65 protein-coding genes (2 of these 65 running past the window's edge) are annotated in these 57,671 nt (G+C 28.7%); 62 read left to right on the top strand and 3 right to left on the bottom strand.

Annotated elements, in window-relative coordinates:
- From ACWW38_RS02945 to spoVAE, 21 genes are all read left to right on the top strand, one after another.
- Positions 1-558: the end of a hypothetical protein gene (locus ACWW38_RS02945; protein WP_456259333.1), read on the top strand. Its footprint begins 873 nt before the window's first position; only the last 558 of its 1,431 coding nucleotides appear in the window; its start codon lies off the left edge, out of view; the stop codon is at positions 556-558.
- A 12-nt stretch (positions 559-570) separates the two neighbouring features.
- On the top strand, positions 571-2,022 hold the full coding sequence (locus ACWW38_RS02940; protein ID WP_456259332.1) for a lipopolysaccharide biosynthesis protein: 1,452 nt from the start codon (positions 571-573) through the stop codon (positions 2,020-2,022).
- A gap of 28 nt (positions 2,023-2,050) precedes the next feature.
- Complete coding sequence (locus ACWW38_RS02935) at positions 2,051-3,397, top strand: glycosyltransferase (protein ID WP_456259331.1); 1,347 nt, start codon at positions 2,051-2,053, stop codon at positions 3,395-3,397.
- Between the two features lie 10 nt (positions 3,398-3,407).
- Positions 3,408-4,400: a D-glucuronyl C5-epimerase family protein gene (locus ACWW38_RS02930; protein WP_456259330.1), complete on the top strand. Its 993-nt coding sequence runs from the start codon at positions 3,408-3,410 to the stop codon at positions 4,398-4,400.
- 7 nt (positions 4,401-4,407) lie between these two features.
- Positions 4,408-5,478 carry a glycosyltransferase family 4 protein gene (locus ACWW38_RS02925; RefSeq protein ID WP_456259329.1) on the top strand — a complete coding sequence of 357 codons (1,071 nt, stop codon included), beginning with the start codon at positions 4,408-4,410 and terminating at the stop codon, positions 5,476-5,478.
- Between the two features lie 160 nt (positions 5,479-5,638).
- Positions 5,639-7,135 carry an O-antigen ligase family protein gene (locus tag ACWW38_RS02920; protein WP_456259328.1) on the top strand — a complete coding sequence of 499 codons (1,497 nt, stop codon included), beginning with the start codon at positions 5,639-5,641 and terminating at the stop codon, positions 7,133-7,135.
- Positions 7,136-7,163: 28 nt separating this feature from the next.
- Positions 7,164-8,189, top strand: a complete 1,026-nt coding sequence (locus ACWW38_RS02915; RefSeq protein ID WP_456259327.1) for a glycosyltransferase family 2 protein — start codon at positions 7,164-7,166, stop codon at positions 8,187-8,189.
- Positions 8,190-8,348: 159 nt separating this feature from the next.
- On the top strand, positions 8,349-9,602 hold the full coding sequence (locus ACWW38_RS02910) for an O-antigen ligase family protein (protein WP_456260403.1): 1,254 nt from the start codon (positions 8,349-8,351) through the stop codon (positions 9,600-9,602).
- A 75-nt stretch (positions 9,603-9,677) separates the two neighbouring features.
- Positions 9,678-10,352, top strand: coding sequence for a sugar transferase (locus ACWW38_RS02905; RefSeq protein WP_456259326.1), 675 nt, complete (start codon positions 9,678-9,680; stop codon positions 10,350-10,352).
- A 23-nt stretch (positions 10,353-10,375) separates the two neighbouring features.
- Positions 10,376-11,101 carry a WecB/TagA/CpsF family glycosyltransferase gene (locus ACWW38_RS02900; RefSeq protein ID WP_456259325.1) on the top strand — a complete coding sequence of 242 codons (726 nt, stop codon included), beginning with the start codon at positions 10,376-10,378 and terminating at the stop codon, positions 11,099-11,101.
- Between the two features lies 1 nt (position 11,102).
- The gene (locus ACWW38_RS02895; protein ID WP_456259324.1) at positions 11,103-12,530 is read left to right on the top strand and encodes a flippase; all 1,428 of its coding nucleotides are present in this window, start codon (positions 11,103-11,105) and stop codon (positions 12,528-12,530) included.
- Positions 12,531-12,561: 31 nt separating this feature from the next.
- Positions 12,562-13,692, top strand: a complete 1,131-nt coding sequence (locus ACWW38_RS02890; protein WP_456259323.1) for a glycosyltransferase family 4 protein — start codon at positions 12,562-12,564, stop codon at positions 13,690-13,692.
- A gap of 105 nt (positions 13,693-13,797) precedes the next feature.
- Positions 13,798-14,376, top strand: a complete 579-nt coding sequence (locus ACWW38_RS02885) for a nitroreductase family protein (RefSeq protein ID WP_456259322.1) — start codon at positions 13,798-13,800, stop codon at positions 14,374-14,376.
- Between the two features lie 186 nt (positions 14,377-14,562).
- Complete coding sequence (locus tag ACWW38_RS02880; protein ID WP_456259321.1) at positions 14,563-15,201, top strand: cyclodeaminase/cyclohydrolase family protein; 639 nt, start codon at positions 14,563-14,565, stop codon at positions 15,199-15,201.
- Between the two features lie 47 nt (positions 15,202-15,248).
- A complete protein-coding gene (locus ACWW38_RS02875; protein WP_456259320.1) occupies positions 15,249-17,009 on the top strand; it encodes an Eco57I restriction-modification methylase domain-containing protein in 1,761 nt (586 codons plus the stop codon).
- A 164-nt stretch (positions 17,010-17,173) separates the two neighbouring features.
- Positions 17,174-17,509, top strand: coding sequence for an anti-sigma F factor antagonist (gene spoIIAA, locus ACWW38_RS02870; RefSeq protein WP_456259319.1), 336 nt, complete (start codon positions 17,174-17,176; stop codon positions 17,507-17,509).
- Between the two features lie 15 nt (positions 17,510-17,524).
- Positions 17,525-17,953: an anti-sigma F factor gene (spoIIAB, locus tag ACWW38_RS02865; RefSeq protein ID WP_456259318.1), complete on the top strand. Its 429-nt coding sequence runs from the start codon at positions 17,525-17,527 to the stop codon at positions 17,951-17,953.
- A gap of 49 nt (positions 17,954-18,002) precedes the next feature.
- Positions 18,003-18,758: an RNA polymerase sporulation sigma factor SigF gene (gene sigF, locus ACWW38_RS02860; protein WP_456260402.1), complete on the top strand. Its 756-nt coding sequence runs from the start codon at positions 18,003-18,005 to the stop codon at positions 18,756-18,758.
- A gap of 113 nt (positions 18,759-18,871) precedes the next feature.
- Positions 18,872-19,324, top strand: coding sequence for a stage V sporulation protein AC (gene spoVAC, locus ACWW38_RS02855; protein ID WP_456259317.1), 453 nt, complete (start codon positions 18,872-18,874; stop codon positions 19,322-19,324).
- 72 nt (positions 19,325-19,396) lie between these two features.
- Entirely contained in the window at positions 19,397-20,413 is a 1,017-nt protein-coding gene (gene spoVAD / locus ACWW38_RS02850) for a stage V sporulation protein AD (RefSeq protein ID WP_456259316.1), read from the top strand.
- 1 nt (position 20,414) lies between these two features.
- Positions 20,415-20,771, top strand: coding sequence for a stage V sporulation protein AE (spoVAE, locus tag ACWW38_RS02845; protein WP_456259315.1), 357 nt, complete (start codon positions 20,415-20,417; stop codon positions 20,769-20,771).
- A gap of 45 nt (positions 20,772-20,816) precedes the next feature.
- Here the strand turns inward: spoVAE and ACWW38_RS02840 are convergent, their stop codons facing one another.
- The gene (locus ACWW38_RS02840; RefSeq protein WP_456259314.1) at positions 20,817-23,399 is read right to left on the bottom strand and encodes a PBP1A family penicillin-binding protein; all 2,583 of its coding nucleotides are present in this window, start codon (positions 23,397-23,399) and stop codon (positions 20,817-20,819) included.
- Positions 23,400-23,670: 271 nt separating this feature from the next.
- Entirely contained in the window at positions 23,671-24,198 is a 528-nt protein-coding gene (gene hpt / locus ACWW38_RS02835) for a hypoxanthine phosphoribosyltransferase (protein WP_456259313.1), read from the bottom strand.
- Positions 24,199-24,338: 140 nt separating this feature from the next.
- On the opposite strand from hpt, the gene hflX reads away from it, so the two are divergent.
- From hflX to ACWW38_RS02785, 10 genes are all read left to right on the top strand, one after another.
- Positions 24,339-26,123, top strand: a complete 1,785-nt coding sequence (gene hflX, locus ACWW38_RS02830) for a GTPase HflX (protein WP_456259312.1) — start codon at positions 24,339-24,341, stop codon at positions 26,121-26,123.
- 68 nt (positions 26,124-26,191) lie between these two features.
- Positions 26,192-26,413, top strand: a complete 222-nt coding sequence (locus ACWW38_RS02825) for a hypothetical protein (protein WP_456259311.1) — start codon at positions 26,192-26,194, stop codon at positions 26,411-26,413.
- 81 nt (positions 26,414-26,494) lie between these two features.
- A complete protein-coding gene (locus ACWW38_RS02820; protein ID WP_456259310.1) occupies positions 26,495-27,394 on the top strand; it encodes a nucleotidyltransferase domain-containing protein in 900 nt (299 codons plus the stop codon).
- A gap of 75 nt (positions 27,395-27,469) precedes the next feature.
- Positions 27,470-28,873, top strand: a complete 1,404-nt coding sequence (pdxR, locus tag ACWW38_RS02815) for a MocR-like pyridoxine biosynthesis transcription factor PdxR (protein ID WP_456259309.1) — start codon at positions 27,470-27,472, stop codon at positions 28,871-28,873.
- A 17-nt stretch (positions 28,874-28,890) separates the two neighbouring features.
- Positions 28,891-29,583 (top strand): HEAT repeat domain-containing protein, encoded by a 693-nt coding sequence (locus tag ACWW38_RS02810; RefSeq protein ID WP_456259308.1) that lies wholly within the window; start codon positions 28,891-28,893, stop codon positions 29,581-29,583.
- A 30-nt stretch (positions 29,584-29,613) separates the two neighbouring features.
- Entirely contained in the window at positions 29,614-30,258 is a 645-nt protein-coding gene (locus ACWW38_RS02805) for a YigZ family protein (protein ID WP_456259307.1), read from the top strand.
- 119 nt (positions 30,259-30,377) lie between these two features.
- Positions 30,378-31,118 (top strand): YebC/PmpR family DNA-binding transcriptional regulator, encoded by a 741-nt coding sequence (locus ACWW38_RS02800; protein ID WP_456259306.1) that lies wholly within the window; start codon positions 30,378-30,380, stop codon positions 31,116-31,118.
- Between the two features lie 136 nt (positions 31,119-31,254).
- A complete protein-coding gene (locus tag ACWW38_RS02795; RefSeq protein WP_456260401.1) occupies positions 31,255-32,181 on the top strand; it encodes a tyrosine-type recombinase/integrase in 927 nt (308 codons plus the stop codon).
- 840 nt (positions 32,182-33,021) lie between these two features.
- Entirely contained in the window at positions 33,022-33,351 is a 330-nt protein-coding gene (locus ACWW38_RS02790) for a hypothetical protein (protein ID WP_456259305.1), read from the top strand.
- A 657-nt stretch (positions 33,352-34,008) separates the two neighbouring features.
- Positions 34,009-34,956, top strand: coding sequence for a GIY-YIG nuclease family protein (locus ACWW38_RS02785; protein ID WP_456259304.1), 948 nt, complete (start codon positions 34,009-34,011; stop codon positions 34,954-34,956).
- A gap of 18 nt (positions 34,957-34,974) precedes the next feature.
- Here the strand turns inward: ACWW38_RS02785 and ACWW38_RS02780 are convergent, their stop codons facing one another.
- Entirely contained in the window at positions 34,975-35,184 is a 210-nt protein-coding gene (locus ACWW38_RS02780) for an LLM class flavin-dependent oxidoreductase (protein WP_456259303.1), read from the bottom strand.
- 267 nt (positions 35,185-35,451) lie between these two features.
- On the opposite strand from ACWW38_RS02780, the gene ACWW38_RS02775 reads away from it, so the two are divergent.
- The 31 genes from ACWW38_RS02775 to ACWW38_RS02625 all read left to right on the top strand — a co-directional run.
- Positions 35,452-35,640 carry a hypothetical protein gene (locus ACWW38_RS02775; protein ID WP_456259302.1) on the top strand — a complete coding sequence of 63 codons (189 nt, stop codon included), beginning with the start codon at positions 35,452-35,454 and terminating at the stop codon, positions 35,638-35,640.
- A 38-nt stretch (positions 35,641-35,678) separates the two neighbouring features.
- Complete coding sequence (locus ACWW38_RS02770) at positions 35,679-36,035, top strand: hypothetical protein (RefSeq protein WP_456259301.1); 357 nt, start codon at positions 35,679-35,681, stop codon at positions 36,033-36,035.
- Entirely contained in the window at positions 36,023-36,247 is a 225-nt protein-coding gene (locus tag ACWW38_RS02765) for a hypothetical protein (RefSeq protein WP_456259300.1), read from the top strand. Before ACWW38_RS02770 ends, ACWW38_RS02765 begins: the two co-directional genes overlap by 13 nt.
- Positions 36,248-36,635: 388 nt before the next feature.
- Positions 36,636-37,004 carry a hypothetical protein gene (locus ACWW38_RS02760; RefSeq protein WP_456259299.1) on the top strand — a complete coding sequence of 123 codons (369 nt, stop codon included), beginning with the start codon at positions 36,636-36,638 and terminating at the stop codon, positions 37,002-37,004.
- A gap of 366 nt (positions 37,005-37,370) precedes the next feature.
- Positions 37,371-38,333, top strand: a complete 963-nt coding sequence (locus ACWW38_RS02755; protein ID WP_456259298.1) for a hypothetical protein — start codon at positions 37,371-37,373, stop codon at positions 38,331-38,333.
- A 19-nt stretch (positions 38,334-38,352) separates the two neighbouring features.
- Positions 38,353-39,222 carry a hypothetical protein gene (locus ACWW38_RS02750; RefSeq protein ID WP_456259297.1) on the top strand — a complete coding sequence of 290 codons (870 nt, stop codon included), beginning with the start codon at positions 38,353-38,355 and terminating at the stop codon, positions 39,220-39,222.
- Positions 39,223-39,338: 116 nt separating this feature from the next.
- The gene (locus ACWW38_RS02745) at positions 39,339-40,556 is read left to right on the top strand and encodes an IS701 family transposase (RefSeq protein WP_456257760.1); all 1,218 of its coding nucleotides are present in this window, start codon (positions 39,339-39,341) and stop codon (positions 40,554-40,556) included.
- A 154-nt stretch (positions 40,557-40,710) separates the two neighbouring features.
- Positions 40,711-42,531, top strand: coding sequence for a hypothetical protein (locus ACWW38_RS02740; protein WP_456259296.1), 1,821 nt, complete (start codon positions 40,711-40,713; stop codon positions 42,529-42,531).
- Between the two features lie 291 nt (positions 42,532-42,822).
- A complete protein-coding gene (locus tag ACWW38_RS02735) occupies positions 42,823-43,134 on the top strand; it encodes a hypothetical protein (protein WP_456259295.1) in 312 nt (103 codons plus the stop codon).
- A gap of 170 nt (positions 43,135-43,304) precedes the next feature.
- Positions 43,305-43,826 (top strand): GIY-YIG nuclease family protein, encoded by a 522-nt coding sequence (locus tag ACWW38_RS02730; RefSeq protein WP_456259294.1) that lies wholly within the window; start codon positions 43,305-43,307, stop codon positions 43,824-43,826.
- Positions 43,827-43,954: 128 nt separating this feature from the next.
- Positions 43,955-44,212, top strand: a complete 258-nt coding sequence (locus tag ACWW38_RS02725; RefSeq protein WP_456259293.1) for a hypothetical protein — start codon at positions 43,955-43,957, stop codon at positions 44,210-44,212.
- Between the two features lie 292 nt (positions 44,213-44,504).
- Positions 44,505-44,783, top strand: a complete 279-nt coding sequence (locus ACWW38_RS02720; RefSeq protein ID WP_456259292.1) for a hypothetical protein — start codon at positions 44,505-44,507, stop codon at positions 44,781-44,783.
- Positions 44,784-44,995: 212 nt separating this feature from the next.
- Complete coding sequence (locus ACWW38_RS02715; RefSeq protein WP_456259291.1) at positions 44,996-45,478, top strand: hypothetical protein; 483 nt, start codon at positions 44,996-44,998, stop codon at positions 45,476-45,478.
- A 115-nt stretch (positions 45,479-45,593) separates the two neighbouring features.
- Positions 45,594-46,049 (top strand): terminase small subunit, encoded by a 456-nt coding sequence (locus ACWW38_RS02710; RefSeq protein ID WP_456259290.1) that lies wholly within the window; start codon positions 45,594-45,596, stop codon positions 46,047-46,049.
- A gap of 156 nt (positions 46,050-46,205) precedes the next feature.
- Positions 46,206-46,781 carry a tyrosine-type recombinase/integrase gene (locus ACWW38_RS02705; protein ID WP_456259289.1) on the top strand — a complete coding sequence of 192 codons (576 nt, stop codon included), beginning with the start codon at positions 46,206-46,208 and terminating at the stop codon, positions 46,779-46,781.
- Positions 46,782-47,060: 279 nt separating this feature from the next.
- Positions 47,061-48,179, top strand: a complete 1,119-nt coding sequence (locus ACWW38_RS02700) for a PBSX family phage terminase large subunit (RefSeq protein ID WP_456259288.1) — start codon at positions 47,061-47,063, stop codon at positions 48,177-48,179.
- A 14-nt stretch (positions 48,180-48,193) separates the two neighbouring features.
- Positions 48,194-49,513: a phage portal protein gene (locus ACWW38_RS02695; protein ID WP_456259287.1), complete on the top strand. Its 1,320-nt coding sequence runs from the start codon at positions 48,194-48,196 to the stop codon at positions 49,511-49,513.
- The gene (locus ACWW38_RS02690; protein ID WP_456259286.1) at positions 49,503-50,273 is read left to right on the top strand and encodes a minor capsid protein; all 771 of its coding nucleotides are present in this window, start codon (positions 49,503-49,505) and stop codon (positions 50,271-50,273) included. Before ACWW38_RS02695 ends, ACWW38_RS02690 begins: the two co-directional genes overlap by 11 nt.
- A gap of 76 nt (positions 50,274-50,349) precedes the next feature.
- Positions 50,350-50,904: a DUF4355 domain-containing protein gene (locus tag ACWW38_RS02685; protein ID WP_456259285.1), complete on the top strand. Its 555-nt coding sequence runs from the start codon at positions 50,350-50,352 to the stop codon at positions 50,902-50,904.
- 105 nt (positions 50,905-51,009) lie between these two features.
- Positions 51,010-51,909, top strand: a complete 900-nt coding sequence (locus tag ACWW38_RS02680; RefSeq protein ID WP_456259284.1) for a phage major capsid protein — start codon at positions 51,010-51,012, stop codon at positions 51,907-51,909.
- Between the two features lie 71 nt (positions 51,910-51,980).
- Positions 51,981-52,154 (top strand): hypothetical protein, encoded by a 174-nt coding sequence (locus ACWW38_RS02675; RefSeq protein WP_456259283.1) that lies wholly within the window; start codon positions 51,981-51,983, stop codon positions 52,152-52,154.
- A complete protein-coding gene (locus tag ACWW38_RS02670; protein ID WP_456259282.1) occupies positions 52,096-52,395 on the top strand; it encodes a phage head-tail connector protein in 300 nt (99 codons plus the stop codon). Before ACWW38_RS02675 ends, ACWW38_RS02670 begins: the two co-directional genes overlap by 59 nt.
- A gap of 2 nt (positions 52,396-52,397) precedes the next feature.
- On the top strand, positions 52,398-52,748 hold the full coding sequence (locus ACWW38_RS02665) for a hypothetical protein (RefSeq protein ID WP_456259281.1): 351 nt from the start codon (positions 52,398-52,400) through the stop codon (positions 52,746-52,748).
- A gap of 5 nt (positions 52,749-52,753) precedes the next feature.
- On the top strand, positions 52,754-53,080 hold the full coding sequence (locus tag ACWW38_RS02660) for a hypothetical protein (protein WP_456259280.1): 327 nt from the start codon (positions 52,754-52,756) through the stop codon (positions 53,078-53,080).
- A gap of 11 nt (positions 53,081-53,091) precedes the next feature.
- Positions 53,092-53,490 carry a hypothetical protein gene (locus ACWW38_RS02655; RefSeq protein WP_456259279.1) on the top strand — a complete coding sequence of 133 codons (399 nt, stop codon included), beginning with the start codon at positions 53,092-53,094 and terminating at the stop codon, positions 53,488-53,490.
- Positions 53,491-53,508: 18 nt separating this feature from the next.
- Positions 53,509-54,369: an Ig-like domain-containing protein gene (locus tag ACWW38_RS02650; RefSeq protein ID WP_456259278.1), complete on the top strand. Its 861-nt coding sequence runs from the start codon at positions 53,509-53,511 to the stop codon at positions 54,367-54,369.
- A gap of 14 nt (positions 54,370-54,383) precedes the next feature.
- Positions 54,384-54,794, top strand: coding sequence for an esterase (locus ACWW38_RS02645; protein WP_456259277.1), 411 nt, complete (start codon positions 54,384-54,386; stop codon positions 54,792-54,794).
- Positions 54,772-54,996: a hypothetical protein gene (locus tag ACWW38_RS02640; protein ID WP_456259276.1), complete on the top strand. Its 225-nt coding sequence runs from the start codon at positions 54,772-54,774 to the stop codon at positions 54,994-54,996. The genes ACWW38_RS02645 and ACWW38_RS02640 overlap by 23 nt, the downstream gene beginning before the upstream one ends.
- Before the next feature lie 43 nt (positions 54,997-55,039).
- On the top strand, positions 55,040-57,079 hold the full coding sequence (locus ACWW38_RS02635) for a phage tail tape measure protein (RefSeq protein WP_456259275.1): 2,040 nt from the start codon (positions 55,040-55,042) through the stop codon (positions 57,077-57,079).
- Between the two features lie 14 nt (positions 57,080-57,093).
- Positions 57,094-57,513: a hypothetical protein gene (locus ACWW38_RS02630; RefSeq protein ID WP_456259274.1), complete on the top strand. Its 420-nt coding sequence runs from the start codon at positions 57,094-57,096 to the stop codon at positions 57,511-57,513.
- Positions 57,503-57,671: the 5' end (the start) of a hypothetical protein gene (locus tag ACWW38_RS02625; RefSeq protein WP_456259273.1), read on the top strand. It continues 923 nt past the right edge of the window; only the first 169 of its 1,092 coding nucleotides appear in the window; its start codon is at positions 57,503-57,505; its stop codon lies beyond the right edge, outside the window. Before ACWW38_RS02630 ends, ACWW38_RS02625 begins: the two co-directional genes overlap by 11 nt.

Below are 57,671 nucleotides of genomic sequence, written 5' to 3'. Positions count from 1 at the left end.
ATAATAGACATAGGTTTTTACAACTTTGAGAAAAAACAAAGTGAATTTAGAGATAAAAGTGAAGCTAGAAATATTTTATTTATATCTCAAAATACCATTGGAAAAGAATTAAGCAAATTAGCCCTAGAATTAAATAAAAAGTTAGATGGGCAATATAAAATAATTTATAAGCTTCACCCAAGAGAGTTTCAAGTATGGAAGGTGGATTACCCAGAACTTGTGAACAGTGGTATAGAAGTTATTGATAATAATGATAAAGATCTTTATTATTATTTCTCTATATCAGACATGCAGGTAGGAGTGTATTCTACAGCTGTATTTGAAGGAATAGGGTTTAATGTTAAGACTTGTATTTATAATACTTTTGGACATGAGTATATGAAATCATTGTATGAAAGTGGATGTGCAAGACTTGTAGATAACGAAGATGAAATAATAGAAGAATTAAGTTGTGAGAAGCTTAATGATATAAATGTGAAAGAAAAATTATGGAAAAGCAATAGCTTGGAAAACTTCAACAGAAAATTGAAGTGTATAATTGCTATGAAAACAGAATAAAGGATGGATGGTGTGAATAGCAAAAGTAAGTTTTTAAAAAATTCTGTAGTGTATACCATTGGAGATTTATTGCCAAAGGTTATAACTTTTTTTATGATTCCTGTATTGACAGGGCATATGAGCAAAGCTGATTATGGTATTTACAACTATTTAATAGTTTTAATTGGCTTTTTTTCTATGGCATATGTTTTAGGTTTAGACGGTGCACTAACAAGATTTTATTATGAGTATAAGGATAAGGGTAAGGAAAAAGAATTAATAAGTTCTATTTGGATATTTTTACTTATATATGACATATTAATATCTATAGTTCTCTTATTCCTAGGTAAGGGAATTATTAGTAAGCTAATTTTAAAAGATATTCCTTTTAAACCATATTTTATATTCTTAGTACTCATTTGTTTCTTTACTACTTTTTCCTCACTTCCTCTAGTGTTAGTGAGACTAAGAGAACAGGCTTTTAGATTTGGATTGTTTAATATAATTACTACAATAGTAAATGTTTTCTTTATTTTTTACTTTGTAAGCTATAAAAAACAAGGAGCAGAAGGAAATTTAAAAGCAAATTTAATTACTTACGTTATTTTCAGTATTGTTTATTTTATACTTAATTTTAAAGATTTGAAACCTGTTATAGCTCCTAAAATTATCAAAGGGGCATTGAAATATGGAATACCTCTTATTCCACATGCTCTTGGTGCTTGGATATTAATGTCCTCAGACAGATTCTTTTTAAATATGTATAGAACTAAAGATGAACTTGGTATCTATGGATTAGGGTATCAATTTGGTATGCTAGTTTATTTCTTAATTGTAGCTGTAAACAAAGCATATGTTCCTTTTTTCTTTAAAACAGCTGAAGAAGAAAAAGAAAATGCACCGAAAGTATTTGAGGAAATAATAAGGTATTATCTTGTAATTATCATAACTATAGGTTTTGGATTGGCACTGTTTTCTAAGGAAATAATATCTATAATGGTACCTAATAAAAGCTATCATATAGCATATACTATTGTTCCATTAATCGCTCTTGCTTATGTCCTTAATGGATTTTATTTTATGTCTGTAAATGGAATTTTTTATTCTAAGAAGACATATATTCTACCTGTATCTACAGGTATCAGCGCAGTGGTAGATGTAATACTAAACTATTTATTAATACCTAAGTATGGAATGTATGGTGCAGCTATAGCTACTGCTAGTGCTTACTTAGTATTATTTATTGTTACCTATTATTATTCTCAAAAGTTTTACTATATAAAATGGCAATGGAAAAATATTTTACTAAATGGTTCATTGTGTATAGCCTTATTTTATGTAGGCAAAATAAGCATAAGTAGTTTATTGCTAAGCATTTTATTTAAGATTGTACTGTTTTTATTGTATATAGGGGCATTATTCCTATTTAAGATACTTTCCTACGAAAAATTGAAGTATTATATGAAAAAAATTCTAAAGAGATAAATTAGTAAGCTATAGGATAGGTGATAGTATGAAGAAAAATGTACTTTCTGTAATATATTTTTTCCCACCTATGGGAGGAAGCGGAGTTCAAAGAACACTAAAATTTATTAAATATATGCCCGATTTTGACTATTTTCCTGTAGTTGAAACAGTAGAAGAAGGACATAATTTTGCTTATGATGAATCACTATTAGATGAAGTACCTAGTACTGTAAAGGTCTATAGATCTAATGCAGGAGAAACATTATGGCTAAGAAATATAATTGAAAAACTTAGTTCTTTAAGAAAAAGAAAGAGTACTGAAGATAATAGTGAGGAAAAAGATAGCTCTTCAAATGATTCAAGCTCTTCTTCACCAGGATTAAAGGATAGAGTATTTAGATTTATAGATTCCAATTTTTTTATACCAGATAGTAAAATTAGGTGGTATAAGCATGCAGTAAAAGATGTAGACAAAGTAATTGAAAATGAGAATATAGATTTTATATTTTCATCATCTTATCCATACACTGTTCATTTAATAGCACTGTATGCAAAGAAAAAATATAATTTGCCATGGGTAGCGGATTTTAGAGATCCTTGGGTAGGAAATGTGTTTATGACCGAAGGACATTCAGAAAAGAGGAAAAAGAAAGAAGCTGCCATGGAAGCAGAAGTTATAAAATATGCAGATAAGATAATAATGGTTACTGAGCCTATATGTGATATGTATAAAAAAAGATATCCTGAATATAGTGATAAGTTCGTAACTATAACTAACGGGTTTGACAGTGGAGATTATACTAATATAAATACTGTAAGGGAAGATGAATTTACAATATGCTATTCCGGGATTTTAACTGAAGGACAATCACCTGAAACACTTATAAAAGCTATAGAAAAATTAATAGAATATGATAATGAAGTAAAAGAAAATATTAAGATAAAGTTTATTGGATACATGTTAGATGAATACAAATATATGTTTTTAAACTCATCCCTTAAAGAAAAACTGTTTGTACTAGATTATATGCCCCACAAGGATTGTTTGGAGCATATGAAAGGTGCTGATATAAACCTTATGATTTTGGCAGATAAAGAAGAGAGTAAGGGTGTATTCAGTGGCAAAATTTTTGACTATATAGGAGTTGAAAAGCCTATATTGGGAATTATGCCAAAGGGTGTAGCATCAAACTTGATTTTACAAAAGAATATAGGTAAATCTTTTAACCATGGAGAAGTAGATGAGGTTTATGAATTTATAAAAGAGAACTATTACTTGTGGAAAGACAATAAAGGTGTCTCTACAAATGCAAAAGAGAAGTGCGCAGAATTTGATAGAATAAATTTAACAAAACAGTTAGTAAGTTTATTTGATGATTTAAAATCTAATTGAGGTGTTTTAGATGAAAATTAGTGAAATGATTAAGGCTTATGGTGGAATGATATTTGGCAAACAAGACTATTGGCATCCAAATATGATTGCATGCGAAAATATAGTGAAGGATACTATTGGTTGCTACTATGTAGACACAAGACCAAAACACATATATCCTGGAAAATTTGATGAAAAAAATATACCGTTATTAAATTATAACGGAAAAGATGAGTATTTTCCTGTGACTATAGCACAATATGCCCTTGGCAATTTTGATAAATATATTGATACAAATGATTATAAGTATTTTCAGGTCTGCAGCAATTGTGCTAGATGGTTTGTAGACAATTTACAAGAGATAAAACCTGGGGTATATGGATATATAAATGATTATGATAATGAAGTATACGGAATTTCTAAACCTTGGTTATCGGCGCTAGGGCAAGGTCAAGCAATGTCTGTTCTAGCAAGATGTTATAGTGTTGAAAAAAAAGAAGAGTACTTAGAATGTTGTAAAAAGCTTCTTAAATCATTTATTGTTAAAAGCAAAGATAAGGGTGTACTTGCCTACTTAAATGGAGAAATGTTTTATGAAGAGTATCCATCAGCTCAGCCGTCCTTTGTGCTAAATGGTTTTATATTTTCCCTATGGGGATTATTAGATTTTTATATTGTAGGTAATAATGAAGAAGCTAAAAAATTATATGAAATAGGGTTAAATACTCTTAAAAATAATTTGCACAATTATAATATTGGTAAAATTAATTGGTCTAAATATGATTTATATACATATAAAGTAACTAATATAACAAGCATATTTTATCATAAACTTCATATTGAACAGTTGAAAGCTATGTATACATTAACTGATGATAATATTTATAAGCATTATTATACTAAATGGGAAAAAGCTAAAAATAATAAATTAATCTATATGATAGCTACTATATATAAAATAAATCATAAGTTATCAGTAAGAAAAGAAAGCAGTTATGTACCTTCGCTGGATAAGGAGGAGTAATTCTTATATGAAAATTTGTTTTTTAGGAGATGCAGGAAGTATACATATTCAAAGATGGTGTGAATTTTTTAGAGATAATGGAGATACAGTTTATTTACTAAGCTTTAGAGAAGGAAAAATAGACGGGGTAGAAGTTATTAGCCTAGGAAAAGACATGGAAGTAAACAGTTCGGGAGGTAATGCCCATTATCTGAAAAAGATACCTTATGTAAAAAAAATAATAAGAGAGATTAACCCAGATGTTGTTAATGCTCATTACTTAACAAGTTATGGATTAATAGGTGCTTTATCGGGTTTTAAACCCCTTATTGTATCTACTTGGGGTAGTGATATTTTAGTAACGCCTTATAGGAATGTGGTATACAAAATGCTAACTAAATATGTAATTAAAAAGTGTAACTTACTAACCTCTGATTCAGAATTTATGACTAGAAAAATTATTGAACTAGGCGGAAGTGAAGATAAGGTTATAACTGCACCTATGGGGATAGAACCTCAGGTATTTAACAGTAGCGAAAGAAATAGAAAAGATAAGGTAACTAGCTTTTTAAGTATGAGAACTCTATGTGAAAACTCTAATATAGATGTTATAATAAAAGCTTTTTATAAACTTTCAAATGAATTCAATGATATAGAATTAACTATAGTTAATGATGGAGAGTTAAGAGAAGAATTAAAAAATATGATAGATGAACTTAATCTAAATGATAAAGTAAAGATATTAGGAGCAGTAAGTAGGGAAAGAGTAGTAAGCTTACTTAAAGAGAAGGATATCTATGTATCAATACCAACATCAGATTCCACTTCAGTTACACTGCTAGAAGCTATGGCTTCTGGTATTTTCCCAGTTGTTTCTGACTTGCCTGCTAATAGAGAATGGATTAAAGATAGGTATAATGGATATATATTGAAAAACATATCAGTAGATGAACTATATGAAGCCATGAGAAATACTTTAAACAATTTAGATTTAGTAAATGAAACCGTAACTATTAACAACAAAATCATAAGTGAAAGAGCTATATGGCAAGATAATATGGGAAGAGTACGAGATGAATACTCGAATTTATTAAAATAGGACTATTAGCTTGGAATTAAAATCAACTTGCAAAACAAATACTAAAAGCTTATAATAACTGAGTATTTAATTAGTAAAAATTAAAAGTTAATTGTTTTAATAAAAAATTGGAAAAGCTAAAGATGAGTAGTTGTTAAATACAAAATGATGGGGGAAAAAGATGAGTATTACCACGAATATAAAGAATGAAATTTATAATGAATTTGCTGATTACCTTAGATATTTACTGAAATATAAAAAAATTATTATACCTATATATTTATTGGTAGAGATAGTTATCTTTATGCAAATTGGAAGAAGCAATACCTTTATGATGCTAAGCTCATTATTTATCAGTTTATTTATTCTTTGCTCAGTGTTCTTAATGTTTAAAGATTTTAGAACTACTCTAAGAATATTCGCTATATCAATACCTTTGATACCTATAATTCAATATTTATTGTTTAGGTTAAATATGGAGTGGCTTGGTGGATTTATATATGTTTTCTACTTTGTAATTTTTCTATTAAATAGTTTTAGAGAATTAAAAAGTGGAAATATAAATTTTAGAGTTTTTAAGAAAAATAAGAGCTATCTTTTGGTAGGTATTATATATTTAATACTTACTATTTTAGGAATTTTATCTGTAGCTAATAGTAGATATAAGCTTGAAGCTTTCAACTTTCTATTCTTAGGATTTATAATAATGATTGTTTTTAGCATTATTATGATCTCATATACAGGTGAAGAAAAAGATTTCGTTAATGACATAATATTTTATTTATGTATAGGTGTTGCATTATCAGGCATACCAGATACTCTTATTGCATTTTATACTATATTAACTACTGGTACAAATCAACATTTATATGGAGCACTAGGAAGTAATTTTATGCTTGGGTATACTATAATTGCACTTCCTTTTATAGTGTACAACTCAGTGAACAAGGTAGAAGATAATAAACGTTATTATATGTATAATTTGATGATGTTTATAGAAATTTTTGTGTTGGCAACTCAAAGATCTAGAGGTATATTATTGACACTAGTTGTATGTTTTTTATTAATTTTTCTTTTGAATGTAAAAAAGAAATTAAAATATTTACTTATTACAGGAATTGTTTTGATTAGTGTAACTTACAATGTAACCTATAGACCAGAATTTAATGAGTTTAGAGAAGCATTAAAAGAAAATCCAGAAGTAACAGTAAATATATTTTCAAAAAATCAATTTATTAATAATCTGCTGCAACAGACTAAAAATAGAAGACCGATATGGGGAATTACTTTTAACGTTATAGCTGATCATCCATATTACGGTATAGGTCCTGGGCACTATAAATATTATTATTTAGAATATGGTGGTTCTATTGAAAGAAGTTATAAGGATTCACACAATGTAATACTAAATATAGTTGTTGATTTAGGGATACCTTTTGCTACCGTATTTTTCTTAAGTATTTTTGTATTGTGGTTAAAAGCTTTTATTAAAGGCATAAAAATCAAGGAGATAAAAGAAAAAAGGCCTTTATTCTTATGTTGTATAGGAATAATGTGTTTTATGATCTATGGAAATATAACTGGGCAAGCATTTATGACATTTGTTTCTCCTATAAGTATTGTTCCAGCATTTGTATTTACTGTAATTACTACAGCAATGGTATTAAAAACAAGTTAAATTTAGTTCCTTATTTAGGAGTGGTATAATGGAAAAAAATAAAACAGTATCTATAATTATTCCTTGTAGAAATGAAGAAAAGTATATATCACAATGCGTTGATTCTTTTTTAAATCAATCATATTCAAAAGAACACATTGAAATAATAGTAGCAGACGGAATGTCCAATGATGGTACTAGAAAAATACTAGAAGAGTATTGTTTGAAATATAGCAATGTTAAAGTTATTGATAATAAAGGATTATCTGCACCAAGAGGTATGAATTTAGGGATTAAATCAAGTAATAGTGATATAATTATAATATTTGGAGCTCATGCATATGCAGATAAGGACTTTGTAAAAAATAATGTAAGATATCTAGAAAATAGTGAAGTAGGGTGTGCTGGCGGACCTATAGAAACAATAAATGATACTAGTATAGGCAAAGCTATATCATTGGCAATGAGTTCTCCTTTTGGAGTTGGAAATGCATTATTTAGATATGCACAAAAGGAAACTTATGTTGACACTGTAGCATTTGGAGCTTATAGAAGAGAAGTATTAGAAAAAGTAGGATATTTTGATGAGGAATTAGTAAGAAATCAAGATGATGAATTGAATTATAGAGTTATTAAGGGTGGATACAAAATAATACTATCTCCAAGTATTAAATCTACTTATTATGGTAGAGGATCTTACTCTAAGCTTTGGAAGCAATATTATCAATATGGCTTTTGGAAAGTAAGAGTTATGCAAAAACATGGAAAGACTGCTTCACTAAGACATCTTGTGCCTGCAGCTTTTGTTTCCTGCAATTTATTGGGAGTGATATTAGGTATATTTTTTAAACCAATTTTAATGTTATGGCTTCTGGAAGTGATAGCTTATTTGGCTTTAGATTTGACATTTTCAATAAGGTTGCCAAAAGGAGAAAAAGGGATTGCTAAATATCTAATGCCTGTATTTCCTATTTTACATATGAGCTATGGGCTAGGTTTTATAAATGGTATTTTTGCTTTCTATTTATTTAAATCTAATAAATTGAAGGAAAAGAACTCACAAATGTCTAGATAAATGTTTAATGTGTTATATTTACCTAGAAGAGAGTAGTTGAAAGATATATAAAATAATAATATAATTTATATAAAACAGTTAAGCACGCTAAATTGCGTGCTAATTTTTCGGAAATATTAATGTGAATATTAAGATGGTAAAAGGGGTGATACCTTGAGAGTGCGTGAAAATTGTGTGGGTTTTATGCTTTGTATTTATATAATATTTATGCCGCTAATTCCAAATAATTTTAATATAAAAGGGATTGGTATAAGAGGAGACTATCTTCTATTGATAATATTTTTAGTTTATATAATTAAACTAATTATAGATAGAAAGACTAGAATGAGTTTTTATGAAGGAATTGTAGGCTCATTTAGAGATCCAATTAGCATATTTATGATGCTTTTATTCATAGTGATGATAATTTCAATTAGCTATTCACCTAATAAAAGTATAGCAATCAGTGAAAGTATTAGATTTTTAACTTATATAATAACATATTTCATAATTAAATATGAAATTAAAACAGATATATTAGTAAATAGAATATTAAATAGTTATGTAATAGCTACATTTTTAATAAGTGTTTTTGGGATAGTTCAGTACTTTACTAAAATCGGATTAGATAAAAAATTTATTTATGATACTTCAAAATACTCTGTAGCATTAAGGATAACTTCAACATTAGATAATTCAAATACACTAGGAGCATACCTAATAATAGCAGTGTTTCCGTTAATAATGATATCTATATACGAAAAAAATATAGTTAAAAAATCAATGTATATAATAACAACACTATTATCTATAATTACCATTGTGCTTACTTTTTCACGTAACGCATGGTTAGCATTTTTACTTGGAATATTTATTTTAATTGTAGTATATAATTGGAGGTTTATATTATTCTTAATTTTTGGATTAGGTCTTAGTATGTTTATTCCACAAATAAGAAGTAGGGCAATGGATTTTAGATTAGTACTTAAAGATCCTAGAGTGAATTTATGGAAGTTAGCTATCAAAATGATAAAAGAACATCCTTTATTAGGTGTAGGAAATGGTAATTATTATGACCAGTATGCAGAATATATAAAAAAATATCCAAAACTACAATACAATAGTTATACTCACTTTCTTACGCATAATTCTTTCCTTAAAGTAGGAAGTGAATTAGGATTAATAGGAATAGTGCCTTTTATAGGATTTTTAGTATCTATCCTTATAAAGTTAAAGACTTTATTAAATAACTTAGGCGATAATCTATATAAATTCTTTTATAGAGGCTTCTATATATCAGTAATAGTATTTTTATTAATGAATATGTCGGATAACTTATTTTTCGTACCTAAAGTAACTATGTATTTCTGGATTTTAGTAGCTATTTCTCAGTCAATTCTTTATAATAAGATAAGCACTAGAAGAATATTTTAAAAAATAGATATAAAATGTTGACTTATTATCATATTTATTTTGTATAAAGAAAGTAGCTTTAATGGAGGGTATAGTATGGATTTTAACACTATAAATTTTGACGTTAAAAGTATAAAACTAGATATGGACAAGGATATAAAGGGGAAAAGGCTACAGTTTGTTTTCAAAAGAATACTTGATTTCTTATTAGCGCTTATAGGAATTATAATATTGCTGCCTATTTATCTTATAATTATTATTGCTATTAAGTTAGATTCAAAGGGACCAACAATATTTAGACAAGTACGAGTTGGAAAAGATAATGTACCATTCAAAATATATAAGTTTAGAACTATGGTTATAGATGCAGAAAAAAAACGAGAGTTAGCTATTGACTGTGATAATATTGAAAACTTTGTTTTTCAGAGTAAAAGTGATAATAGAATAACAAAGGTTGGTGCATTTTTAAGGAAAACTAGTTTAGATGAAATACCTCAACTATTTAATGTTCTACAAGGAAATATGAGTCTAGTTGGACCAAGACCAGAAATTCTTGATGTTGTGAAGTTCTATCCGGAGGAATATAAGCAAAGACTATGGGTATTGCCAGGAATAACTGGACTTGCTCAGATTAGTGGAAGAGGAGAAATAGAGCTAGGAAGAACAGTTTATTACGATTTAACCTACATTAAGAACTTTTCACTATTATATGATATTAAAATATTAATAAAAACTGTTATAAATGTATTTAAAAGAGAGGGAGCTTTCTAACTTTTAAATAAGTAGGGGGACGTATGTTTACAAAAATACTTAATTATAAAGTTTTTGGTGGATCAAAAGTTGAATTTATTAATTATATAAGTAACTTTGAAAAAGTAAATATTATTTCAGGAAATCCAGAAATTTTATATAGAGGCACAAATGATGAAGTCTTGTATAAATTTTATACGGATTCTAGAAGCATAATAATACCAGATGGAGTTGGTACTGTATTAGCTTCAAAAATAGCCAAAAATCCCGTAAAGGAAAGAATAGCGGGAATAGAGGTTATGGATGAAATAATAAAGAATTGTGAAAAAGAAGGAAAAGGAATATATTTAGTAGGTGCTAAGCAAATAGTTTTAAAAGAGTGTATCATAAATTTAATATTTAAGTATCCTAATTTAAAGATTTTAGGAAGTAATGACGGATATTTTGATTTAGATAATTGTGACGGGTTAATTAAGGATATACAAGAAAAAAAACCATACGCACTATTTGTGGCAATGGGATGTCCAAGACAGGAGTTATTCATATCTAAATATATGGATAGACTTCCTTGTAATATTTTTATGGGAGTAGGTGGAAGCTTTGATGTTTTTGCTGGTAAGGTAAGCAGAGCTCCTAAGTGGATGAGAAATCTAGGATTAGAATGGCTCCATAGAGTATTAAAAGAACCCCAAAGGATTGGAAGACTAACATGTATACCTAAGTTTTTATTAAAGGTAATGTTAAATAAAAATAAAAAGGGTATCCAATAGGGTGGTGTTAGAAATAAATAAAATAGCGAAAAACTTATTATCAATAGGGTTATCTAGTTTTATAGCCCAACTAGTAATGTTTTTTATGATTGCATATTATGCAAGAATTTTAAGTGTTGAAGGTTTTGGTAAAATTAATCTTGCTCAATCTATATTAGTGTACTTTAGCATGATTACTCTATTTGGATTCCAGACTTTAGGTACAAGAGAAATATCAAAAAATAAAGATAAGCATGGAGAATTGGTTGCACATATAACTTTTATAAGATTTATAGTAGCAATACTATGTTTTATATTAATATTAGCTATATCCTTTACTGTAAATAAAGGTATAGCATTTAAGAATATATTAATAATATATGGACTAACCTTATTTCCTATTGCATTTAACATAGACTGGTTTTTTTCAGGATTACAAGAAATGCATCATAATGGAATATATAACGTTATAAAAAGTGCACTGCCATTTATACTGTCTATTACTTTCTTTAAAAGTGAAAGTCAAATATACTATATACCAATTTTTACCTTGATAGGTCTTATAATGGCTGTTATATATCAAATGTATATATTTTTCATTAAAAAAAGGTTGAAAGCTTCAATAAGGCTTAATAAATCAATATTGAAGAAATATATAGTATCTACAATCCCCTTTTTAATTTCGGGATTACTATCCATGATTAATTGTAATATAGACTCTATAATCATTGGATTTACAAGAAGTGAATACGAACTAGGAATATATTCATCAGCTTATAAGATAGTATTCTTTTTAATTAATCTTATTGCAGTAATATTTACACCATTTTTTCCCCTTCTGATAAGTTACTTTCACGATAGGGATGTTAAAAATCTAGAAAAAATAGTTAAAAATATTTGTAAGATAGTGATATTAATAGGATTCCCTATATTAGTAGGGGGAATTATATTATCCAAGGATATAATAATTTTATTATTCGGTAAAAAGTATATAGAAGCGTATTTGCCTTTTATTATACTCCTAGTTTATATATTTATATTATTTATGAGAGAAACTTATGGATATAGCTTAAATGCTTGGAATATGGAAGATAAATATTTAAAAAGTGTTATAATATCATCGTCAGTAAACTTAATTTTAAATTTGATATTTATTCCTAAGTTTGGTATAGTAGCTGCTGCTACTACTACTTTGATTTCAGAGATAATTAATTTTGCAATTATGAGAAGTTATTCAATTAAAATTGTGGAAACAAACTATACTATAAATATGATAAAGCTAATTTTACCAATAGGAATAATGGCTTTATCAACAATAATTCTAAAATATTTTAATATAAATGTTTTACTAAATATATTAGTGGCTATAATTATATATTTCTTGTCAGTAATATATTTTAAGTATATTTCAAAAGAAGATATAAAAAAATTATTAAAGAAGAACAGTTGATGATGTGAAAATAACATCTAGAAGGTGATAAGTGTTGAGATATTCTGTTTTATACCCTAATACAAAAAATGTGAATTTAGTCAAAGAGATGGGGATGATACCATATAAGCTTCATAAGCTCTATGGATATGATTCAAAAATTGCCTGTTACAACCTAGATGAATATACTTATTTAAACGATGAGGTTAAAGGCTTAAAAATAGACTTTGTAGATAGAAAATTTAACAGATATAGCATTGATGGATTAAGATATTTAAATAAGGAAGCTAAGAACATAGATATACTTCAGATATTTCATGTAACCTTATATTCTTTACTATATGCCTATAGGTATAAGATGCTTAATCCAAAAGGGAAGATATATTTAAAATTAGATTGCAGTCATAAACTTATAGACAAAATAATGTCTTTGAATAGAATTCAGTACAAGCTCCTAAGGCAATATTTCAATAAGGTGGATTTGGTAAGTGTAGAGCAAAAGGCTTTGTTAAATAAACTAAAAGAAATTTTGCCAGATCAAAAAGATAAAATTATTAATATACCTAATGGAGTGGATTTTAAGTATTTAGAAAGAAAAAATATATTTTACGATTATAAAATTAAGGAAAATATAATTTTAAATGTGGCTAGAGTAGGTACAGAAGAAAAAAATACAGAAATGTTGTTAGAGGCATTTAAAAATATTAAAAACATTAAAGACTTAGGCTGGAAGATGGTTATAATAGGACCAATAGAAAAGCATTTTGAAAAATACATTAATAAGTATTTTAGAGATAATCCTGATATGAAGAATTTAATTGAATTTAAAGGACCTATGGAGGATAGAGAAGAATTATTTAAATACTATCAAAAGACTAAGATATTTTCTCTAACCTCAAGATTTGAAAGCTTTGGAATAGCATTCATAGAAGCTGCAGCCTTAGGAAACGTCATTGTTTCAACAGATGTAGGGATTGCTAGTGAACTTATAGACAATGATAATGGAGCAGTAGTTAAAGTTGGAGATACTAAAGCGTTAACTAAAAAATTTGAAGAATTCATTACATCAGAAAAGTTGTGCGATTACTCTCTTAAGACATACGAAATATGTAAAGAAAATTTTGATTGGGATAAAATAATATCTAATCTAAATAACAATTTAAAAAATTTATTAAATGATTAAAACTTTTACTGACTTAGTATATATAAAGAAGTAAGCTTATTACTTTTTAAATTTGAATAATAACACTCCTTTCTACGGATAATAAGGTAGAAGGAGTGTGATTTTATGCAATTTTATGATGTAGTAAAAAAAAGAAAAAGCATAAAGAAATATAAAACTAACGAATTAGATAGAGAAAAGCTATTAAAAGTAATTGATGCAGCTATGATGTCCCCATCATGGAAAAATGAAACTCCATATAAGTTTATTCTTATAGACAAGGATATTATAAAACAAAATATAGCAAATACAATAATAAATAAAAGCAGTGATGCAGCTGCAGCTGTTTTAAATGCTCCAATGACTGCTATAATAATAGCTGAGCCAGGAGCGTCAGGAAACATGGAAGGAAAGGACTACTATTTAGTTGATAGCGCAATTGCAATGGAGCACTTTATTTTAGCAGCTACAGAAGAAGGATATGGTACTTGTTGGATTGGTTCTTTTGATGAAAAAAAGATAAAAGAATTATTAGCAATTCCTGATAATATGAGAGTAGTAGCTTTAACACCTATAGGTGAAGCACAAGAAGAAGAGGAAGAAAAACCTCATCATGCAAAAAAAGATGTACATGATTTTGTATATATAAATAAATGGAATGAATCTTTTATGGACCAGAACGTAAAGGTATTAGTTCATCACTAACCTATTATTGGCACTTATTTCATAATGCTAATATAATCTCTAATCACTAATATCTAATCCCTAATATCTAGTTCCTAAGATTTTTAGCGATTATGAGCTAGTGATTAGAGATTAATTTCTGTTTTCTATAAAATAAATATACAATTAAAGCAAAGTTAAATTTTACAAAAGAAAGGGGTTATAATATTGCAAAAGGAATTAAGAATAGAAGAATATATAAATAAGCTATCTTCTAATAGTCCAACACCGGGAGGCGGAAGTGCTGCAGCATTAGTAGCTGCACTATCAAGTTCATTAACATCTATGGTATTTAATTTGACTATTGGAAAGAAAGTATACAATGACTTAGACAAGGAAGAAAAGCAAAAAGTAGATAATGCACTAAAAGCTTCAAATGAATATAACAATCTACTTTTAGAATTTATGGACAAGGATGGAGAAGCTTTTATAAGTCTTATCAGAGCATTTAAATTACCTAAAGATACAGAAGAAGAGATAAGAGTAAGAAGTCTAGAAATAAGTAAGGGATATGATAATGCACTTAAAATTCCTTTCAATTTAGCAGAAGAAAGCTTAAAATTTTATTCTAATGTACTTATAGCAGCTGTGTATGGTAGTAAAAATGTTATATCTGATGCTGGGGTAGCTTCTATATTGCTTTATGCAACTATTGAGAGCTCTGTGCTAAATGTGAAGATAAACCTAGGTGGTATAGAAGATAAAGCATATAGAGAAAAAGTAGATAATAGATGTTCTAAAATATTAGAGGAAGCTTTGAGATTTAAAAATGAGATAGGAAAAATTGTAGATTCAAAAATTAGTTAAAATATGTTTTAATTAATGCCATTATACTGATTTTGGAGAGATGAATGATGCTTAAAATTTTTTTAGATAAAGTCGATGAACTATATAATATAATAGATACGCCTATTGATAATGCTTATAAGATAATGGCTATAGAAAATTATAAAAAGTATTTTAATATGAACGATGAAAGGTTTTCTAATACTTATATAAAGTTTATAGAAAAGGAAAAAGGTAAAGAGAATGGTGTAGTTTATACCCCAGAGGATATAGCTAATTACATGGCAGATAATATACTAGAGGCTTCAGAGGTAATAAATAATCCATTTATAAAAATACTGGATCCTGCTTGTGGATGCGGAGATATTTTGATAGCTTGTTATAAAAAGTTAAAGTCAATATATGAGAGTAATTTAGAAGCTATTAACAAAAATAGTAGTCTTAATATTAAAGAGCAGGATATATCAAAACATATAGTGGAGAATAATCTCTATTGCTGTGATATTGATGAGGCAGCATTAAAAATATTAACTATAGATTTGTTTGAAATAAGTGGTTATATGAATAAAAATAATATAAATAATCTAGACTTTTTAACAGACAATATCGAGTTGAAATATGATGTAATTATAGGTAATCCTCCTTATATAGGACACAAGTCAATAGATAAAGAGTATAGTAAAAAATTAAAATCCTTATATAAAAATATATACAAGGATAAGGGAGATATTTCTTATTGTTTTTTTCAGGGAGCTTTAAATAGACTTAGTAAAAGGGGAAAACTGTCATTTATTACATCTAGATACTTTATTGAATCGCCAAGTGGGGAAGAATTAAGAAAAATACTTAAAGAGGTCTGTTCCCTATATAAGATAGTTGATTTTTACGGAATAAGACCATTTAAAAAAGTAGGAGTAGACCCTGTTATAATTTTTTTAATTAATGAAACTGACGTGGTAGACAACATCGAAATAATAAAGCCTATACATAGTTCCAGAAAGCAGAAGGATGCTTTTTATAAATCATTATTTTTAAATAAAGGTGATTTGTATAAAAAATTCTATTTATCAAAAAACCTTCTTAATAATAAGGGCTGGATATTAAGAGACGAAAAAGAGAGATATATAATATCAAAAATAGAAGAAAAAAGTTTTACACACTTATATAATATATGCGACAGTTTTCAAGGTATAATTACTGGATGTGACAAAGCTTTCGTAGTTAATAGTGAAACTATATCGAAAGAGAATTTAGAGAAGGATATAATAAAACCTTGGATAAAGAGTAGTTATATACATAAGGAAAAGGCGGATTTTGAAGATACATATTTAATATATTCTGATTTAATAGAGGATCAAGAAAAATATCCCAATGTTATAAAGCATATAGAGAGACAAAAAAATAAGCTTTTACAGAGGAGAGAATGTAAAAGAGGAGTAAGAGAATGGTATCAGCTCCAGTGGGGAAGAAAAAAAGAAATTTTTGAAAAAGAAAAGATTATTTTTCCTTATAAGTCAAGCGTTAATAGATTTACGTTAGATAAAGGTAACTATTTTAGTGCAGATGTATACGCATTAATCTTAAAAGATAATGTTCCATTTACATATGAATATCTAATATCACTATTAAATAGCAAAATTTATGAGTTTTATTTCCAAAGTTTTGCAAAAAAGTTGGGTGAAGATCTATATGAATACTATCCTAACAATTTAATGAAATTATGTATACCAACCATGGGAATAAAAGAAAAGCTTAATGAATTTGAATTAAATGAACTTTTTGGATTTAATGAAGAGGAGATTAGAATAATAGAAGAATACACTATATAAAAGATATTCGCAAAAGGAATATCTTTTTTTGTGTATAAATAATAAAAAAATGGCAAAAATTAAATTAGTGGGAAAAGTTTTTGAAAAATAGAAGGAAAATTATGGATGCTATAGAATTAAGTATATTAGTGCAATAATAATTATAGAATCATTGGAGGGATAAAATGAATCTTAATTTTCAAAATAAAGGGGATAAGCTAGTCGTACATATGGTAGGAGAATTAGATCATCATAGTGCCGAAGAAGTTAGAAATAAAGTAGATGATAGGCTAGAAAGAGAAGGTTTCAATAAACTTGTTATGGATTTTTCAGGGGTAACTTTTATGGATAGTTCTGGAATAGGCGTAGTTATAGGAAGATATAAAAAGCTATCTTCAAAAAAGGGAAAGGTTTATATAACTAGGGTTAATGGATGTGTAAAAAGGGTCTTTGAACTATCAGGTATGTTTAAGATTATTCCTGTATACGAAAGTGTAGAACAAGCACTAGAGAATATGTAGTAGGGGGGAAATACAATGAGTCATAATAAAATGAGAATAGAATTTTTAAGTAAATCAGAAAATGAAAGTTTTGCAAGAGTAGCAGTTGCCGCTTTTGTATCGCAATTAGATCCTACTATTGAAGAGATAACTGATATTAAAACTGCAGTATCAGAAGCGGTTACTAATTCAATCATTCATGGATATGGAAATAAAGATGGTACAGTAATAATAGAGGCTGAAATAAATGATAATGAGGTAACCATAACTGTAGAAGATAATGGAGTAGGTATAGAAGACTTAGAACTTGCTATGCAGCCATTATATACCTCAAGACCTGATTTAGAGAGATCTGGTATGGGGTTTACTGTTATGGAAACCTTTATGGATAAGTTAACTGTTGAATCAAAAAAAGAAAGTGGAACTAAGATACAAATGAAGAAAAAATTTAAATCATTGGATTGATAATTTCTTTAAGAAAGGAGGAAAAACCTTGTAATTGGTTTATGTGAATATGAATGAAGACATGACTAATAAAAATCAATATAGATATGAGGAAAACTTAGAGCTTATAGAGAAAGCTAAAGCAGGAGATAAGGATGCTTTAGATAAACTGGTTGAGAATAATTTACCTCTTGTCTCATCAATAAGCAAAAAATTTCTTAATAGAGGTTATGAATACGATGATATTTTCCAGATAGGATGTATTGGTCTTGTAAAAGCAGTAAATAATTTTGATGCAACATATAATGTACAATTTTCAACTTATGCAGTTCCCATGATTATGGGAGAAATTAAGAGATTTCTTAGAGATGATGGATTAATTAAAGTAAGTAGGAGTATAAAATATGCCGCTAGAAAACTACATTATGACAAAGAAAAGCTTACTAAAAAATTAAATAGAGAACCAACAATTGAGGAATTAGCTGAATACTCAGGTATGACTCCAGAAGAAATTTTATTTTCTACTGAAGCTATTAATGAACCAAAATATTTATATGATACTATTCATCAAGATGATGGTTCACCAATTTTTTTAATTGATAAGATAGGTAATAATGAGGATGAAGGTAAGGAGTTAATTGACAAGATTGCATTAAAAGAGGCATTAGGTAAATTAGATGCTAGATCCAGACAAATAATCATATTAAGATATTTTAAAGATATAACTCAAGTAAAAGTAGCACAAATGCTAGGAATAAGTCAGGTACAAGTATCAAGAATAGAAAAAAAAGTTTTAAAAACTATGAAAGAGAAATTAAGTGGATAGGATACAATAATGTGTATCCTTTTTTTTATATGGTTTTTACGTTTAAAATTTAGAGAATTGCAAAGAATAGCTATTAGATGAAAGTAAAATTAAATTATAAGAAGGGTATGGATATGAGCGTAAAAGAAGAACAAATAAAGAAAAAGTTTCAGACTTTAGCAGATCAAGAAATACCTAAATCACATTTACTGAGAGATTGTATAAGAGCTTTTATTGTTGGAGGATTAATTTGTGATGTTGGTCAAGTTTTTAGTAATCTATATAGTAAATTAGGGCTTTCAACACAAGATACCGCAGCATATGTATCTATAACAATGATATTTATAGGTGCATTGTTAACTGGATTGGGAGTATATGATAAAATAGGAGATTTTGCAGGTGCAGGTTCTGTAGTTCCAATAACAGGATTTGCAAATTCAATAGTAGCACCAGCGATGGAGTTCAAAAAAGAAGGATATGTATTTGGAGTAGCAGCTAAGATGTTTACTATAGCAGGACCTGTGTTAGTTTATGGAATAGGTTCGTCCATAATTGTTGGAATTATATATTATTTTATAACCCTATAATTACAATTAAAGCAGTTATCATATAAACTAGGATACCTTCTAAAAAACGAGATAATAAAGAGGGGTGTGTTTATGACCAAAAGAGTAGGAAAACAAACTGTAAGATTAGATAGTAAACCTAAAATAATTGCAACTACTAGTATAGTTGGACCAAAAGAGGGTGACGGTCCATTAAAAGACTATTTTGATGTAATACTGCAGGATGATTTAAATGGTCAAGATAGTTTTGAAAAGGCAGAAAGTAGTATTATGTATAAAGCTGTACAAGAAACTCTAAAAAAAGCTAATTTAGAGGAAAAGGATATACATTATCTAGTGGCTGGTGATTTGCTAAATCAAACAGCAGCGTCAAATTTTGCAGCTAGGGATGTTGACATACCATTTTTAGGATTATATGGAGCATGTTCAACCATGTCTGAATCCTTGGGAGTAGCATCAATACTTATAGACGGTGATTTTGCTGACTATGCAATTGCTACAACATCATCACATTTTTCTTCGGCAGAAAGACAATTTAGATTCCCGTTAGAAATGGGATCACAGAGAACGCCTACAGCTCAATGGACGGTTACAGGTTCTGGAGCTATGTTATTATCAAAAGAGGGAAATTTTCCATATGTAACCTATGTCACAGTTGGGAAAATAAAGGATTATGGGCAAACTGATCCTAATGATATGGGATCTGCTATGGCTCCAGCAGCAGTAGATACATTAAAACAACATTTTCAGGATACTGGTAGAAGACCAGAAGATTATGACTTAATTGCAACAGGAGACCTAGGAAAAGTAGGTAAAAAAATTACAAAAGAACTTATCAAAGAGTATGGATATGATATTTCAAATAACTATATAGATTGTGGTGATGAAATATTTGATAAAGAAAGGCAGAAGGTTCAAGCTGGAGGAAGTGGCTGCGGATGTTCAGCGGTAGTAAGCTGCGGATATATATATAAAAATATGCTAAAAGGTAACTTCAAAAGAGCTTTGATAGTTTCTACAGGTGCCCTAATGAGTCCTACTACATCTCTTCAAGGAGAAAGTATTCCTGGAATAGCTCATGCAGTGTCCATAGAATTTGGAGGAAAATAATATGAATGATTATATTATGACTTTTTTAGTTGGAGGAATTATATGTGTTATAGCACAAATTCTGATGGGAAAAACAAAGTTAACTCCAGGCAGAATATTGGTTGTATTTGTGACAGCAGGGGTAATACTTGGAGGATTGAACATATATGATATAGTAATTAAATATGGTAAGGCTGGTGCTACTGTGCCATTACCTGGATTTGGATATACTTTGGCTAAGTCGGTAATGAAAGAAGTAGATGCAAATGGATTTTTAGGCGCATTTACCGGAGGAATAAAAGGGACAGCTGCAGGAATAAGTGCTGCAATATTGTTTGGCTATTTGATGGCTGTATTTTTCAATCCTAAAACTAAATAAATAATAAAGAGGAAGCTAATGCTTCCTCTTTATTATTTATTTGGTTTACGGAATAATTTTATTATTTTTTTTAACTTTTCCGGGGTTCTTTTGGTTTTGTCCAGTATTATCTATATTGGTATTGCTATTATCATTAGTAGAATCATTTGGTGTACCTGAATCACCAGGAATTTCATTATCATTTGGATCTATGGTGCCTTCATCTGGATTTTGGGTGGTATCATTGTTTTTAGTGCTGTCATCAACTTTTTTATCAGGCGGTGGTGCTGTATTATCTAATTCTTTAGGCAATACATAGGCCTGATCTCCTAAGGTAACACTCGGAGTGTAGTCTCTCCTTATAAATACTCTAGATTCAGTTAATATAGATGGTGTAAAAGATGAAGCTAATTTACCTGTTAGTTTGTTTATCTTAGCTAAAACATGAATGTTATCAACGGCAGTTGGAACAGTACCATTAATAAATAATTCAGTGTAAACTTGGCTTCCTCTTGGATCCTTATAGGATAGCTCAGAAGGTAAAAGCCCAGAAACTCTATCTACCGAAGCACTAGTTATTCCAGAAGGAGCTGCTATATCCTTAGCAGGAAGTTCTTTTACTGCTTCATTCATTATTTTACCTAATAAATAGGCTGCATCACTACTGTATATACCTTGATTAAATTTATTTTCTACCCAAACTGATCCAGAATAATATGGAGTTAGTCCACAGAACCAAAGATTTTTAAAGTTAGTAGAAGAACCAGTTTTACCAGCAAGTGGTATACCACTGTTGTTGTAAGAAGAATTTGCACGGTAGGCAGTACCACCTCTTACAGGTTCTTTTAATAAATCGTACATTATATAAGCAGCTTGTGGAGATAAAACTTTTTTAGTTTCAATTTTAGTTTCAAGTATAGATTTGCCAGTTCTATCTACAACCTTTGTATAAAGTCTAGGTGATGTATATAAGCCATTATTCCCAAACACACCATAGGCGTTAGCCATAGTGAAAGTATTAGTTCCATAGTTTAATTCTCCTAGTGCTAAAGCTGCCATACTACCCTTATCTACATTGTCAAAGGTTATTCCAAATTTTTCTCCATATGCAACGCCAGTATCTTTACCTATCATATCTTCTAATTTTACAGCATATACGTTCACTGAGTCTTTAATAGCGTTTCTCATATTTAGGTAACCAGAATATCTACCATTAGAGTTTTGTGGCTGCCAAGGCTTACCGCCAGAGGCGTATTTATTTGCCATTTCTGATGGGAGAGGAGAATCCTCTAATACTGTAGCAGCAGTAGCTAATTTACTATCAATAGCAGGTCCATAAACTGTTATTGGTTTTATGCTTGATCCTGGAGGGACACGGGCATCTAATGCTCTATTGTAAGAAGATGCTGGCTGTTTTCCACGTCCTCCTATTATAACTTTTGTTTCACCTGTATGATAATCAACTAAGACAGCAGAAGCTTGAAGCTGTTCTGAACCATCTGCAGACTTCTTTGAAAGTCTAGATAGCTTCTCATCTTCATCTAATATCTTCTGTGTTTTAACCTGCATATCTTTATTCATTGTACTATAAATCTTTAATCCGCCATTAACTAATAAATTTTCAATTTCATCATCGCTGTAATTATACTTTGATTTTAGATCTTTTTTTACATCGCTTACAACTGCTCTAGAGAACCATTCAAAATTATATTTATCATAACTTGAGTTAGGCTTGCCTATTACGACAGTACCTAAGGTTTGTAATTCCTTATCGGAAGTTACTTTAGATTTTTCTGTATTCAAATCAGCAATTGCTTTATTATACTGTTCCTCATTTATATATCCATTATCTTTCATCTTGAAAAGAACGGTTTTTGTTCTATTTATATACTTAGATGGATCCTTTTTAGATGTACGAGAATATGGATAGTATACTGAAGGACTTTGAGTTAGTCCTGCAATAAACGCACATTGAGTCAAGCTTAAGTTTTTAACACTAGTACCAAAATATTGCTGAGCGGCAGCTTCTACTCCTACAGCTCTACCACCAAGGAAGATAGAATTTACATAGGCTTCTAGAATTGTCTCTTTATCAACTTGCCTTTCAAGCTTTGGAGCTAGGTATAATTCTTGAATTTTTCTTTTTAATTTTTCTTCAAAAGTTTTTCCAGGTGTTTCAAAGAGTGTAATTTTCATTAACTGTTGAGTTATAGTCGATCCGCCTTGTAAGCCTGATTTACCTTTAATAACATTTTTAATGTCTGCAAAAACTGCTCCACCTATTCTTTTTATATCTACACCTTTATGGTTAAAAAATCTTTCATCTTCAATGCTTACAAAGGCATTTACAAGATTTTTAGGCATATCCTCATATTTTATAATAACTCTTTTTTTATCCGTTATTATACTATCCACATAATTACCCTTGTCATCAAAAATTTTTGATGCTTCGTTAGCAGCTATAATTGTGCTTATATCTAAGTCAGGTGCAGTCTTTATTATTGCTAATGCAAGGCCGCCTGCAGCAATTCCTATAAATAGTACTAATATTAAAAAAGATATCATTATTATTTTAAGAGGTTTATACTTCTTTTTTTTCTTCTTATTTTTTTTAGACTGATGTCCTTTGACATTTTTGCTTTCAGTCATAAATATTCCTCCTTAATCACACTGAACATACTGTAATTAACATTATAACATATAATGAAATTATACACTATTTTTGTGGTCTTGATAACATTAAATAGAACTTGCTATTCTTATAGAAAGATTTACAACATATTAATTAATAATCAATATTTTGGGGAAGATAGGTATATAAAGAATAAAAAAATAGGCAGCAGTGGTATACAACTACCTATTTCATAAATGAATTAGAAATAAATTAAAAATTACTATGCAAATGCATAGTAATTAAAATTTAGTTTTCTTCCCAATTAAAAACATAAGGTACATTTCTGTAATAATCACCATAATTTAAACCGTAACCTACTACAAATACATCAGGAATTTCAAAGCAGCAATAATCAGGTTTGATTTCAACTTTTCGCCTATCCGGCTTATCTAGAAGCACACAACAGTTTACGCTGTTTGCACCTAGGGATTTTACGTGATTCATTACAAATTCCATTGTAATACCAGTATCAACTATATCATCTACAACTAAAACATCATAGCCTTTAACGTCATCTGGAACATCATTTACTATTTTTACTTTACCAGAAGATTCTTCACTATGGCCATAACTAGAAGTAGTCATAAAACCTATTTTTGTTGGTACAGAAATATGTCTTACCAGGTCAGCTGTGTATATGAAACTTCCTCTAAGTAATGATAAGACATAAAGTTTTTTGCCTTCATATTCAGAGGAGATTTCCTTAGCTAATTCAGTTATTCTTTTTTGGATTTTTTCTTCGTCTATTAGTATATTTCTTTTTTTATTTTCCATTGTAATCCCCCAAACTATAGATATTTACAATATTGTTTTTATAGTATAAAATTATATGAAAGTTGTCAAGTGAAAGATTATAATAAATTACGAAAGTTATGTAAAATCAGGTAGAAAAAACGCAGAAAAGAGGGAAGTATATGATATCAGGTAATATAGAGGGCATAAGAAAATCTCTTATAAATAGATTGGAAAAGATTTATGATAACAAATTAGAAAAAGATATTATTGCAAGTAATGAATTAATAGAAACTATCTGTCAGATTACTGAAGAAATAAATAAGGAAATAAGTGTAGCTATTGATAGGAAGGGAAATATAACTGGCATATCAGTGGGGGATAGTACAACTGTCGAGTTGCCAATTATGGATATAAAGGAAAAGAAACTTTCAGGAATTAGAGTTATACATACTCACCCTACAGGAAATTCTATGCTTTCTACTTTAGATATATCAGCTTTGATAAAACTTAAACTAGACTGCATGGCTGCAATAGGAGTAGAAGATGGAAAATGTAAAGAAATAACATTAGGCTTTTGTGCAATAGAAGAGGATAAATTAATTGCAGAAGTAACAAAGCCTATGGGTCTAGAAGAAACACTTCAATTAAACATATTAAAAATAATAAATCATATTGAAGAAAGCTTAAAAAACAATGAAGTGTACGAAGAGCAAGGTGAAAGGGCAATTTTAGTTGGGATAGAAGATGAAGAAAGTTTAGACGAGTTAGAAGAATTGGCAAAAGCTTGTAATGTTAAAACAGTTGGAAAAGTTCTGCAAAGAAGAAGCAAGATAGACACTGCATTTTTCATAGGAGAAGGAAAAGTTGAAGAAGTGGGAATGCTAAGGCAGGCAAAAAATGCAAATATAATTATTTTTGATGATGAATTAGCTGCATCTCAGATTAGAAACTTAGAAACATATACAGGGACTAAGGTTATAGATAGAACTACACTTATTCTTGAGATATTTGCTAGAAGAGCAAAAAGTAAGGAAGCTAAGATTCAAGTAGAACTTGCTCAACTTAAATATAGATTACCAAGATTAACTGGAATGGGAGCTATTCTATCTAGAACAGGCGGTGGAATTGGAACAAGAGGTCCAGGAGAGAAAAAACTTGAAATAGATAAAAGACATATAAGAGACAGAGTACACGACCTTACTAAGGAATTAGATAAAATTAGAAAAAATAGAGAGATTCAAAGAGATAAAAGAAGTAGGGAGAGTATTCCAAAAGTATCCCTTGTAGGATACACAAATGCAGGTAAATCTACGTTAAGAAACAGATTATGTGAAATTGCTTCACCAAGGGATATATTTCAAAAAGAAAAAGTGTTTGAAGCAGATATGCTGTTTGCAACTCTAGATGTAACTACTAGGGCAGTAATCTTGCCGGATAATAGACTAATAACTTTAACTGACACAGTAGGTTTTGTAAGAAAGCTTCCTCATGATTTAGTAGAAGCATTTAAATCAACTCTAGAGGAAGTGATAAACTCAGAACTGCTTTTACATGTAGTAGACGTTTCATCAAATAAAGCTTATGAGCAAATTGAAGCTGTTAATGAAGTTTTAAGTGAGCTGGGAGCTATAGATAAACCTATAGTGCTTCTATTGAACAAGATAGATAAGGCAAATATAGATGATATAAAAAATATAAGAGATAAATATAGTAACATGGAAATTATAGAGATTTCCGCTAAAGAAGGTTTGAACCTTGATGAACTATTAGCTACTATATGCAAAAAACTGCCTAATCCTTTAAAAAAGGTTGAATATTTAGTACCTTACACTGATACTGCTATTGCTGCTTTATTACATAGGTCTGCTAAAGTATTAGAAGAAGAATACAAAGAAGAAGGAACTAGAATTGTGGCCATGGTTGATGAAGAAGTTCATAATAAGTGTAAAAAATATCTAGTATAATTTATGGTTTATTTTTATTACATAATGATAATAATAATCTTATCTAAAATGAAAAGGGGTCATTTTATATGGAGATGGTATGTCCTATATGTAATGAAATAAATCACGTAGAATATAAATGCAGAGAATGTAATAGTAACATGGTGGATAAAGGGAGAAAGCAAGAATTCTTCGGCAATTACAGTGCAGAAGATCCCATCGATGACTATGGAAACTATTGCATTCATATATTTAAATGCAGTAAGTGTGATTTTATGGAAGATGTTAAAATAAGAAAAGTTATTATGTAATCATATTTTAAATATATTGATTGTATTTAAATACTAATGTGTTTATAATAAAAAATAATAGTGGGGTGGGGGGAGTTTAAAATGGCTAATACAATTCAAAAATACCAAAAAGCTTTTAATTTATTAATTGATAGACTTAAGGAAAATGATTCAATTCTTGCTGCAATGGTTTTTGGTAGTATTATAACAGGTGACCTATGGCAGCAATCAGATATTGACTTATTCGTTATTTCTAAAGATAAAATAGAACGTAGAGTTAATATATACACTGAGGAAGAGGGAGTACGTGTACATATAAAGTTGATGAGTAAAGAAAAACTATTAAGTTTACATAAAGAAGAGCTTTTAGGTGGGTTTATACATAGAGTATTTGTATCATCTAGATTAGTATTTTCAAAGGATGAAGAGATTACAGCTAAATATGATATGGGAAGATATTATCCAGATGTAGATAAGGAAAAATGGAATATGGTCTACTTAGGTGATTTATTAAAAAGCATGAATGTATGCAGAAAGTACCTAACCAATAATGGAATGTATATGGCATATAGTGCTATAATTAAAGGAATAGAGGATTATTCAAAACTATATGTAAACGCTTCAGGATATATGATAAGTAAAGATGTTATGACTATGGCTATGAATTTAGATGATGATTTTAAGGAATATGTGGATAATGTTTTTTTTGGAACTAAGGATGATGTTCGCAAACATATTGAAGAGATGCTAGCCTTTTTTGAAGATAACATAGATAGAAATTTGAAAAAATATACAAGCCTGTTATTAAATTATATGAGAGAGAAAGACTGCTTCTTAAGTTCGGAAGATATTAAAAAGGATGAGTTCTTTAAAAATTACAAAATTAATTTTGAAAATATATTAACTAAGTTATTTGAGAAAAAAATTATAAAAAAAGACGGTAGAGAGTACAGAGACGATTCAAATAACATGTTATTTAAAGAAAAAGTTTATTTTATTTAAAATAAGAATTTGGCATGCGTATTTCCGAAAAGGGAAAGGTGTATGCCAAATTTATTTTACAAAGGGATGAATTTTATGGATAAGTATGTTGTAAAATTTCAAGGAGAAACGCCAAAGTATATTCAAATTGTAAGACACATAAAAAAGTTAATTTATTCGAAAAAAATTGCTGATGGAGAAAGACTGCCTTCTATAAGAAATTTATCTAAGCTATTAGAAGTTAATGCAATTACTATAGTGAATGCATATGACAGACTTGAGGCAGAAGGATATGCTACTCAAAAGATGGGAAGTGGAACTTATGCTAAGGCAAAAGAAGAGAATAGAAATTTTTTAAAAGAATATTCACAGATTTATAAGAAGATAGGTAATGGTCTTCTAAAAGACTGCGTTGACTTTACAGGTGAGACTACATGCAGTGAGTTTTTTCCTATAGATACTTTTAAAAAAGCTTTAAACAAAGTGTTAGATAGAGATGGGGCAGAAGCATTTGCATATGAAGATCCATTAGGATATGAAGGGTTAAGAGAAAGTATTAATAAATACTTTTGGAATGAAAGATTAGATAATGAAAATATAATTATAGTATCAGGAGCCCAACAAGGAATAGATATAGCTGCAAAGGCTATAATTAATGTAAATGATAATGTAATAGTAGAAAAGCCTACTTATAGTGGAGCATTAAATGTTTTTAAGAGTAGAAAGGCAAATATCTTTGAAGTTAATATGCTTAAAGATGGTGTTGATACTAATTCACTAAAAAAGATGCTTAAGAAGAATAAGATTAAGTGTTTTTATCTAATGAGTTATTTCCAAAATCCAACAGGAAGTACTTACAGTATAGAAAAGAAAAAAGAGATACTTAATTTGGCAGAAGAATATGATTTTTATATTATTGAAGATGATTATCTATCTGAACTTATATATGATGATAGTATAGGATATAACAGCTTTAAAAGTTTAGATATTAATGATAGAGTAATTTATATAAAGAGTTTTTCAAAAATATTTCTTCCAGGAATTAGAATGGGGTATTTAATATCACCAATTAAATTTAACGATAATATTCAAAGTTCTAAAATAAACACAGATAGAACTACTTCCAGCCTAATGCAAAGAGCTTTAGACTTATATATTAATGATGGCTATTGGAAAAAGCATATAGTGGATTTGAACTCTGCATATAAAGAAAGATACCTATGTATGAAAGACTACATTATAAATATTTTAGGGGATAAGATATCATTTAACGATCCAAAAGGAGGACTAAATTTTTATTTAAAGGTATCAGATAATTTAAAGATGAATTGTATAGATCTTTTTAATAGTTGTAAAAAAGAAAAAGTCATTATAACACCTGGAGTACTTTTTTATAAAAATAGTATAGATGGGGAAAAATTTTTTAGACTAGGATTTTCACAAACAGATATTAATGAAATAAAAAGAGGAATAGAAGTGATTGATAAACTATTAAAGTAAAGAGGAGAAGAACTAGTATGAAGAAAGGGCTTGTAGAGTTTAATTGGAACGAAATAGATAAATATAATGAAGAAGATATAACATATTTTTTGTTTATTGAAGGTAAAAGCATAGAAACCATATGTAGAATAAGAAACATCGACAGGCCCACAGTTCAGAATCATATAATACAGGGAAAAATAAAATATAGATTTTTAACTAAAAGTAAAAATACAGAAGATTTATTTAAAGAGATAACAAAGGCGGGAAAGAGAGACAAAATAGAAGTATTAAATTCCCTTGATGAAGAAAATAAGAGAAAAGTTTTAGAATTTATAAAGAACGGCTATACAGATATGTACTCAAGAGATAAAGAAGTAGCTGTTTGGATAATAGGAGAATTAAAGGACTTTAATAGTTTAGATATTTTAGCAAAAGCCTCAGTACACAAATTTGTGAATATAAGAAGAATGGCTGTATCAGCTATGGGGAAAATTGAAAGTCCAAAATGCGAAACAGCTCTTATAAGAGCACTAGAAGATAGTAATCCTCAGGTTGTAACTTATGCAATTAAGGCATTACAAAAGCTAAACAGCAAAAGGGCAGTAGAAAAAATTATATATTTAAAAAATACCTCAGATAAAGAATATATAAAAAGGGCTGCTGAGATATACTTAGATAACATAGAGGAAGATATAAATAATCATAATGTAGAGCAAGGCTTAATATAATTACAAAAGTCTATGAAAGGATGATTTACAGTGGGTTATTTTACAGTGAGAAATGATGGACAAGATCAATTTGAAGAAAAAAAATCTGTATTTATTGGTTATGCAAAGAGAGTTAATAGTGAAGAAGAGGCAAAAGAATTTGTAGATACTATAAAAAATAAACATAAAGATGCTACTCACAATGTTTATGCATATATAGTTGGAGAAAACATGGGAATACAAAGATACAGTGACGATGGAGAGCCACAAGGAACTGCTGGGATACCTGTATTAGAGGTAATAAAAAAGAATAAGGTAACTGATGTTGCAGTAGTTGTAACTAGATATTTTGGAGGAACTCTTTTAGGGGCGGGAGGACTTGTAAGAGCATATTCAAAAGGTGCAGCAATTGCAATAGAAAATGCTAATGTTGTAGAAAAGGTAGAAGGAGTCTCTCTTAATATAATAACTGATTATGATTTATTAGGAAAAATTCAATATGCATGTGGTCAAAACAATTGGTATATTGAAAATATAGAATATACAGATAAAGTTGCTATAGAAATATATTGTGAAACTAATATGGTAGAGAAAATAAGATCTAAAATAGTTGAAATAACATCAGGTAAAAGTGAATTTAAGGTTAGTAAAGAGAAATACTATTTTAAACTTGATAGTAGGTTATACCAGGAGTAAATAAAATTTGAAATAAAATTATCTTATATGATATAATATTAAACGATTTCTAAAATATATGGGATAAATATAATAGATGATTTTTAAAATTAAATATTACCAGTTAGGGGGAAATATTTATGTCAGGACATTCAAAGTGGCATAATATACAAGCGAAAAAAGGAAAAAACGACGCTAAAAAAGGAAAAGTATTCACAAAGATAGGTAGAGAACTTATACTTGCAGCTAGAGATGGCGGCTCAAACCCAGATACAAACTCTAAGTTAAGAGATGTCATAGCAAAAGCTAAGGCTGCAAATATGCCAGGAGATACCGTAGAAAGAGCAATTAAAAAAGGTGCAGGAGAGCTTGATGGAATAAGCTATGAAGAAATAGTTTATGAAGGATATGCACCAGGTGGAGTTGCTGTTATGGTTAAGTTCCTAACAGATAACAGAAATAGAAGTGCTGCCAGTGCAAGACATATTTTTGATAAGTACGGTGGAAACTTAGGATCAACTGGATGTGTATCATATATGTTCCAAAGAAAAGGTCAAATGATAATCGAAAATACTGAGGAAATCGATGAAGAAGAGTTAATGATGCAAGCGTTAGAAGCTGGTGCGGAAGATTTCAATGCAGAAGATGAAGTATTTGAAATATTAACTGATCCAATAGATTTCTCAGCAGTTCGTGAAGAACTTGAAAAGGCAGGATACAACTTCCTAGAAGCTGATATAACAATGATTCCAGATGTTATGACAGCTGTAGACATGGAAACAGCCCCTCAGACTCAAAAGCTTTTAGATATGCTTGAGGATGATGACGATGTTCAAGATGTTTACCATAATGCTGAGTTCCCTGAGGGATTTGAAGAGTAAAGGGATTGAGAGTACTTAATACTCCAAAAAAATGTTGAATGACGGTATACGAAAGAAATTTTAATCGTTAAAATGTTGATATACTAAATAAAAACCACTTTTAATATGGATATACGAATTATATCTATTATTGGAGGTGGTTTTTATTATTTTACTTGAAGATTTAGTTAAAGAATTTAAATTTGACATGGAATGTAAAAAATTTAGCCCAAGAACAATTAAAACCGCAATAAATACTACTAAAGCCTTTTTTAAGTATTTAAATGGGGAATTTAATGTAAAAGAACTAGATGAAGTTAATCATTTGCTTATAAAAAAGTATATCGCTTATATGCAAAATTTAGGTAGAACAGAAGTCTACATTAATGGTATCCTAAAATATTTAAGAATGTTGTATCGTTATTGCATTCAAGAGGAATATATTTCAACTCATCAAAATCCTATGTTAAAAGTGAAATGGGCAAAAGAACCTAAAGTAATAATCAATACATTTACAGACTTAGAAGCAAAAAATATGCTAAAACAATGGGATTTTAGATCTTATTATAATACTAGAAATAAAGCTATAATCGCTACTTTTTTTGAAACAGGTCTAAGAAATTTAGAACTATGCTTTCTCAACATTACAGATATAAGAGAGAGGGTAATTTTAGTGCATGGAAAGGGCAATAAAGAAAGATACGTTCCTATAAGTCCAGCATTGAAAAAAACACTGATTAAATATGAAAGGATGAGAACTAATTATATAAAAGATAAATTCCTTGAGGATGATGCTTATTTTTTATCTTATAGAGCTAAGAGATTAACTGTAGAAAGCATAGAAAGAGTTGTAAGAGAAACTGGAAAACTAGCAAAGGTTAGAAAAGATATAAGATGTTCACCTCATACGATAAGGCATTATTATGCACAATTTATGCTTAGAAATAATCTAGATTTGTATACAGTTTCGAGGCTCTTAGGACATGAAAATATTTCAATTACAAAAAGGTATTTACAAAGCTTAAAAGATGAAGAAATTATAAATATGAGTATAGATACTAGTCCTTTAATGGTTTTAAGATAAAGAAATAAGGCAGCTACCGCAAATAGCCACCTTACACAACTGAATAAAGATTAACTAAACCTTTACCCAACATTACATTTAATTCTCTTACAAATATTGTATCAAAAAAATTTTGGGTGTGCAAGGCTTAGTTTCCTATTACCTTTTTTAAGGAATAGGTCACTTGTATAGGCACTCTAGCAAGTAAAATATAGAGTAGGACTAGCCATACCGACGCAAAACAAGTGGCTCTGACTTCTGTAGTTTCTGCTATTACTATAGTTGCCAGTAAAGAGGTTGTATCCATCCTCTTAAAATATTAGATAGGTAGGTTTACTGGTCGCAAGACGGGATTATGTGGATTACTAGGGCAGTAATTAGTAAGATGAAGCATAATACAATAGCAGTACAATAAGAAACTTCAACAATTATACCCAACTTTTATTTTTCCCCTTTTTTAGGGGAAACTACGTCTAATTGCTTAACTATTTCCCCAACTTTACTGTAACCTTTTAACAAGTCAAGAAAATGTCTAAAAATTGCATATCTAATTTTAAAAGAATAGAAAACAAAATGTAATCTACATTGCGAAATCATCAAATTTTTATGTAGCTTACAAGGATTAAAAATACGAATCAAGAGTACGAATGCAGAATAATGTAGTCATACTTTTAATCCTTGTAGTTAAGCAATATAGTCAAAGCTAGATTACAATAAGTAATAAGCAATAGGGAATGTAGTTAAAAATAAGTAATTAGTAATAAGCAGCTTGTCCTTGTCGGAATATGTCATATATTAAAATAATATTAAGTGGAGTTAGAGAGGATATATGGAATAAGGAAAGGAAATAATCAAAGTAGCTTGTTGAATAATTCTACAAGCAAAACTCAATCTGACATAGCTAATCAATTAGACATAGATAGAACACAATACTTAAATTATAAAAAACTTAATGACCTAATTCCAGAGTTACAATCTCTAGTAGAAACTGGTGCTTTAAAATCCACTACAGCATATAAAATATGGGCTAAAATGCCACAGGTAAAACAAGGAAAAGTTTATGCAGAATATGAAAAATTGTGTGGGGTAAGACATGGAGGTTCAAGAGGTAAAAATTATCCTTTGAAAACCCAAGAAGACATAGCAAAAGAACTTGGAGTATCGACAGAAACAATAAGACGTTTAAAATAACTTTGAGAGACATTGAATCAAAATAACGCAAATTAATTATAGTTAATTTGTTAAATGATGTGAATAACAAAACTCCAAAATGTAGTAATTATTGTATAAAAGTTGTATAATAGTAAGTAATTTAGTGGTAAGGGGAGAATTTTACATGAAGATACTAATTTGTTTGGTTTTAATTAGAATATTTATTATAGGTGGTAGGAGAAGAAGATAGAAAAGCCAATAGGGATAGAAGAATCTACAAAAGTGAAAAATCGCCAACCGAAACAACGAGGTTCTTTTAATGCACCTGTTAGAGAGCGAAAAATTTAGCTACTCGAACCTTAGATTTGAAGAGTACAATTTTGTACCATCCTTTAATGTTTCCTTTAAAGGAATACCCTGCAAATAGCATTTCTTCGTCCTAAAATCACTTGAATTTTAATGATAATACCCCAAGTAATATAATTTATCATTTTAAGTAAAATAAGGCTTAAAAACGCATAATTATTCTGTATCTCTATTGCTTTATTTTAACTAAATAATATAAATACTCATTTTAGCTATAACTTTTAAGTATAACGTTAAAATGCAACATGATTAAGACATTAGTGAGCTGTGTATAACTTTATCTATATTGGAAACAATTAAATATAAAATATGAATCTTATGGAGTAAATTATGTCTGATATAGGTAAACGTATAAAACTAAATGAATTTAAAAAGAAAATAGGATTAAACGAAGACTTAGAAATAAATAATGGGGATAGCGGAGTATATATAATTTATAGTGTAGCTACCGATTGGTGCTATGTAGGAGAGACAGGGGATTTAAATACAAGGTATAAGTATCATATTAGTGCCTTAAGAAATAATAGGCATAATAGACGAAAACTACAAGAAATATTTAATGAATTTGGAAAGGAAGATTTAGAGTATGTACCCGTTTATAAATGTCCAGAATTTATGCGTAAACATATCGAAAGAGCTTACACGTATGAACTGGGGCTAAAGACTGTAAATGTTGAGAGCGCAGATAAGGGATTTACTTGGGAAACAATAGATAGAGAAAAAATTATGATGGATATGATACCAAATAAATATAGAATTATTCTTAAAGTTCATAAGCAATGGAAGTTTAGAGACCATAATATTGAATACAAAGACTACTTGTCTAATATGATTAAAAATGGAACAGAGATTAAAGAAAAGGGATTTAAATGGCTTGATGAAGTAGAAAGTTATAATAATCTAAAGTTAATTGAAAGGTATACAAATAATTATAATAACTTTACACAGATAGCTTTAGATTATATAGCAGTAGCAATTTTAAACGATATATTAGGACGAGAAGATAATAATGATGTGTTTTATAAAGGTAGAATAAAACATGAAAATAATTTTGATAGTGATGATTTAATATATAATATTTATAAAAAAATAAGAGAAGATAATGTTTTTAGAAATGATATCGTAAAAGCATCTACTTCTCTAATATCTTATAAGAATGAAGAATATAGTTGTATCTTAGAAATAACAAAATTATTTGAAAATACATTAAAAATAGAAAATGTTTTTGATTTGCTTTATGTATATATCATAAATCTTTTTATTCAAGAAATAATGTAAGACTAAGGATTTGATTCCCTAGTCTTTTTTAATCCACTCAATCTTATATCCTATTATTTCAGCTATCTGTAATAACTCGTCATATCTTATAGTTTCATTATTTAATTTTTTGCTCAAATTTTGTACTGAAAAATTTGTGTTATTTATTTTGTTGAGTTCTTCTTGAACTTGGGTAAGAGTCCAACCTGATTTAATTATATAAGATTTTATATCTTCTTTAATTCCCAATAATATCACCTCTATATATATTATACAATAAAGATTAATTATAATCAATAATATTTAAAATTAAACTATAAAGTTGAAAAATGTACTTGACATCGAAAAAATAAAGATTATAATTAAACTATAAGGTTGAAAATTCAACATAGGAGGTAAAACAAATGTCTATTAAAATTCTACACAAATTCATTCAATTTTCTAAAGTTTTTAATATCCCAATAACTCTAGATAACCTATATAAGTATAAAGTACTTCAAGAGGGGAGGAGTTATAATGACAGCTGCTCAAGAAAAACTATTTAATTATTATTACAATTTGCAATCAAAAGAAGTTAGACAAGAAATAAAAAACTATAAAGATTTTAAGATGCAAAGTGTTAATTGCAGCATAAAAATAAACTTTAAAAATGGAGCTTGGATTAGAGTCTATCAAAAGATTAATGGTATCGTTGAATGGTATTAGCTAGAGAGTAAAAAATTAAAAAAACGGGGGATTATAAAATGATAAAAACAAATTTATTACAAGTATCTGAAGAAACTGTAAAGGAATTAGATATATGCTGTTTTTTATGTAGCCAGCTAGAGAATGGTTTAGCAATTATAGCATATTCAGGTAAGGGACAACCAAAAAGAATTACTGTAGAAAAGGAATTTGATTTTACTGTAGAAAACAACAAACTTAAAATCTATAGCAAAAATAAAGATAAAGCTGTTTTTATATTAGAGAATTTAAGCGACTTCGATTTTATTGACTGGGACGAACATATAAAGTTTTATAGCTTAATAGATAATACAGTTATAAAAATAGCACCAGCAAGCTCAATTACCGAAGAGGAGGATGCACTATGCATACAATAAAAAGATTATACAGCTTTGGAATGGTGGATGGTAGCTACGGTTTAGGTACTTTAGAGGAAATTGTAGAGATGGAAAAAGAAAGTGCAATTTATAGTTGTAGTTTAGCTACATTAGACGATTTGGAATGGTGGAAATTGTCAACTGGAGAAATGTTTGAAGGTCAGTTAATAGAATTAAAAGAAGGTATATATTGGCTAGGAAATGCAGCATAAAAAATATTTTAAAAAGGGTGTAAAGTAATTAGATTTTGATACGATAATATTAGATAGGGCATATCCTGCACAAATGCAAATAAGCCAAGCAGTAAAAATACTTGACATACAAAAATTCCATGTTATACTAAAATTGGACTACAAAAACAAGGGTAAGCTATGCCCCTAAATAGGTGGGAAGAACTACCATTCTTCCTGCTTGTTTTGTATACTTTTTTTGAAAAGGATGGTGATTATTATTTGTAAATTATTAGTAAGACAACATTATATAACGTATATTATATAATGTTAATTTATCTTAAAACCATTGTATACTATAAAAATCTAAAGTTCAAGACTTTTTTAGAAAAAGCAAATTAAAATTATAAAAAACAGGGGGATTAATTATATGAACATGCAAGATTATTGTTTAAGCATGGAAGAGAAGTATCCAGAAAAGATAAAACAAATTGACAGTATACTGCTTTCAAGAGGTTCTCAAGAATGTGGCATTTGGCTTTATGATGTTCTACACAGTAGATTTTGGCAAATTAAGCCAGAACTTAAATACTACATATTAAAAAACACTAAGAGAGGGAGTTTTATACATATGGAAAATGGAACAATTAGAATAGTAAATCCAATACAAGCAGGAGCGTATGTTAAAAATGGATTGGAACCAATAAAAATTTACTGGAATAAAGATAAATGGGTATGGGAATTTAATAGACAAGCATCAAAACCACTATTCAAAAAATGGTGTAGGAGAGAACTGTAAAACACAATAAGTATACCTCAAAAATGATACTTAATTTAGGTGAAAATTATAAAGGGATAGCAAGTGTCCCTTTAATAACCTAAAAATGAATATTGAGGGGATAGTAGGTGTCCCTAAATTAGGGTATAACAATAAAAGAAACCTATATAACAATAAAAGAAACCAATCACCTTTTAAACGTGAACGTTCAAAAGGGACTTAAACTTAAATATTAAATTTTAAAACTTAAAAATATATTTGAAAGGATTGATAACTATAGAAAATTTTATAATGCTACCTAATAAGTTAATTTGGAGCAATGAAAATAACACTTATATACATATTTATGGAAACAAAATATTACATATATTCTCTTACTTAGATGGTATGACTAATAGGTTTGATAAGACTATATTTACTATTAAAGATATGATAACTTCTTGTGGTCTAAAGCCAAAGAGTGGAAGAGATAAGGATGGAAACGGTAAAGTTAATATTCAATTCAAAGAAATACTTTCAGATTTGCAATCTAAAGGCATAATTGAAACTCATAAAAAATTAAAATTAGAAAATGTGAATATAGATACTTACATTAATTGCACTTTCAATATGCCAATTGATAAAGACCCAGATAATAACAACAATACTAATTTCTTTACTATTTTACATGAAAATTATCTAGAAATTATGGACAGATATTCTGGAAAATTAAACAAGTTAACCTTGCTAGAGGTTTACTACTATATAAATGCAAGACTAAGTAGAAGAGAAGTTATAACATATGATGGTAAAAGAATGAGTAATGATATTCAAGTTAATGGAGGTAAAGCGGAATGCTTTTATGATAGCTATGGATCTATTGTAAAGCACTTAAAGATTACCGAAAATACTTGGAATATTTATATTAAAGAATTGCAGAGTATGGGATTAGTTTACTACGATAACATTGGTTTGGTTAAGAAAGATGGTAGAACACATATAGCTAATAATGTTTATGTTGTCGATGAAAATGAATTAAGTGAAGCTTTAAAGCAGTCCAAACTGTTTTATGAAACTAATGGCTTTATTGTGCTAGGGAAGAAGACAGCAAAAGAAATTAAAACTATTAATGGTCTTAAGGGTAAGATTGCACAAGAACAAAATAGTAACAGAGACACTTCTAATTTAGAGAGTAAATTAGAAAATTTAGAGAATAAAAAAGCTAAGAGAAAAGAGTTAGCAAATAAAACTAAGAAAACTGAAACTAAAGAAAATGAAGAGAATTGGTGGGGAGAAAAACCAAAAGAAGTAATTAATATCGGTTATATAGATAATAGTAGATACAATTATAAAAATAGACCAGTTTTTTAGAGGATGAGGGGGAGTTATGATGAATAAATTAAAAAATGAAGTTAAAATAATGAGTATGGAAGGTAGCAGCATACTAAAAAATAATTTAAGAGGAGAAATTATTAATAAAATATATAATATTAATTTTAATAAATCTTTATTACTCAATAAAATAATTAATTTAGGATTAAATATAAGTAAGAATAACACAACTAGAGATATTATTAATGTTAGATTTACATATGGTTATGATACAGATGTAAAGAAAATAGAGGAGCTAGAAAAACAGATTAAAGATATAAAACAAGAAATTAAAGAGAGTATTGAAGCTGATGAATTATATAAAGATACAAAAGGCAAAACTAAAATAATTAATAGTAGAAGAGAAGAGAGAAAAGAATTATCAGAAGAAATAAAATCACTAGAACAACAAATTAAAGATTTAAAAATATCAAAAGAAGATGTAAGAAATAAATTATATAAAGATGGATTTTTCTTAGACTTCTACAAAGTTAAAAAAGATAAAGATAAGAAAATTGTTAAAGATGAAGAAGGAAATAAAGTACATATATTAGATAAAAGAATAAATTATGTGTACTGGTTTAGAACAAGTGCAAAAGCTAGAATCGGAGAAGTTTTCTTTATCAACAAAGAATTAGTAGATAAAATTAATAGTTGGCAACAGATGGGAATATTATTTGAAAAAGATAAAGAATGTAAAAAGGTTGAAATGGAAGCTTATAAGGCACTTACAGCTAGTAGTTTAGAAGGACTGGTTAAGATTAATCCTAGAACAGAAATGTTAGTTGTAAATGATTTAGATAGTTTTAGCACACATAAATGTAAATTAGTTAAAGTTGATGATGATGGGAATTGTTATGTAGAAGATAATGATAATTATAAACTTTAGTTCTGCAAAATAAAAATTCAATTTGGTAATGTTGCCAAAAAATAAATATGGCACACTGACGGTTTCCGTGATATATAAAAGTTACCACACAATCATAATCACGGGGGGTTATCAGTATGCCAAGCAATAATATTGTATCCATTAATAATGAACTTTACAACTACTTAAATGATGTAAATTATGGAATGAATAAACCACAATTTCATCATCTAACCACAATTATAAATGGATTAATAAATTTACCTGGCAATAAATCTTTATTAAATATTTCAGAACACATATTAAGTGCTAAAAGTAGCAGCTGTATATATAGGTTTTTAAGCCGTTCCAAATGGGACGATAGTCTCATTGATAGAAATCGCATTAGCTATTTAAAGCTGCACTTTGAAAAACTTATAGAACCAAAATCCGTAGGATTCTTAGTAATAGATGATACGGTAAATCCTAAAATACAAGCAAAGAAGATGGAATGCTTAAGCTATAATCACTCCCATACAGAGGGTAAAAATCTTTGGTCTCACTGTGTGGTTACTTCTAATTTTGTTGTAGGAGATATATCTATCCCCTTAAACTATAAAACCTATTTAAGTGAAGAAAATTGCTTAAAACATAACAAACCATTCATGGGAAAGTCTGATATTGCAGTTGACTTCATAAGCTCATTTGAAAAGCCATCTAATTGCGATAAAGTATATTGTCTTGTTGATAGTTGGTACACTAGCCAGAAGCTTGTAGATAGCAGTTTAATGCAAGGTTTTTACCTAATCGGTGCGTTGAAGTCCAATAGGAAAATATCTCCTTTAGGAATTTCAATGCAACTGAAAGAATTCGCCAAATATATTGATCCTTCTACCTTAGATGTAGTTACCGTCAAGGGTAAGAAATATCGAGTATATAAATACGAAGGCAAAGTTTCAAAAATTGAAAATGCGCTAGTTTTAATCTGCTATGAAGCTGATGGCGAAGGCTTTAAAGCCCCTGTATATTTAATGTCGACAGACATAGAGCTTGATGCTCAAACTATAATAAAATACTATCTAAATAGATGGAGTATTGAAACTAATTATAAATACCTTAAAAGCCATTTAGCCTTTGATAAATATAAGGTCCAAAGTATACTCTCTATCGAGAGATATTTCTTGCTTGTATTTTTAGCGATGAATTTCTTAGAAATATATAGAATATGTCATCTTACTTCAATGTACACCGTAGGTGATACCATCAGGCTTATTCAAAGCCTATCGGCTAAGGAACTTGTGTGCTTTGTTTATGAGCAAGCTAAGAATGATATACCTATAGAAATAGTGTTTAACAAGTTAAAATTGGTTTCTTAAAAAAGGCATAAAATTCTATAGGATAACTATACTCACGTATAATGGAAACTAATTCACAAAGGTGATTTTATATCTACAATTGGTAAAATAGCTTTTTAAATTAAAGAAGTTAAGTTATAAATTAAAAAACACACTATTTGATGGTCAAGCATTAATGGATTCTAATTTATTTACTGGAATACTAGAAGGACAAGGAATGGCTCTACTTAGACAACATATGTTTAAGACTTGTGGATTCAATACTAATATGCAACAATTCTTTAAAGATCACTGTATAGAAAATAATATAGATTATAATACATTTACTGTTAGAGATAGATATGGTAGAAAATTATTAGCTAAGAATATAAAACTTATAACCACAGAAAACAGTATGAAATGGGAAAAATTCGATGTAACTATGGAAGATTGGATTACAAAAATTGAAGATGATGATAACTTATTTGGTATTGTTAAAACAGAACATGAAAGTAAATATGGAAATTTCCAAAGAATGAGTTATCAAATGTTAAATACTTTAGATCCAGAAATGGTTAATATGGATAATATATTAAAGGATACTTTAAATTATACAGATGGTATTAAAAATAATATTGATAGTTTTATTGATTATTTAGATACGACTAAAAATGATATGAATATAAATCAGATGATTATAGACTTATATAATAGAAATAAAAATATAAAAGGTACTGAATTGTTTAGGGATTATAAAAAATATAAAATTAGAGATTGGAAAGATAGATTAAAAGCAGGTAAATTGCTTATAAATGGTGATAACTTAACTATAGTAGGTAATCCTTATACAATGCTACTTCATTCAGTAGGGAAAGTTAAACACATTAATAATGTATTAGATGATAACTTTATAGATGAGAGTTTAGGACAAGGAAACGTATGTTATACTACTAGATTTACAGAAAATGAAGAACTGGCTTGTTTTAGAAATCCTCATAATGCACCAAATAATATCTATTATTCTAAAAATACTAGGAATAAATTAATGGATACATATTTTAACTTTACAGAAAATATCATAGCGATTAATTTAATTAAAACAGATTGGCAAGATAGATTAAATTCTGCTGATCAAGATAGTGACTTTGTATTGGTTGCTAATCGAAAAGATGCTTCTAAATTTGCGGAATATGCTAAAGAAAATTATCCTACTATTGTTAACTGTATTCCACAAGATAAAAGACCATATAAAAATAATATGGAAAGTATGGTTGCTATAGATAATGCTTTAGCAAAAAGTAAAGCTGACATAGGAATAACAAGCAATATGGCACAAATAGCTTTAAGTTGGTACATGAATAGTAAAGATAAAGAATTAGCTAATGTAGTATGTATTTGTAGTGTACTTGCTCAAATTGCTATAGATAATGCAAAACGTAAATATGATGTAAACTTGCAGGAGCAAATAACAAATATTAATAAATTAGAATGTATGCAAGTAAAAGTTAATAATAAAAATGCTAAGCCTAGCTTTTGGAAATATACATCAGATTCATTTGAAGATAAAGACTTGGATAAATTATTAAAAGTTAATTGCTTCATGTGTTTATTAGAAGATAAAATTAATAAAATTGATAATAGTAAGAAAATTGATAATGTAGATATGTTAGATTTACTAGACAAGAAAATTTCTAATAAATATAAATATGAACAAGCACAAAGTATTATAGATATGTACAAAGAATTTAAAAATACAGATTTATATTTAACTAATAAAATTAAAAAGATTAAAAATAAAGAATTTAAGGCTATATATGTACAAAAACAAAAGGATAATTTAATAGATATTAATGATAAAATTAAGAAATTAAAAATTAATGATAAAAATATGAAAGCTTTAATTGTTAAATTTATAAACAATAAAGGTTTAGATACGGATTTTCTACAATTATTATATAAGAATAATAAAGAAATTTTTATAGGAGTATTTAAGGAAGATGAAAAGGGAGTAAAATAGAAAAATAAAAACCATGTAGCCTAGTATTATCAATGGTTATGGGGTTTTTGTCAGAGTTACCCTATGATAGGGAATTAATTTTTTAATTTTCTATTAGGAGAGATTGTATTACAGGTATTTCTGTAAATACAAGAGTTATAACTATAAAAAACCATATGGAGTAAGGGACATTTATTTGTCCCTTATTTTGCTTATTAAAATATCATAAAACTTAATTATAACATATAATGATGTGTTATGTCAATGGTTATATTTAAAAAAGTAAAAATTTAAAATACAGGAGGAGTAAAAATGATTAAATTTAAGCCAGAACAATTAGAGAAATTAAATGAATACATAATCGAAACTATTGGAATGGAATTACAGGATGACAAGATTACAAAAGTTTCTGAGAAAATTGAACATTGGAAAAAAGCTATAAGAGAAAAAGAAGATCTGCATATGGACAAAGAGAGTATATTGGAAATAATAAATGAATTAGAGAAATTTGATAAATATTTATGTAGTTATGCAATAGATGCAGGTCATGGTGGATGCTATGGTCAAGCTTATATTATAGTAGATAAAGATTGTAATTATATAGATTTTGTTAGGACTATATAAGTTTCTTTATTTTAACTAAAGTTTTATACAATTAACCAATTTAATATTAACATATTTAAAATACAATAGCAATAGGAAAATAAAAATAATTTAAAAAGATTTAAATTTAGCTGTCCTTAGAGGATAGCTATTTTTATATAAAAATTAATTAAAAATAGGAGGAGTTTATTATGAAAATAATAGGTGGAATTTACAAAATTGAAGATGTTGAAACCGGAAATGTTTACGTAGGTAGTGCAGATAGTGACAATGGTATTCAAAAAAGATGGAGTTGCCATTTAGCACATCTAAGAAATGGTGAACATTACTATCCAGAGTTACAAGAACCATATAAAGAAGAACCAAATAGAATTAAATGGGAGATACTTGATATTTGTGACGATGATGAATTAGAAGAGAGGGAAAACTATTGGATAAATTATTGTAGCATGATTGATGGCTGGACTGTTATAAATAAACAGAAAAAAGCTAAAAGAAAAGGTAAGGTAAAAGATAAAAGTAAAATGAAAGCAGCTCAAACTGGGGAAAATAATGGACATAATACTAAGTTAAGTGTTGAAGATGTTAAAGAGATAAAAAAGATGTTGCAAAAAGGATTAGGACAAACAGAGTTGGCTAATAAATATGATGTAAGTCCTACACTTATTCATAATATTAAAAATGGAACAAGATGGGCAAGCGTAGAAATATAAGATTATATACATATTATATTTTAAATTATATACATATAAGGGATTATTAAAATTATACATATAGAAATATTAGGAGGTCACTGTGTTACTCTCTGTGATCTCTTTTAAAATTGGAGGAGATAAGAAAGATGGAAGAAAATAGAGAGATTGCTTTAGTTAATAGAGCCAAAGTAGCATATCTGTATACAAAAGCAGATATTTATGAGGAACGTATAGAGTTGATTGAAAGAAATGGGCAACAGATGTATGCGTTTATATTTAAGCTAACAGATATCGTAAAACAATTATTAAAAGAGTATGATGCACAGATAGAGCTTAAGAAGTATAATAGTAACTTTAAGAATATTGCACTTGCAATTAAGAAAAAGCAGATGGAAGGAATTTAGGAAAGTTTATAATATATAGAAGGAATTAGATCTTTACTATAGAATATAGTACTATATTCATATAATGGAGGATAAGGTAATGTTATCTTTAGTGATTATAGTATAGATAGTAAATTTAAGGTATGCGTGTATTCAAAATGGAATAGGTGATACAATAAAACCTAAACCAGAGTGTTATGAAAATCGAGCTGGTAAACCAGAGTGTAAATATATTGATAATAAAGATTGTTTATTGAAAACAATGAGATAAATTATTAAAACTATCAATTATGTTATAAGGGATGCGGAATAAATGAGTAGGATAATAAGTAACTCTGGAGAGATAATAAATTTATCTAAAAATACAATTGTTGCTAAAATAGATTATATAGAAATAAATGATACTAAAATCAACATTTTTAAAAATATAAAAAGTAATATTATAGAACATAAGTATGGAAACAATGAGATTATTACAATTGAGGAGTTAGATATAGAATATGTTGATAGAAATTTTAAAAGCGATAATGTATTTAGTATAAGATTAAATGAATCTTTGATAAATGAAGATTTATATTGTAATAAAATATAAATAAATTTTGGTTACGCAGCAATACTTTTTGTAATGAAACTAAAATAGAGTTCACAGCTAATGGAGATATAAAATTAGATGCAGCTAAATAAAAGAAAGAACTAAAATTTAGATTATTTAAAAAGGTACTCTTTTTAAATTAGTAACTACCAATTTAAACCAAAGGGAAATTAAGTCTCCTGTTGAATAATAAATAAACAGGAGGTGGTATGATGTTTGATTTTAAAATTAATGAAGATAATCTATTAAAACAATATATTAAAATATATAAAAGAGATATAGATCCAAATGAATCTGAAGCAGAAATTACTAGTCATGATAAATTAAATGAAAAAATTAAAGAATATTATTATAATGAGTTTGAAGGCGATAATTTAAAGTACATCAACAAGAAAATAAGATTAATGAATAAAATCAATAATTGTGAAAAAAATGATAATATACCTAGAATAGGTTTATTATTTTCTGTATTTATTCCTGTAATTCTATTAATGGCTGACAAACTATTTGAGATAAATAAAGATTTTGGAGCTAAGTATTTGTTAAATATGTCTATCGTTTATATTGTGTTTATTGCAGTTATAGCTGCAAATGATATTATTAGAACAAATAAAATATTAGTTTATAAAGCATTTAATAATCTCTGTTTAAATATTTTGATAGAATATGAAGTTGAAATAAAGGATTATAAATAAAAATAATATAGTATTAAGACAAGAGTCTAATTAATAGGCTCTTTTTATTTTTTTATAAAAGTCAAAGAAAGTCAAAGTTAAAGCGCAGCATGTTGAAAGGTAGGTGAGAAATAAAATGGCAAAAGAAAAATTGAAAAAAGATGGTACTAAGAGCAGACAAGGTGAAGGTGGTTCAGGTAGAAAGCCTTTAAAGTGGGAGAATCCTAAAGAGTTAGAAAATTACATTGAACAATATTATAAATGGGCTAAAGATAATGATATGAAAATAACTGTTACTGGATTGGCTTGGTGGTTAGATTGTAGCAGAACTACGTTATTAAATTATGAAAATAGTGATGAAAATGATTGGTTAAAAAGATGTAGTGATGAAGAAAGAAAAGGCTATGTGAACACGATTAAAAAGGCAAAGAGATTTATCGAAATGAATTATGAAAATAGTTTGTTTGATAAGTCTAGCACTACTGGAGCTATCTTTACTCTTAAAAATAATTATAATTGGGTAGATAGACAGGAAGTAGTAAACAAAGAAGATAATAATATTAATATTACTTTAGAGGATGAAGAGGAATAAAAAGTTAATAAAACAAAGTTTTTAATGTGAATAACCACCGTTTATACTTGATTTTTGTAAAACCTAAGTGTACAATAATAATTGTAGTGAATAACCACCTATAATCCGTATTTTAGGTGGAAAACTATAATTATTAAATAAACGGTGGTGTTATTTATGGCTAAAAGAAAAATACCAGAATTTTTAACTAAAGAAGAGCAAGAAGCTTTAATAAATATATTTAATACTAGATACTGGACTAGTTGCAGGAATAAAATGATGGTTGAATTAGATTTAGCAACAGGATTAAGATTAAGTGAATTAATTAATTTAAAATGGATTGATATTAATTTAATGTCAGGACAATTAAAAGTGGTTGAGGGTAAAGGTTCTAAAGATAGAATACTATGGATAGATGAAAACACTATTTCTAAATTAATATTATGGAAAGAAAAACAATTTACTAAATTAAATACTAAAGTAGATTATGTTTTTACTAACAATAAAGGTAAACAGTTAGTAGATAGAGATGTAAGAGAAATGATAGTAACCTATGCTAATAAAGCTGGAATAACCAAAAAGATAAGTCCTCATACATTACGGCATACATTTGCTACAGATTTATTAAGAGCTACTAATAATCTTAGAGTGGTACAAAAAGCAATGGGACATGAAGATATAAGAACTACAGCTATATACACGCACATAGTAGACACAGAATTGGAAGAAGCAATGAAGAATTTTAGAAGGTAGATAAATAATTTCTATCTTCTTTTTTTACGCAATTAAATAGGGGGTACTTCAATATAGAGTTTTAGGAGTGCTACCCCATATAAAAATATATTTTTTTTTATTTTTTATAACTTGAAAGTGAGGTGATGCCAATGTCCAAGCCGTTAAACATTAAAATATCTCCAAAAATATTTAACTATGTGTATCTTCCACAATTAGAAAACTATAGCACACGTTTTAATGTATATTACGGCGGTGCTTAAGGTAGGAAGCGGTAAAAGTAAATTTGTAGTACAAAAAATGATATTTAAATATTTAAAATTTCCTAATAGGAAATGCTTAGTGGTTCGTAAGGTTGGTAATACACTTAGAGATTCCATATTTGCAGAATTTAAAACCGTTTTAGCAGATTGGAAACTATATGATAAATGTGAGATAAGAGAAACATTACTTACAATAGAATTACCTAATGGTAGCCAATTTCTATTTAAGGGAATGGATGACCCAGAAAAAATAAAATCTATAAGTGGACTAGATGATATTGTAATAGAAGAATGTACTGAAATTGATATGGTAGATTTTAACCAACTTAATTTAAGATTAAGATCTAAAAATCCATACAATCAAATACATTGTATGTTTAACCCTGTTTCTAAAAGTAATTGGGTATATAAAATGTGGTTTGAAAATAGCTACAATAAGGAAAATACAATGGTACTGAAAACTACATATAAAGATAATAAATTTCTACCGCAAGATTACATACAATCTTTAGAAGAAATGAAGGAAAAAGATAATGTATATTACCGCATATACGCATTAGGAGAATTTGCTAGTTTAGATAAGCTAGTTTATACGAATTGGAAAGTAGAAAAATTTGATTATAAAGATATTATAAAAAATAATCAAACTGCTAGAGCTTTATTTGCCTTAGACTTTGGGTATATAAACGACCCTAGTGCATTTGTAGCAGTTATTGCAGATGAAGCTAATAAAAAATTATACATATTTGATGAGTTTTATAAAAAAGGATTACTTAATAATGAAATAGCAGCAGAAATAAAAAGAAAAGGATATTCTAAAGAAATAATTGTAGCTGATAGTGCAGAGCAAAAGTCTATTGAGGAAATAAGAAAAGAAGGTATACCTAGAATTAAACCAGCTAGAAAAGGTAGAGATTCTATATTAAATGGAATACAACTTATCCAGCAATATGAAATTATAGTACATCCTATATGCGAAAATATAATAGAAGAATTAAAAAATTACAGTTGGCAGAAGAATAAGCTAACTAAAGAATATATTAATAAACCAATAGATAGCTATAACCATGCGCTTGATGCACTTAGATATGCTTGTGAATGTCTACAAAAACGTGGTAGATTAAGAACATTTAGTGCTAAGAAATTAGGACTATAAAAAGAGGTGAGACGATGAAAATTTGTATTGATATAGGAGATACAGTACAACTAGAATTAATAAAAGAATTGATGGAAATACATAAGCAAGAATTACCGAGATTGAATAAATTAGAAAATTACTATACAGGTAAACAAGATATATTAAACAGAGTATTAGATACAGATAAACCGAATAATAAATTAGTTACCAATTATTGTAGTTACATTACAGACACAATGATTGGTTTTTTTATGGGTTCACCTGTTACATATACTTCTAGTAATAAACCATATCTTGAACAAATAAAGCAAATATTTAATATAAATGATGAGCAGGAAGTTAATATAGAATTAGCTAGAAAACAAAGTATTAAAGGCACAGGTTTTGAGATGGTGTACATCGATGAAAATAATAATATAAGATTTGATGTATTAGATACAGATGAAGTAATAATGGTCTATGATACTACAATAGAAGCTAAACCTAGTATGGCTATTAGATACTATAATACACATGATTATTTGCTAGATAAGGATATTACTAATGTAGAAGTATATACAAAGAGAAATGTATTATATTACACAATAAATGAAGGTGATTTAATTTTAGTAGACACTAAAGAGCATTATTTTAAGGAAGTACCTATAGTGGAATATTATAATAACATCTATAGATTAGGAGATTTTGAAAAAATAATATCCTTACAAGATAATCTTAATCTAACTCAATCTGATTTGAGCAATGAATTAAGCTATTTTAGGGATTGTTATTTAAAACTTATTGGACTTGAAGGCACGACAGATGAAGATATACAAAAAATGAAAGAAAATAGAGTGTTATTACTAGATCAGAATAGCCAAGCTGAATTTATGACAAAAGAAATCAATGACAGTGTTATTCATAATCATCTAAAAAATATAAAAGAAGATATACATAAAATAAGCTATGTTCCAGATTTAAGCCAAGAATTACCCGCAAATTTAAGTGGAAGTGCTATTAAGCAAAAATTCTTTAATACTGAACAATTAATTGTGTCTAAAGAAAGAAAATTTAAAAAAGCATTGCAGACTAGAATTAGATTAATAACTAACATATTAAATCTCAAAGGTGCCAATTATAATTGGGAAGATATAGAGATTAAATTTAATAGAAATTTACCAGTAAATTCTGTTGAACTTGCAGATGCTGCTATAAAATTAGCAGGTATAACAAGTAGGAAAACTTTACTTAATTATATAGCAGGTTACGTTGGGATAGAAGATGTAGACAAGGAAATGGAACAGATAGAAGCGGAAAAAGATACAATTAATTTAGATTTAATTCCCGAAACTGGTGATGTAAATGGACAATAAAGAATACTGGGAACAAAGGATAAGTAGGGTAATGCGAGATATTTATAATGCACAAGAGAAGAAAAATATTACATTGCTACAAGGATATAAAAAAGCATTAAGGGATATAAAAGCAGAGATTTATAATCTCTATGAGAAGATGGGAGATAACCCTTCCTTAACTGAAGCTTATAAATATAATAGGTTAAACAAAGTAGAGAAACAACTAGAAAAAATAGTTAAAGACTTAGGAAGTACAGAACAAAAATTCTTTGATAACTCTTTAAGTAACAATTACATTGAAGCATCTGAAAGAGTTGCTAAAGAATTAAATGTACAAGTGAATATAGATTTTAATAAAGTGGATAGAGTGGCTGTAGATAAAATACTTCAATACCCTTGGAGTGGTGCAGATTACAGTTCTAGAATATGGAAAAACAAAGGTAAGCTATTATTTACTTTAAATGAAACTCTAACAAGAGGGTTAGTAGAAGGTACAAGCTTAATAACACTATCTAAAGAATTAAAAAATAAAATGGATAGTGGTGCTTATGAAGCACTAAGATTAATAAGAACAGAAGCGGCACATATAGTTAATACTGCAACTATAGATAGATATAAAGAAAGTGAAGTAGTAGAAAAAGTTATGTGGTTGGCGAGTACAGATGAAAGAACTTGTTCTACATGTGGAAGTCTACATGGACAAGAGTTTGTCTTAGGTAAAGAACCTAATAATCCAGCACATGCAAATTGCAGATGTTGCTGGATACCTGTAATTTAGTCTTTTACTTATTAGACTTTAAAGAAATATGGGAAATAAAAAAATAGTCTACAGGACTTTAAGCTGGGAGGTAATTATGGAAGATAGTAAAAATATTGATAATAAAGATAAGGAACCTAGTGCGGTAGATTCTACAAAAGAAGATGCTACTAACAAAGATGTAGCTACAGATAAGACGGAAGAAAAGACATTTACTCAGGAAGAATTAGACAAAATAATTGAAAAAAGATTAGCACGTGCATTAAAAAAAGCTGATGAGGAAAGACAAGAAGCTGAAAGGTTAGCTAAAATGAGCGCAGAGGAAAGAACTAAAGCTGAATTTGAAAGAGAAAAGCAAAAATTTGATGAAGAAAGAAAGCAATATCAAAGAGAAAAATTAGAATTACAAGTTATAAAAGAATTAAGTGGCAAGAATTTACCTACAGATTTTTCTAAATATTTACTTGGTGAAGATGCAGAAACTTGTATGGCTAACATTAAAACTTTTGAAGTGGAATGGCAGAAAGCTATTGAGAAAGCAGTAAATGAAAAGCTTAAAGGTAATACACCCAAAGCTGGTAGCAGTGTAGATAATAACATTGCAGCCAATAATTTTATGGATATAATTAAACAGAATCAGGCAAGAAGATAGACCCCAAATTGGTCTTTTTTTATTGTCTTTTTTAGGTTTTATAGACGTTAAAGAATAAATTACTAAAAATAATAAAAATTTATAAAGAAAAGGATGGTAATAAATATGGCAGATACAATATTTTTAAAAGATAATTTAGTAGGTTTTGTTCCTACACAAGTAAGTGGAGAAATTATGAAAGATGTGGCAAGAGGTTCAAGTGTTTTAAGACTTTCCAAGGTTGAACCAATGACTTCTGATAAGAAGAAGTTTTCTATAATGACAGAAGGTGCAGGAGCTTACTGGGTAGGAGAAACAGAAAGAATCCAAACCTCTACTGCAACTTGGATATTTCCAGAAATGGAAGCTAAGAAACTAGCGGTAATTGTTCCAGTAACTAGAGAAAAGTTAAATGATACAACTATAAATGTCTTTGAAGAAATTAAACCAACCATAGCAGAAGCTTTTTATAAAGCAATAGACCAAGCATGTTTATTTGGTACAAACTCTCCGTTTGCTAAAAACATATTTGGTGTAGCAGATGGTGCAGGAAATAAAATAGCATTAGAAACAAATGGGGCTGGAAAACTTGACCTTGACGTTTCTGACGTTATGGCACTTGTAGAAGATGCTGGTCATGATATAAATGGATTTGTGGGTCATTACGGACTTAAAAACTCTTTAAGAAAACTAAGAGATGCAAATGGAAACGCTTTATATGTTCCTGGAGTAGACCAAAGCGAATTATACTCTAACCCAATCGAGTTTACTAGAAATGGAGCTTTTGATAAGACAAAGGCAGAATTAATTGCAGGTAACTTTAATTATTCTCTAGTTGGTATTAGAGAGGGAATACAATACGAGATACTTAAAGAAGCTACATTACAATCTGTAACAATGGCAGATGGTAAACCATTATCTTTAGCAGAGAATGATATGGTAGCAATAAAAGCTACTATGAGATTAGGTTTCTTACCAATTAAAGAAGAAGCTTTTGCTATTTTAACGCCAAAAGCACAAGTATAGTACATAATATTTGGGGCTGCCGCACTAATTATTTAATGCGACAGCTCCATTTTATAGGAAGGTGAAATATATTGAAAAAATATACAGATGGTAAAAGAGAAATCTATGCTACTAAAAAAGCATATGAAGTTTTATATAAACAACAAGGATTTAAAGAAATAGAATTGAAAAACGAGGTGGTGGAAGATGCCAACAATACAGGAAGTAAAAACACTACTACAAATAGAGGACGAAAGTCTAAATAATTATATAGAAGCAGTAATACCAAGTATAGAACAGTTTGTTAGAGATTATATACATTTAAAACAAGATGAAGAAATACCAATAGGTTTAAATTTGACAATTGCTAAAATGATTGAATTTAATCTTACAGATAGTGGTACTAAACGTAGAAAAATAAAAGATGTAGATATAGAGTTTAATACAGATTATCCTGCTAGCATATATAAATCTTTAAATAAATATAAAAGGCTACAGGTATTATAAAAATGAATAAATCTAAAATAAGAAGAGAAGTTTACAATGCGTTTAAACCTTATATGCAGGACATTCGTATATTTAGAACTGGCGTGAATGATTATAGAGAAAAAGAAGACGATTTATATGTTGCAGATGTTGAAGGATATTATAGTTTAGGTAAAAATTTAATAGTTGTAAATTATACAGATGCAGGTGCAACAAATAAAAATTACAATGAAATGCTTAGTGTTATGTTGGATAGTAATAGTTTAAAAATTAGAAAAGACGATTGTTTGACTATTAATAATATAAAATACAGAATAATTAATATACAAAATGTATTAGATATTTATTTAGATCTTACCCTAGAGAGGATGTGATAGTTATGGATATAAACATAGAAGATGTTTTAAACGGCTTCACAAGACTAGCAACCGAAAACAAGGAAAAACTTAATAGATACGCAGAAAAAAGTGGATTAAAACTAGAAGCATATGCAAAACAAAATGCACCTTGGGAAAACGATACAGGGCATGCAAGAAGAACATTAAAAGGTGGCAAAGAGTGGGAAGGGGATAAAGTAGATATTTATATCTCTGGGAATATGGAATATAGTCCATATTTGGAGTATAAAAACGATGGTAAATATGCAATACTTAAGCCTACCATTGATGCTTTATCGAGAGAAATATTAGAAGGAATTAGATTGTAGGAGGTGCTTACATGGCTACCTTTAAATATAAAAATGATGGATTAAAGAGTAATGTAAGTCCACAAACACATTACCAACATATTTTTATACATATGAGAAATAAAGGTTTTGATGTATATGCACCTATGCAAAATAGAGATAAATGCAGTAAACCTTATGTAGTTATAAAAGAAAATGGGCAATTTGCACAAACAGGAAATGTAAATGGATATAGCTTAATACAGATATTTTGTTATTATCCAAAAGATCAATATGGTAAACTAGAGTTTTTTGTGGATAATGTTAAGAGTGCTTTAAATGAAATAGACTTTTTAAAAGCAACAGGTAATAAAAGTCCTATTATGTTTTTTGAAGAAGTACAAGCATATGGGCAGTCTATGGAATATCAAGTTTTCCACAAATTAAAATAAAAAAAGTGAGGTAATAATATGGAAGGTAAAAGTTTAGTTAATGTTAAAAAGTGCTTTATTATCAACGAGAGAACTAACGAAAAGTTTGATATAGCAGATACAGCAGAAGAAATAGGTGTAGAGCCTATACTTAGCGAAGGTAAGAGGGATATATTAAGAGTAAAAAATAGGATATTAGCAATTAATGAAACAGAGGATATTGTTATAGGGTACAAACTTAAATTAAAGGATAATACCTTTAATATGGATGTTATAGCATTAGTAGATGGTGGAACTATAACTACTAATGGTTATAAATCCATTGGAGCTGGACAAGTAGTAGAGAAGGATTTATTTACATTAGAAATCTACACAGAAGAGAAAGATTATTCTAGAACAATAGGTTACACTAAATTTTTATTTAAACACTGTAAGGGTAAAGCACCAAAATATTCTATAAAAGATGGAGAATTTATAGTTCCGGAATTTGAAGCAGAAAGTATACCTTTTAGGGGCGAATATGCAGTAGAAATAGATAACGTAAATACAATACCTGTAGAACCAGTAACGCCTCCCAGTGGAGATATGGCAGTAGTAGGGGGAACGGTTACAGATAGCAATTCAGATGTAGCAGTTAGCATAACATCTAGCATCAAATGGACATTTACAAATGCTATAAATCAGGACGATGTTACTAAGACGAACTTTGTAGTGACAAAGAAGAGTGATGGTAGTGTGATAGATGGTAATGTAACAATAGATACAACTAAGAAAATAGTTACCTTTGTACCAACTAGTATAGAAAAAGGTGTAACTTATGTAGCTGAAGCTAAGGCAGTTAACTTGCTTGATGGTACAGGTACAACTACACCTATAAGTGTAGAATTTACTACTATTTAATGGAGGGTTAACATATGGAAATAACTAATTTAGAACAATTAAAACAAATGGCAGAATGTGATGTAATAGAATTACCAAGTTTTAAGAAAGAGATACCTTTTAATGCAAAAGTTAAGAGAGTATCTCTTTTAAATTTAGTTAGAAAAGGGATTATACCTAATAAATTATTAAGTGCTGCGGAAGAATTATTTTATGGTAAACAAAGCTCTAAAGGTAATGTAGATTTAGCACAATTAACAAATGTTATGTTTATTATGGCAGAAAATGCTTTAGTAGAGCCAAGTATTAAGGATTTACAAGAAGCACGATTAGAACTAACAGACGAACAAATAGTAGCTTTATTCAACTACACACAAAGAGGTGTGGAAGAGTTAGAATCCTTTCGTCAAGAGCCAAAGGATAATGTCGGTAATAGCGATAAGTAAGCAATATAAGAAAAGACCAAGTGAGATTATAGGTATAACTAATGATTATGAAGCTTATTGCTTCGACGAAGCTTGTACATATATACTAAGTGAAATGAGCAAAGAAGATGCTAGAGAACCTAGATTTGTAGACAATGAGCAGGTAAATAAACAAAATAATAGTGATGTAGTTAAGTGGTTAAATGCTAATAACAAAAATTAGTATTTAACCATTTTTAATTCCCTCAAATAGGAGGTGAGAATATATGGCGATAAATGTAGGAACTGCGGTTGCTTACTTAACTTTAGATAGAAGTAATTTTAGAAATTCTTTAAGAAGTGCTGGAGAAGAATTAAGGAATTTTACTAGAAGTGGCAGTTTAACAAGTTTGGGAAATTCTATGACTATTTTAGGAAGTACAATGACAAAAGCAGTTACTCTGCCTCTTGCTGGAATAGGTGCAGTTGCTTCAAAAGCAAGTATGGATTTTGAAGAACAAATGAGTAAGGTAAAAGCTATTTCTGGTGCAACAGGGGAAGATTTTAATAAATTAAGAGAGCAGGCAATTAAATTAGGAGCTGACACAAGTTTTAGTGCAAGTGAAGCAGCTAATGGAATGGAAAACTTAGCATCCGCTGGTTTCAAAACAAATGAAATAATGTCGGCAATGCCTGGTATGTTATCTTTAGCAGCGGCTGGTGGTGTAGACATAGCAACAGCATCGGATATAGCAGGTAGCTCGCTTAGGGGTTTTGGATTAGAAGCAAGCAAAGCCACACATGTTGCAGATGTTTTGGCTAGAACAGCATCTGATACTAATGCTGGTATAACAGATACTGGAGAAGCTATGAAATATATTGCCCCTGTGGCACATGCTTTAGGAATTTCTTTAGAAGATACTGCGGCTGGAATAGGGTTACTTTCTAATGCAGGAATTAAGGGAAGCCAAGCAGGTACAACACTTAGAAGTGCTTTAACTAATCTTGCAAGTCCGAGTAAACGAGCGAGTAAGGTTATGAAGGAATTAGGAATGAACTTTTTTGATGTACATGGTAAAATGTTGCCCCTTGGAGAAGTGTTAGGAATATTACAAGATAAAACTAAGAAATTAACGCAACAACAAAAAGCAAATGTTATGGAAACACTTTTTGGAAAAGAAGCTTTATCTGGTATGCTCGCTTTAGTAGACCAAGGAAAACCAAAATTTGATGAATTATCTCGAGGACTTAAGAATTCTACAGGTGCATCTAAAGAAATGGCTGATACTATGCAAGATAATTTAAAGGGCAGTATTGAGGCTATGAAAGGTAGTTTGGAAACTGCGGCAATTAGAATAGGTGACGTTTTAGCACCTAGTATTAGAAAAGCAGCTAATTTTATAGCGGAATTAACTAATAAGTTTAGTGCTTTACCTAAACCGATACAAGCGACAATTGTAAAAATAGGTGCCATTGCGGCGGTAACCGGACCCGCATTAATAGTATTTAGTTTATTAATAAAGAGTGTAAATACTGTAATAAGTTCTTTTTCTGGGCTTTTTAGAATGGTTAGGATGTTTGCAACATTACCAGGTTTAATTACTCCCCACACACTTATTATCGTAGGAGCAATTTTAGCAATAGGGTTAATTGTATACCAAGTTATAAAGCATTGGGATGCGTTAAAGAAAGCAGCAGGAAAACTTTTTAGCAGTATATCTAGTGTATTTAAAAAGTTAAGCGGAGTTATAAGAACGTCTATAAATGGTTGGAAATCGATGTTTAATGGACTAAAGTCTTTCTTTAGTAACCTAGGAGGGCATATATTAGATGGCTTAATAGGTGGATTAAAGAGGGGAACAGGAAAAGTAAAAGATGCTATGACTGGTATAGGAAGTGCAATAAAAAGTACGTTTAAGAAAGTGCTAGGAATTAATTCACCAAGTAGAGTTTTTGCTGAATACGGTGGATTTATAGGAGAAGGACTTATACAAGGTATAGACAAGCAAAATGGCACAATTAATGGTAAATTTAGTGGACTTGCAAATAAAATTAAATCTTTAGGAAATGTAAGACCAGATTTTGACGGATTAAATAATTTGGCTTTAAGTGGAGCTTATAGTAGTAATTATGGGTTAAATAATGTTACTAATAGTAATTCTAAACAGTTAAATTTTAATCCAACTATCTATATGAACATAAAATTAGATGATACTGGAGCAAAAGGCACTAAACAATTAACAAGTGAATTAAAAGGAATGACAAAGACAGCAATGAAAAATAGCATGATAGAAATGTTTATGCAGGATGCAGTAAAAAGTTTTTAGGAGGTGTTTTATAGTTGGTCTATGATGAACCAAAATTATATTTTTCTAACATAGATGGAACAAAAGGTACAGAGGTACAAGGTGTAATAACCAATTATAAGCCTCCTGTACCTGTTTTAAATAATAAGGGTAATAAGGTACTCTTAGGATATACACATTTCCAAGAGGGAATAAAAGCAGATACAAATATTAAGTTTTCTATTGCTTTTGACATTAATACAGAAATTGATAAAGAGAATTTTAAAGAGTTTAGAAGTAAATACAATGAATATTTCTACTTTAAAGATGAATTCAACACAATATATAAAGGTAAATTTGTAAATACTTACGATATAGATATGCCTATTGAGGGAGATATTTATTACATAGGATTAGAATTATTATGCGGACATGATATAAGTGGTTACGAAGAAGGTGTTATAAGTGAAAGTTAGGCTAGAGTTATATAAAAAGACGACTACTGGTGGTTACGACGATACTCCTAAGGTTTTAAAAAATGATGAAATAATGAGTGCTAGTATTGATAGAAGAATTTTTGAAGTAGGTACTTGTAGTTGTTTAATTGATAATACAAGTAGAGATAAAAAACTCA

Source organism: Clostridium sp. JNZ J1-5, assembly GCF_053901425.1.
Note: the sequence above shows the minus strand (reverse complement) of the source record. Positions and strands in the feature narration are given on the sequence as shown.

Excerpts from the sequence above, each read along its gene's own strand:
- ACWW38_RS02935 (WP_456259331.1), top strand. The coding sequence starts at position 2,051 with ATGAAGAAAAATGTACTTTCTGTAATATATTTTTTCCCACCTATGGGA.
- ACWW38_RS02930 (WP_456259330.1), top strand. The coding sequence starts at position 3,408 with ATGAAAATTAGTGAAATGATTAAGGCTTATGGTGGAATGATATTTGGC.
- ACWW38_RS02925 (WP_456259329.1), top strand. The coding sequence starts at position 4,408 with ATGAAAATTTGTTTTTTAGGAGATGCAGGAAGTATACATATTCAAAGA.
- ACWW38_RS02920 (WP_456259328.1), top strand. The coding sequence starts at position 5,639 with ATGAGTATTACCACGAATATAAAGAATGAAATTTATAATGAATTTGCT.
- ACWW38_RS02915 (WP_456259327.1), top strand. The coding sequence starts at position 7,164 with ATGGAAAAAAATAAAACAGTATCTATAATTATTCCTTGTAGAAATGAA.
- ACWW38_RS02905 (WP_456259326.1), top strand. The coding sequence starts at position 9,678 with ATGGATTTTAACACTATAAATTTTGACGTTAAAAGTATAAAACTAGAT.
- ACWW38_RS02900 (WP_456259325.1), top strand. The coding sequence starts at position 10,376 with ATGTTTACAAAAATACTTAATTATAAAGTTTTTGGTGGATCAAAAGTT.
- ACWW38_RS02885 (WP_456259322.1), top strand. The coding sequence starts at position 13,798 with ATGCAATTTTATGATGTAGTAAAAAAAAGAAAAAGCATAAAGAAATAT.
- ACWW38_RS02875 (WP_456259320.1), top strand. The coding sequence starts at position 15,249 with ATGCTTAAAATTTTTTTAGATAAAGTCGATGAACTATATAATATAATA.
- spoIIAA (WP_456259319.1), top strand. The coding sequence starts at position 17,174 with ATGAATCTTAATTTTCAAAATAAAGGGGATAAGCTAGTCGTACATATG.
- spoIIAB (WP_456259318.1), top strand. The coding sequence starts at position 17,525 with ATGAGTCATAATAAAATGAGAATAGAATTTTTAAGTAAATCAGAAAAT.
- sigF (WP_456260402.1), top strand. The coding sequence starts at position 18,003 with ATGAATGAAGACATGACTAATAAAAATCAATATAGATATGAGGAAAAC.
- spoVAC (WP_456259317.1), top strand. The coding sequence starts at position 18,872 with ATGAGCGTAAAAGAAGAACAAATAAAGAAAAAGTTTCAGACTTTAGCA.
- spoVAD (WP_456259316.1), top strand. The coding sequence starts at position 19,397 with ATGACCAAAAGAGTAGGAAAACAAACTGTAAGATTAGATAGTAAACCT.
- spoVAE (WP_456259315.1), top strand. The coding sequence starts at position 20,415 with ATGAATGATTATATTATGACTTTTTTAGTTGGAGGAATTATATGTGTT.
- ACWW38_RS02840 (WP_456259314.1), bottom strand. The coding sequence starts at position 23,399 with ATGACTGAAAGCAAAAATGTCAAAGGACATCAGTCTAAAAAAAATAAG.
- hpt (WP_456259313.1), bottom strand. The coding sequence starts at position 24,198 with ATGGAAAATAAAAAAAGAAATATACTAATAGACGAAGAAAAAATCCAA.
- hflX (WP_456259312.1), top strand. The coding sequence starts at position 24,339 with ATGATATCAGGTAATATAGAGGGCATAAGAAAATCTCTTATAAATAGA.
- ACWW38_RS02825 (WP_456259311.1), top strand. The coding sequence starts at position 26,192 with ATGGAGATGGTATGTCCTATATGTAATGAAATAAATCACGTAGAATAT.
- ACWW38_RS02820 (WP_456259310.1), top strand. The coding sequence starts at position 26,495 with ATGGCTAATACAATTCAAAAATACCAAAAAGCTTTTAATTTATTAATT.
- pdxR (WP_456259309.1), top strand. The coding sequence starts at position 27,470 with ATGGATAAGTATGTTGTAAAATTTCAAGGAGAAACGCCAAAGTATATT.
- ACWW38_RS02810 (WP_456259308.1), top strand. The coding sequence starts at position 28,891 with ATGAAGAAAGGGCTTGTAGAGTTTAATTGGAACGAAATAGATAAATAT.
- ACWW38_RS02800 (WP_456259306.1), top strand. The coding sequence starts at position 30,378 with ATGTCAGGACATTCAAAGTGGCATAATATACAAGCGAAAAAAGGAAAA.
- ACWW38_RS02785 (WP_456259304.1), top strand. The coding sequence starts at position 34,009 with ATGTCTGATATAGGTAAACGTATAAAACTAAATGAATTTAAAAAGAAA.
- ACWW38_RS02775 (WP_456259302.1), top strand. The coding sequence starts at position 35,452 with ATGACAGCTGCTCAAGAAAAACTATTTAATTATTATTACAATTTGCAA.
- ACWW38_RS02770 (WP_456259301.1), top strand. The coding sequence starts at position 35,679 with ATGATAAAAACAAATTTATTACAAGTATCTGAAGAAACTGTAAAGGAA.
- ACWW38_RS02765 (WP_456259300.1), top strand. The coding sequence starts at position 36,023 with ATGCATACAATAAAAAGATTATACAGCTTTGGAATGGTGGATGGTAGC.
- ACWW38_RS02760 (WP_456259299.1), top strand. The coding sequence starts at position 36,636 with ATGAACATGCAAGATTATTGTTTAAGCATGGAAGAGAAGTATCCAGAA.
- ACWW38_RS02755 (WP_456259298.1), top strand. The coding sequence starts at position 37,371 with ATGACTAATAGGTTTGATAAGACTATATTTACTATTAAAGATATGATA.
- ACWW38_RS02750 (WP_456259297.1), top strand. The coding sequence starts at position 38,353 with ATGAATAAATTAAAAAATGAAGTTAAAATAATGAGTATGGAAGGTAGC.
- ACWW38_RS02745 (WP_456257760.1), top strand. The coding sequence starts at position 39,339 with ATGCCAAGCAATAATATTGTATCCATTAATAATGAACTTTACAACTAC.
- ACWW38_RS02740 (WP_456259296.1), top strand. The coding sequence starts at position 40,711 with ATGGATTCTAATTTATTTACTGGAATACTAGAAGGACAAGGAATGGCT.
- ACWW38_RS02735 (WP_456259295.1), top strand. The coding sequence starts at position 42,823 with ATGATTAAATTTAAGCCAGAACAATTAGAGAAATTAAATGAATACATA.
- ACWW38_RS02730 (WP_456259294.1), top strand. The coding sequence starts at position 43,305 with ATGAAAATAATAGGTGGAATTTACAAAATTGAAGATGTTGAAACCGGA.
- ACWW38_RS02725 (WP_456259293.1), top strand. The coding sequence starts at position 43,955 with ATGGAAGAAAATAGAGAGATTGCTTTAGTTAATAGAGCCAAAGTAGCA.
- ACWW38_RS02720 (WP_456259292.1), top strand. The coding sequence starts at position 44,505 with ATGAGTAGGATAATAAGTAACTCTGGAGAGATAATAAATTTATCTAAA.
- ACWW38_RS02715 (WP_456259291.1), top strand. The coding sequence starts at position 44,996 with ATGTTTGATTTTAAAATTAATGAAGATAATCTATTAAAACAATATATT.
- ACWW38_RS02710 (WP_456259290.1), top strand. The coding sequence starts at position 45,594 with ATGGCAAAAGAAAAATTGAAAAAAGATGGTACTAAGAGCAGACAAGGT.
- ACWW38_RS02705 (WP_456259289.1), top strand. The coding sequence starts at position 46,206 with ATGGCTAAAAGAAAAATACCAGAATTTTTAACTAAAGAAGAGCAAGAA.
- ACWW38_RS02700 (WP_456259288.1), top strand. The coding sequence starts at position 47,061 with ATGATATTTAAATATTTAAAATTTCCTAATAGGAAATGCTTAGTGGTT.
- ACWW38_RS02695 (WP_456259287.1), top strand. The coding sequence starts at position 48,194 with ATGAAAATTTGTATTGATATAGGAGATACAGTACAACTAGAATTAATA.
- ACWW38_RS02690 (WP_456259286.1), top strand. The coding sequence starts at position 49,503 with ATGGACAATAAAGAATACTGGGAACAAAGGATAAGTAGGGTAATGCGA.
- ACWW38_RS02685 (WP_456259285.1), top strand. The coding sequence starts at position 50,350 with ATGGAAGATAGTAAAAATATTGATAATAAAGATAAGGAACCTAGTGCG.
- ACWW38_RS02680 (WP_456259284.1), top strand. The coding sequence starts at position 51,010 with ATGGCAGATACAATATTTTTAAAAGATAATTTAGTAGGTTTTGTTCCT.
- ACWW38_RS02670 (WP_456259282.1), top strand. The coding sequence starts at position 52,096 with ATGCCAACAATACAGGAAGTAAAAACACTACTACAAATAGAGGACGAA.
- ACWW38_RS02665 (WP_456259281.1), top strand. The coding sequence starts at position 52,398 with ATGAATAAATCTAAAATAAGAAGAGAAGTTTACAATGCGTTTAAACCT.
- ACWW38_RS02660 (WP_456259280.1), top strand. The coding sequence starts at position 52,754 with ATGGATATAAACATAGAAGATGTTTTAAACGGCTTCACAAGACTAGCA.
- ACWW38_RS02655 (WP_456259279.1), top strand. The coding sequence starts at position 53,092 with ATGGCTACCTTTAAATATAAAAATGATGGATTAAAGAGTAATGTAAGT.
- ACWW38_RS02650 (WP_456259278.1), top strand. The coding sequence starts at position 53,509 with ATGGAAGGTAAAAGTTTAGTTAATGTTAAAAAGTGCTTTATTATCAAC.
- ACWW38_RS02645 (WP_456259277.1), top strand. The coding sequence starts at position 54,384 with ATGGAAATAACTAATTTAGAACAATTAAAACAAATGGCAGAATGTGAT.
- ACWW38_RS02640 (WP_456259276.1), top strand. The coding sequence starts at position 54,772 with ATGTCGGTAATAGCGATAAGTAAGCAATATAAGAAAAGACCAAGTGAG.
- ACWW38_RS02635 (WP_456259275.1), top strand. The coding sequence starts at position 55,040 with ATGGCGATAAATGTAGGAACTGCGGTTGCTTACTTAACTTTAGATAGA.